The organism is Streptomyces paromomycinus (assembly GCF_003865155.1).
In the GTDB taxonomy this organism is placed as follows: domain Bacteria; phylum Actinomycetota; class Actinomycetes; order Streptomycetales; family Streptomycetaceae; genus Streptomyces; species Streptomyces chrestomyceticus.
Genome location: NZ_BHZD01000001.1, coordinates 4943864 through 4998855, shown reverse-complemented (window position 1 = coordinate 4998855; position 54992 = coordinate 4943864). Strand labels below are relative to the sequence as shown.

General features: G+C 72.0%; 55 protein-coding genes (2 of these 55 running past the window's edge). 23 read left to right on the top strand and 32 right to left on the bottom strand.

The window, feature by feature from the left end; genetic code table 11:
• Both OEIGOIKO_RS21160 and OEIGOIKO_RS21155 read right to left on the bottom strand, forming a co-directional pair.
• A protein-coding gene (locus tag OEIGOIKO_RS21160) for a UDP-glucose dehydrogenase family protein (protein WP_125055367.1) crosses the window boundary here: on the bottom strand, positions 1-1151 show its 5' portion. It extends 298 nt beyond the left edge of the window; 1151 of the gene's 1449 nt are visible here — the first part of the coding sequence; its start codon is at positions 1149-1151; its stop codon lies off the left edge, out of view.
• 248 nt (positions 1152-1399) lie between these two features.
• Positions 1400-1723: a hypothetical protein gene (locus OEIGOIKO_RS21155; RefSeq protein ID WP_246177458.1), complete on the bottom strand. Its 324-nt coding sequence runs from the start codon at positions 1721-1723 to the stop codon at positions 1400-1402.
• Positions 1724-1864: 141 nt separating this feature from the next.
• On the opposite strand from OEIGOIKO_RS21155, the gene OEIGOIKO_RS21150 reads away from it, so the two are divergent.
• Both OEIGOIKO_RS21150 and OEIGOIKO_RS21145 read left to right on the top strand, forming a co-directional pair.
• Positions 1865-2476 (top strand): TetR/AcrR family transcriptional regulator, encoded by a 612-nt coding sequence (locus OEIGOIKO_RS21150; RefSeq protein ID WP_125055366.1) that lies wholly within the window; start codon positions 1865-1867, stop codon positions 2474-2476.
• 4 nt (positions 2477-2480) lie between these two features.
• Positions 2481-3983 carry an MFS transporter gene (locus tag OEIGOIKO_RS21145; protein ID WP_125055365.1) on the top strand — a complete coding sequence of 501 codons (1503 nt, stop codon included), beginning with the start codon at positions 2481-2483 and terminating at the stop codon, positions 3981-3983.
• A gap of 21 nt (positions 3984-4004) precedes the next feature.
• Here the strand turns inward: OEIGOIKO_RS21145 and OEIGOIKO_RS21140 are convergent, their stop codons facing one another.
• The gene (locus OEIGOIKO_RS21140) at positions 4005-4991 is read right to left on the bottom strand and encodes an NAD-dependent epimerase/dehydratase family protein (protein WP_125055364.1); all 987 of its coding nucleotides are present in this window, start codon (positions 4989-4991) and stop codon (positions 4005-4007) included.
• Positions 4992-5164: 173 nt separating this feature from the next.
• Between OEIGOIKO_RS21140 and OEIGOIKO_RS21135 the strand changes: the two genes are divergently transcribed.
• Complete coding sequence (locus OEIGOIKO_RS21135; protein WP_125055363.1) at positions 5165-5911, top strand: TetR/AcrR family transcriptional regulator; 747 nt, start codon at positions 5165-5167, stop codon at positions 5909-5911.
• Positions 5912-5997: 86 nt separating this feature from the next.
• Here OEIGOIKO_RS21135 and OEIGOIKO_RS21130 read toward each other — a convergent pair whose 3' ends face one another.
• Positions 5998-6294, bottom strand: coding sequence for a hypothetical protein (locus OEIGOIKO_RS21130; RefSeq protein ID WP_125055362.1), 297 nt, complete (start codon positions 6292-6294; stop codon positions 5998-6000).
• A 181-nt stretch (positions 6295-6475) separates the two neighbouring features.
• Here OEIGOIKO_RS21130 and OEIGOIKO_RS21125 point away from each other — a divergent pair, with 181 nt between their 5' ends.
• A complete protein-coding gene (locus OEIGOIKO_RS21125) occupies positions 6476-6724 on the top strand; it encodes a hypothetical protein (RefSeq protein WP_174857195.1) in 249 nt (82 codons plus the stop codon).
• 6 nt (positions 6725-6730) lie between these two features.
• Here the strand turns inward: OEIGOIKO_RS21125 and OEIGOIKO_RS21120 are convergent, their stop codons facing one another.
• The gene (locus OEIGOIKO_RS21120) at positions 6731-7786 is read right to left on the bottom strand and encodes a YncE family protein (protein WP_125055361.1); all 1056 of its coding nucleotides are present in this window, start codon (positions 7784-7786) and stop codon (positions 6731-6733) included.
• A 148-nt stretch (positions 7787-7934) separates the two neighbouring features.
• On the opposite strand from OEIGOIKO_RS21120, the gene OEIGOIKO_RS21115 reads away from it, so the two are divergent.
• The 3 genes from OEIGOIKO_RS21115 (at position 7935) to OEIGOIKO_RS21105 (ending at position 9810) form a co-directional block, all read left to right on the top strand.
• Positions 7935-8831 carry a LysR family transcriptional regulator gene (locus OEIGOIKO_RS21115; protein ID WP_125055360.1) on the top strand — a complete coding sequence of 299 codons (897 nt, stop codon included), beginning with the start codon at positions 7935-7937 and terminating at the stop codon, positions 8829-8831.
• Between the two features lie 100 nt (positions 8832-8931).
• Entirely contained in the window at positions 8932-9096 is a 165-nt protein-coding gene (locus tag OEIGOIKO_RS21110) for a hypothetical protein (protein ID WP_218040003.1), read from the top strand.
• Positions 9097-9279: 183 nt separating this feature from the next.
• Positions 9280-9810 (top strand): VOC family protein, encoded by a 531-nt coding sequence (locus tag OEIGOIKO_RS21105; protein WP_125055359.1) that lies wholly within the window; start codon positions 9280-9282, stop codon positions 9808-9810.
• 61 nt (positions 9811-9871) lie between these two features.
• Here the strand turns inward: OEIGOIKO_RS21105 and tgmC are convergent, their stop codons facing one another.
• The 5 genes from tgmC to OEIGOIKO_RS21080 all read right to left on the bottom strand — a co-directional run bounded on the left by tgmC (position 9872) and on the right by OEIGOIKO_RS21080 (position 13534).
• A complete protein-coding gene (gene tgmC / locus OEIGOIKO_RS21100; RefSeq protein ID WP_125055358.1) occupies positions 9872-11065 on the bottom strand; it encodes an ATP-grasp peptide maturase system methyltransferase in 1194 nt (397 codons plus the stop codon).
• A complete protein-coding gene (tgmB, locus tag OEIGOIKO_RS21095) occupies positions 11062-12039 on the bottom strand; it encodes an ATP-grasp ribosomal peptide maturase (RefSeq protein WP_125055357.1) in 978 nt (325 codons plus the stop codon). Before tgmB ends, tgmC begins: the two co-directional genes overlap by 4 nt.
• A gap of 3 nt (positions 12040-12042) precedes the next feature.
• Positions 12043-12300, bottom strand: a complete 258-nt coding sequence (tgmA, locus tag OEIGOIKO_RS21090) for a putative ATP-grasp-modified RiPP (RefSeq protein ID WP_174857194.1) — start codon at positions 12298-12300, stop codon at positions 12043-12045.
• A 145-nt stretch (positions 12301-12445) separates the two neighbouring features.
• Positions 12446-12655 (bottom strand): DUF397 domain-containing protein, encoded by a 210-nt coding sequence (locus OEIGOIKO_RS21085; protein ID WP_125055356.1) that lies wholly within the window; start codon positions 12653-12655, stop codon positions 12446-12448.
• Positions 12656-12658: 3 nt separating this feature from the next.
• On the bottom strand, positions 12659-13534 hold the full coding sequence (locus OEIGOIKO_RS21080; protein WP_307721238.1) for a helix-turn-helix domain-containing protein: 876 nt from the start codon (positions 13532-13534) through the stop codon (positions 12659-12661).
• A gap of 162 nt (positions 13535-13696) precedes the next feature.
• Here OEIGOIKO_RS21080 and OEIGOIKO_RS21075 point away from each other — a divergent pair, with 162 nt between their 5' ends.
• Entirely contained in the window at positions 13697-14149 is a 453-nt protein-coding gene (locus tag OEIGOIKO_RS21075; protein ID WP_125055354.1) for an ATP-binding protein, read from the top strand.
• On the opposite strand, the gene OEIGOIKO_RS21070 is transcribed toward OEIGOIKO_RS21075, so the two are convergent.
• Positions 14112-14957, bottom strand: a complete 846-nt coding sequence (locus tag OEIGOIKO_RS21070; RefSeq protein WP_125055353.1) for a GNAT family N-acetyltransferase — start codon at positions 14955-14957, stop codon at positions 14112-14114. The two genes, OEIGOIKO_RS21075 and OEIGOIKO_RS21070, sit on opposite strands and share 38 nt — an antisense overlap.
• Before the next feature lie 174 nt (positions 14958-15131).
• Between OEIGOIKO_RS21070 and OEIGOIKO_RS21065 the strand changes: the two genes are divergently transcribed.
• Positions 15132-15542: a GNAT family N-acetyltransferase gene (locus OEIGOIKO_RS21065; RefSeq protein ID WP_125055352.1), complete on the top strand. Its 411-nt coding sequence runs from the start codon at positions 15132-15134 to the stop codon at positions 15540-15542.
• Between the two features lie 186 nt (positions 15543-15728).
• Complete coding sequence (locus OEIGOIKO_RS41685) at positions 15729-15905, top strand: hypothetical protein (RefSeq protein WP_167515145.1); 177 nt, start codon at positions 15729-15731, stop codon at positions 15903-15905.
• Positions 15906-15991: 86 nt separating this feature from the next.
• On the opposite strand, the gene OEIGOIKO_RS21060 is transcribed toward OEIGOIKO_RS41685, so the two are convergent.
• Genes OEIGOIKO_RS21060 through pdhA (OEIGOIKO_RS21050) form a run of 3 tightly spaced genes read right to left on the bottom strand, consistent with a single transcriptional unit; the run spans position 15992 to position 19647 of the window.
• The gene (locus OEIGOIKO_RS21060) at positions 15992-17449 is read right to left on the bottom strand and encodes a dihydrolipoamide acetyltransferase family protein (protein WP_125055351.1); all 1458 of its coding nucleotides are present in this window, start codon (positions 17447-17449) and stop codon (positions 15992-15994) included.
• A gap of 21 nt (positions 17450-17470) precedes the next feature.
• A complete protein-coding gene (locus tag OEIGOIKO_RS21055; protein ID WP_125055350.1) occupies positions 17471-18454 on the bottom strand; it encodes an alpha-ketoacid dehydrogenase subunit beta in 984 nt (327 codons plus the stop codon).
• 2 nt (positions 18455-18456) lie between these two features.
• Complete coding sequence (pdhA, locus tag OEIGOIKO_RS21050; RefSeq protein WP_125055349.1) at positions 18457-19647, bottom strand: pyruvate dehydrogenase (acetyl-transferring) E1 component subunit alpha; 1191 nt, start codon at positions 19645-19647, stop codon at positions 18457-18459.
• Positions 19648-20000: 353 nt separating this feature from the next.
• Between pdhA (OEIGOIKO_RS21050) and OEIGOIKO_RS21045 the strand changes: the two genes are divergently transcribed.
• The 3 genes from OEIGOIKO_RS21045 to OEIGOIKO_RS21035 all read left to right on the top strand — a co-directional run bounded on the left by OEIGOIKO_RS21045 (position 20001) and on the right by OEIGOIKO_RS21035 (position 22390).
• The gene (locus OEIGOIKO_RS21045; RefSeq protein WP_125058829.1) at positions 20001-20660 is read left to right on the top strand and encodes a response regulator; all 660 of its coding nucleotides are present in this window, start codon (positions 20001-20003) and stop codon (positions 20658-20660) included.
• A 249-nt stretch (positions 20661-20909) separates the two neighbouring features.
• Positions 20910-21326 carry a pyridoxamine 5'-phosphate oxidase family protein gene (locus OEIGOIKO_RS21040; RefSeq protein WP_125055348.1) on the top strand — a complete coding sequence of 139 codons (417 nt, stop codon included), beginning with the start codon at positions 20910-20912 and terminating at the stop codon, positions 21324-21326.
• Positions 21327-21349: 23 nt separating this feature from the next.
• Complete coding sequence (locus tag OEIGOIKO_RS21035; RefSeq protein ID WP_125055347.1) at positions 21350-22390, top strand: phosphotransferase; 1041 nt, start codon at positions 21350-21352, stop codon at positions 22388-22390.
• A gap of 210 nt (positions 22391-22600) precedes the next feature.
• Here OEIGOIKO_RS21035 and OEIGOIKO_RS21030 read toward each other — a convergent pair whose 3' ends face one another.
• On the bottom strand, positions 22601-24253 hold the full coding sequence (locus OEIGOIKO_RS21030) for a protein kinase domain-containing protein (RefSeq protein WP_125055346.1): 1653 nt from the start codon (positions 24251-24253) through the stop codon (positions 22601-22603).
• Between the two features lie 492 nt (positions 24254-24745).
• Here OEIGOIKO_RS21030 and OEIGOIKO_RS21025 point away from each other — a divergent pair, with 492 nt between their 5' ends.
• Positions 24746-26530 carry a Stk1 family PASTA domain-containing Ser/Thr kinase gene (locus OEIGOIKO_RS21025; RefSeq protein WP_125055345.1) on the top strand — a complete coding sequence of 595 codons (1785 nt, stop codon included), beginning with the start codon at positions 24746-24748 and terminating at the stop codon, positions 26528-26530.
• Between the two features lie 53 nt (positions 26531-26583).
• Here OEIGOIKO_RS21025 and OEIGOIKO_RS21020 read toward each other — a convergent pair whose 3' ends face one another.
• The 9 genes from OEIGOIKO_RS21020 to pdhA (OEIGOIKO_RS20980) form a co-directional block, all read right to left on the bottom strand.
• Complete coding sequence (locus OEIGOIKO_RS21020; protein ID WP_174857193.1) at positions 26584-27150, bottom strand: bacterial proteasome activator family protein; 567 nt, start codon at positions 27148-27150, stop codon at positions 26584-26586.
• Positions 27151-27291: 141 nt separating this feature from the next.
• Positions 27292-28293, bottom strand: a complete 1002-nt coding sequence (locus OEIGOIKO_RS43555; protein ID WP_170251784.1) for a hypothetical protein — start codon at positions 28291-28293, stop codon at positions 27292-27294.
• Positions 28294-28423: 130 nt separating this feature from the next.
• A complete protein-coding gene (locus tag OEIGOIKO_RS21010; protein ID WP_125055343.1) occupies positions 28424-29401 on the bottom strand; it encodes an NAD(P)H-quinone oxidoreductase in 978 nt (325 codons plus the stop codon).
• Positions 29402-29481: 80 nt separating this feature from the next.
• Positions 29482-30627 (bottom strand): potassium channel family protein, encoded by a 1146-nt coding sequence (locus OEIGOIKO_RS21005; RefSeq protein WP_125055342.1) that lies wholly within the window; start codon positions 30625-30627, stop codon positions 29482-29484.
• Positions 30624-32576 carry a molybdopterin molybdotransferase MoeA gene (locus OEIGOIKO_RS21000; protein ID WP_176602589.1) on the bottom strand — a complete coding sequence of 651 codons (1953 nt, stop codon included), beginning with the start codon at positions 32574-32576 and terminating at the stop codon, positions 30624-30626. Before OEIGOIKO_RS21000 ends, OEIGOIKO_RS21005 begins: the two co-directional genes overlap by 4 nt.
• Positions 32577-33057: 481 nt before the next feature.
• A complete protein-coding gene (locus OEIGOIKO_RS20995; protein ID WP_125055341.1) occupies positions 33058-34128 on the bottom strand; it encodes an NTP transferase domain-containing protein in 1071 nt (356 codons plus the stop codon).
• A 45-nt stretch (positions 34129-34173) separates the two neighbouring features.
• Positions 34174-35817 carry a dihydrolipoamide acetyltransferase family protein gene (locus OEIGOIKO_RS20990; RefSeq protein ID WP_125055340.1) on the bottom strand — a complete coding sequence of 548 codons (1644 nt, stop codon included), beginning with the start codon at positions 35815-35817 and terminating at the stop codon, positions 34174-34176.
• Positions 35817-36851, bottom strand: coding sequence for an alpha-ketoacid dehydrogenase subunit beta (locus OEIGOIKO_RS20985; RefSeq protein WP_125055339.1), 1035 nt, complete (start codon positions 36849-36851; stop codon positions 35817-35819). Before OEIGOIKO_RS20985 ends, OEIGOIKO_RS20990 begins: the two co-directional genes overlap by 1 nt.
• A complete protein-coding gene (gene pdhA / locus OEIGOIKO_RS20980; RefSeq protein ID WP_125055338.1) occupies positions 36848-38083 on the bottom strand; it encodes a pyruvate dehydrogenase (acetyl-transferring) E1 component subunit alpha in 1236 nt (411 codons plus the stop codon). Before pdhA (OEIGOIKO_RS20980) ends, OEIGOIKO_RS20985 begins: the two co-directional genes overlap by 4 nt.
• 227 nt (positions 38084-38310) lie before the next feature.
• Between pdhA (OEIGOIKO_RS20980) and OEIGOIKO_RS20975 the strand changes: the two genes are divergently transcribed.
• Positions 38311-38802, top strand: a complete 492-nt coding sequence (locus OEIGOIKO_RS20975; RefSeq protein ID WP_125055337.1) for an Lrp/AsnC family transcriptional regulator — start codon at positions 38311-38313, stop codon at positions 38800-38802.
• Between the two features lie 121 nt (positions 38803-38923).
• On the opposite strand, the gene OEIGOIKO_RS20970 is transcribed toward OEIGOIKO_RS20975, so the two are convergent.
• Positions 38924-39511 (bottom strand): TetR/AcrR family transcriptional regulator, encoded by a 588-nt coding sequence (locus OEIGOIKO_RS20970; protein ID WP_125055336.1) that lies wholly within the window; start codon positions 39509-39511, stop codon positions 38924-38926.
• Between the two features lie 2 nt (positions 39512-39513).
• Complete coding sequence (locus tag OEIGOIKO_RS20965; protein ID WP_125055335.1) at positions 39514-41034, bottom strand: 3-hydroxyacyl-CoA dehydrogenase; 1521 nt, start codon at positions 41032-41034, stop codon at positions 39514-39516.
• Between the two features lie 219 nt (positions 41035-41253).
• Here OEIGOIKO_RS20965 and paaN point away from each other — a divergent pair, with 219 nt between their 5' ends.
• Entirely contained in the window at positions 41254-42960 is a 1707-nt protein-coding gene (gene paaN / locus OEIGOIKO_RS20960) for a phenylacetic acid degradation protein PaaN (protein WP_125055334.1), read from the top strand.
• Positions 42961-43004: 44 nt separating this feature from the next.
• Here the strand turns inward: paaN and OEIGOIKO_RS20955 are convergent, their stop codons facing one another.
• The 3 genes from OEIGOIKO_RS20955 to OEIGOIKO_RS20945 form a co-directional block, all read right to left on the bottom strand.
• Positions 43005-43826 carry a TrmH family RNA methyltransferase gene (locus OEIGOIKO_RS20955; protein WP_125055333.1) on the bottom strand — a complete coding sequence of 274 codons (822 nt, stop codon included), beginning with the start codon at positions 43824-43826 and terminating at the stop codon, positions 43005-43007.
• A gap of 56 nt (positions 43827-43882) precedes the next feature.
• Entirely contained in the window at positions 43883-45241 is a 1359-nt protein-coding gene (locus OEIGOIKO_RS20950) for an HTTM domain-containing protein (protein ID WP_246178063.1), read from the bottom strand.
• A gap of 284 nt (positions 45242-45525) precedes the next feature.
• Complete coding sequence (locus tag OEIGOIKO_RS20945) at positions 45526-46134, bottom strand: DUF5819 family protein (RefSeq protein ID WP_371858947.1); 609 nt, start codon at positions 46132-46134, stop codon at positions 45526-45528.
• A gap of 227 nt (positions 46135-46361) precedes the next feature.
• Here OEIGOIKO_RS20945 and paaA point away from each other — a divergent pair, with 227 nt between their 5' ends.
• From paaA to OEIGOIKO_RS20915, 6 genes are all read left to right on the top strand, one after another.
• Positions 46362-47321: a 1,2-phenylacetyl-CoA epoxidase subunit PaaA gene (gene paaA / locus OEIGOIKO_RS20940; RefSeq protein ID WP_125055331.1), complete on the top strand. Its 960-nt coding sequence runs from the start codon at positions 46362-46364 to the stop codon at positions 47319-47321.
• Between the two features lie 206 nt (positions 47322-47527).
• Positions 47528-47794 (top strand): 1,2-phenylacetyl-CoA epoxidase subunit PaaB, encoded by a 267-nt coding sequence (gene paaB, locus OEIGOIKO_RS20935; protein WP_030017804.1) that lies wholly within the window; start codon positions 47528-47530, stop codon positions 47792-47794.
• Entirely contained in the window at positions 47791-48588 is a 798-nt protein-coding gene (gene paaC, locus OEIGOIKO_RS20930) for a 1,2-phenylacetyl-CoA epoxidase subunit PaaC (RefSeq protein ID WP_125055330.1), read from the top strand. The genes paaB and paaC overlap by 4 nt, the downstream gene beginning before the upstream one ends.
• Positions 48582-49076 carry a 1,2-phenylacetyl-CoA epoxidase subunit PaaD gene (paaD, locus tag OEIGOIKO_RS20925; protein WP_125055329.1) on the top strand — a complete coding sequence of 165 codons (495 nt, stop codon included), beginning with the start codon at positions 48582-48584 and terminating at the stop codon, positions 49074-49076. The genes paaC and paaD overlap by 7 nt, the downstream gene beginning before the upstream one ends.
• Positions 49076-50218 (top strand): 2Fe-2S iron-sulfur cluster-binding protein, encoded by a 1143-nt coding sequence (locus tag OEIGOIKO_RS20920; protein ID WP_125055328.1) that lies wholly within the window; start codon positions 49076-49078, stop codon positions 50216-50218. Before paaD ends, OEIGOIKO_RS20920 begins: the two co-directional genes overlap by 1 nt.
• A gap of 93 nt (positions 50219-50311) precedes the next feature.
• The gene (locus OEIGOIKO_RS20915) at positions 50312-51445 is read left to right on the top strand and encodes an acyl-CoA dehydrogenase family protein (RefSeq protein WP_125055327.1); all 1134 of its coding nucleotides are present in this window, start codon (positions 50312-50314) and stop codon (positions 51443-51445) included.
• Between the two features lie 22 nt (positions 51446-51467).
• Here OEIGOIKO_RS20915 and OEIGOIKO_RS20910 read toward each other — a convergent pair whose 3' ends face one another.
• Positions 51468-51812, bottom strand: a complete 345-nt coding sequence (locus tag OEIGOIKO_RS20910) for a rhodanese-like domain-containing protein (protein WP_125055326.1) — start codon at positions 51810-51812, stop codon at positions 51468-51470.
• A gap of 10 nt (positions 51813-51822) precedes the next feature.
• A complete protein-coding gene (locus tag OEIGOIKO_RS20905; protein WP_246177457.1) occupies positions 51823-52764 on the bottom strand; it encodes a J domain-containing protein in 942 nt (313 codons plus the stop codon).
• A 177-nt stretch (positions 52765-52941) separates the two neighbouring features.
• On the opposite strand from OEIGOIKO_RS20905, the gene OEIGOIKO_RS43550 reads away from it, so the two are divergent.
• Positions 52942-53745, top strand: coding sequence for a hypothetical protein (locus OEIGOIKO_RS43550; protein WP_125055325.1), 804 nt, complete (start codon positions 52942-52944; stop codon positions 53743-53745).
• Here OEIGOIKO_RS43550 and OEIGOIKO_RS42925 read toward each other — a convergent pair.
• Positions 53708-54992: the 3' portion of a DUF2252 family protein gene (locus OEIGOIKO_RS42925; protein ID WP_246177456.1), read on the bottom strand. 1028 nt of this gene lie beyond the right edge of the window; 1285 of the gene's 2313 nt are visible here — the last part of the coding sequence; its start codon lies beyond the right edge, outside the window; the stop codon is at positions 53708-53710. The genes OEIGOIKO_RS43550 and OEIGOIKO_RS42925 overlap by 38 nt on opposite strands.

Sequence of the window (54992 nt, the reverse complement as noted above, 5' to 3'; positions counted from 1 at the left end):
AGCACCACGACGGCGTGCGCCCCCTCGACCGCCTCCGTCAGGCCGGGCGCGGGGCGGGCGCCGGGGAAGAGCCCCGCGATGGCGTCCGTGTCGGTGCCCGGGTCCCACACCCGTACGCGCGCGCCCTGGCCGAGCAGCGCCGGGACCACCGTCCGGCTGGGCGCCGCGCGCAGGTCGTCGCTCCAGGGCTCGTACCGTACGCCGAGCACCGCGATCTCCGCGTCCGCCAGGCCGTCGGCGGGCCCGTCGCCGAGTTCGGTGCGCAGCAGCTGGACGGCCAGCCCGAACTGGGCGTCGTTGACGGCGATGGTGGCGCGCAGCAGCGGGGTCGGCAGGCCCTCGGTGCTCGCCCAGTGGGCCAGCGCGTTGGTGTCCTTGGGCAGGCAGGAGTCGCCGTAGCCGAGGCCGGGCTGGAGGAAGGCGTGGCCGATCCGTGGGTCGAAGCCGACGCCCTGCATCACGTGGTCGACGTCGATGTCCGGGCCGCAGCACATGCCGGCCACCTCGTTCGCGAAGCTGATCTTCGTGGCGAGGAAGGCGTTGCTGGCGTACTTGATCATTTCGGCGCCGGACGGCGTGGTCTCGACCCACGGCGCGGCGATCCCCTCGTACAGCTCACGCAGCGCCCGCAGCCCGGCCTCGCCCCAGGTTCCGGCCACGATACGGGCGGGCACGGCCCAGTCGTCCAGCGCGCTGCCCTGGTTGAGGAACTCGGGGTTGTACGCGAAGCGTTCCCGCAGTCCGGGATACGTCTCGGCGAGCACGGCGCTCGTACCGGGCGGCACGGTGGACTTCAGTACCACGCAGGGGGCGGGCAGCAGTTGCAGGATCTCGTCCAGTACGGAGGTGACCTGCGTCAGGTCGGCGGACCCGTCGGCGGCTGGCGGCGTGCCGACCGTGACGAGCACGATGTCGAACGGTGTCCGCCGGTGCGTTTCGGTGACGGAGCCGGAGAAACCGAGCCGCCCGGTGGCCTGCGCGGCCGCCAGCTGCTCCGGCAGTCCGGGCTCGAAGACCGGGGCCCGGCCCGCGTCCAGGAGGCGCAGCCGGTCCGGGTCCTGCTCGACCCCGGTGACGTGATGGCCTTGATGGGCGAGGGCGACCGCTCCGGTCAAGCCCACATATCCCTGTCCTACGACCGCTACTCGCATCACAAATCAGCCCCTTCGGTCCTGCTGATTTGATTCGCCGCGCCCCCGGAATCAGGATTCGTGCCGCCGATTACGGCTTCGTGCCGCGCGACGAGGCAATTGTTGCCAGTGTGCGGGGTGCGGTGCGAAGGCGCAGCCGGAGCCGGCCTCCCGTAGCGGAAAAGGCGTCCGGGCTGGTGGTGGAACCGTCCCGGACGCCCTTCGTATCAGCGCTTCAGGTCAGCGCCGCCAGTTTCCGCCGCGCCAGGTCAGCGCTTCCAGTTCGTACCGACCGACACCAGCTTGTCCTTGCCGCAGTCGCCGCCGAACGACCACGAGCCACGGCCGACCCAGGCGCCGTTCTTGGCATAGGTCTTCCGCTTGGAATTCCAGCACTCGGTCTCGGCGCGCGCCTTGCCGCTCCACACGATGCAGCTGGCGGTCCACTTGTGCTTGCCGCTCTTCCAGTTGCCGCACGCGTAGTCGTTCGACTTGGCGCTGGCAGGCGAAGCCGTACCGAGCAGCATGCCGCCGACGAACACCGCGCTGGCCGCGATTCCGGCCACCCGGCCGCGCTTTCCGGAAATCCGCATTTCCCGTAAACCCCGTTTCCGCCCGGGAGAGCCGGGCGTACGTATATGGAATGCCCGCGACATGCGGGCCATGATCATTATCCCACAGCTCCGGAAAACGGTGAGTAGACAGCGTCTACTCGCCACTGGTAGACACTGTCTATGCACACGTCGAGCGAGCCCTCGGGGCCGCAGCCGGAAGACGGCGGGCTCCGGTCCCGCCTGGTGACCACCGGAGCCGAACTGGTCGCGACCGAGGGAGTGCAGGCGCTGACGCTGCGGGAGATCGCCCGCCGCGCCGGCGTCTCGCACGGGGCCCCGCGCCGCTACTTCCCCACGCACCTCTCCCTGCTGTCCGCCATCGCGCGGCAGGGCTTCGGCGAGCTGTCGGAGCACCTAGCGGCGTCGGCGGCCGACAGCCCGCCGGACCCGCGCGCGCAATTGCACACTCTTGCCCGTGCCTACCTGGATTTCGCCCGCACGCGCCCCGGCATGTACGAGCTGATGTTCCGCCACGACTTGTTGGAGAGCGGCCACCTCGGGCTAAGGGATACGAGCCTGCCGCTGTTCAGCACGCTCGTCGACCTGATCGCCCAGGTCGGGACCCGCCCGGCCGCCGACCCCGCCGTCGTAGCGGGCGCCCTCTGGGCCAACCTGCACGGCATCGCCCAACTGTGGGGATGGGGCAGCCTCCAGCTCGCGACCGGCACCGCCGACGTCGAGCCGCTGCTGAGCGCCGCGCTCGACGCACACCTAGGCCCGGCGGCCCGGTGACCCCATGACTCCGACCCGTCTCCGGCATCTCACCCTCGTCAGCAGCATCACCGGGGCCGTGATCGTCGCCCTGGACGGCACCGTGCTGACCGTCGCCCAGCCCACCCTGCAACGGGACTTGGGCGCCACCTTCGTACAGGTCCAATGGGCGAGCACCGGCTATCTGATCGCCGTGGCCGGACTGCTCGTCTTCGCGGGCCGGCTCGGTGACCGCTACGGCCACCGGCGGGTCTTCGCCACCGGGGTGCTCGGCTTCGCCGTCACCTCGGCGGGCATCGGGCTGGCCACCGGCATCGGCTGGGTCATCGGCCTGCGCGTCGCCCAGGGCGTGTTCGGCGCGCTGTTGCAACCGGCCACGCTGGGTATGCTCCGCTCGGCCTACCCGCCCGACCGGCTCGGCAGGCCCATCGCGATCCGTACGAGCGCCATCGGGCTCGCGGCCGCGGCCGGTCCCGTACTCGGCGGCGCGCTCGCCGCCCACCTGGGGTGGCGGGCGGTCTTCTTCCTCAACGTCGTCCCCGCGCTGGGGGCGTGCGCCGTGGCCCTGGCGGTACGGGTGCCAGGGGCGGGCCCCGAGGGCGGCGCCGAGCCCCTGCCCGCCCCCGTACGGCCGTCCCGGCCGGACCGGCTCGATCTGCCCGGCGCCTGCCTGCTCGCGGTGGCCCTGAGCGGCCTGGTGCACACGCTCGTCGGGCTGCCGGAGTCCGGCTGGACGCCCGTCACCGCACTCGGGCTCGCGGCCGCCGTCGTGGCCGCAGCGGCCTTCGTACGGCACGAGTCGCGGACGTCCGCGCCGCTGGTCCCGTCCGGCGTGCTCCGCGCCCCGGGCGTCACCCCGGCCCTCGGCATCCTGGTCAGCGCTTCAGCGGCCATGTTCGGCGCGCTGTTCCTCTGCACGTACTACCTCCAGGACGTCCTCGCGCTGGACCCGTTCCGCAGCGGCCTGGAGACGCTGCCGCTCGCCGTGACGATGGTGCTGGGCGCACCGGCCTCGGCCGTCCTGCTACGGCGGCTGGGCGCGCGCCGCACGACGCTGTACGGGGCAGCCCTGATCGCCGGCGGCGTGTTCCTGATGTCCCGGCTCGGCCAGACGTCGGGCAGCGTGGCTATCGGCAGTTGCTTCCTGCTGCTGGGCGCCGGGTTCGGCACGGTGATGGTGACCGCGACGGCCGTCGTCGTACGCCAGGCGTCCACACACACTGCCGGAGTGGCCGGTGGTCTCCAGCAGACAGCGATGAACATCGGGCCGACGCTGGGAGTGGCCGCGGCGACCATGCTGATGACGGCGTTCGCCGCGCCCGGGGGTGGGGCGGGGCCCGGCGGCGGGCTGCACGGAAGCGACCCCGTCTTCGTCTCCGCCATGGGCCCGACGCTCACGATCCTCGCGGGTGTGGCAGCCGTCGGCATGGCCCTGGCGCTCCGGCTGCCGGGGCGGGCCCGGACCGCAGCGGTCTCGGGCACCGATGAAGCACCGTCTCCCGCCCCGGCCGGGCAACCGGCCCCCTGAAGCGCCGCCCCAGGCTGCCCCTCAGGCCGTACCTTCCCCGGCCCCCACCGCTGCCCCCTGCTCCACCAGCCACTCCCGGTACCACTCCACCGTCGCGCCGATCCCGTCAGCCAGCGGGGTCGGCGTCATGCCGAAGCGCCGCTCGAACGCGTCCGAGACCATCGTCTGCGCCTCGGTGTGCTGGTAGAACAGCTCGGCGTACTCCGCCATGAACGCCTCGTCGAACGGCCCCCAGGGTCGCGGCTCCGCCAGTACCTCCGTCTCGAACGGAACCCCGGCGCGCTCCCGCACCAGAGCCAGCACCTCGCGCACCGTGGGAGCCGGGGCCGTCGGCAGGTGCCAGGCCTTCCCGTACGCGTCCGGCTCCTGGCCGAGCCGGGCCAGCCCGCGGGCGACGTCCCCGATGTAGGTGAAGCTGTGCGGCAGGTCCAGGCTGCCGAGGGCCAGGGCCGTGCCGCCGGTCAGGGCCGCCGGGAAGGTTGTGCCGCCCAGCGTCGAGTTGAGGACGCGCGGCCCGTAGAAGTCGGCGGCGCGGCCCAGGACGACCGGGAGCCGTCCCGCGTCGTGGGCCGCCAGGTACGCCCGGTCCAACTGGGCCCGCATCCGCCCCTTGCGGGAAGTGGCCCGCCACGGGGCGTCCTCGGTCAGCGGCACGCCGCCGGACGGCCCGTACGGGTAGAGGGTGTCCATCACCACCAGCCGGGCGCCGGCCGCCGCCGCGGCGTCCACGATGACCTTCTGGAGGGCGGGCATCACCTCCACCTGGAGCTCGTAGGCCACGTTGACGCAGTGGTAGACCACCTCGGCCCCGGCCACCGCCTCCCGGGCGGCGACCGGTGACCCCAGGTCGGCGGCGACGGCCTCCGCCCCCGGCAGGCCGCCCCGGCCCGAGCGGTCGACGGTCCGTACGCGGAAGCCCTGCCGGAGCAGTTCCTCGGCCAGCGTGGTGCCGGCCGGGCCGGTACCGAGGACGACGTGCAGTGGGGCGGATGGCGTGGCTGCGGACATGAGAGACCCCTGACCTCGAAGAAGCACGAAGGAACGCGGTACGCCGCACCACGGCGTCACGCGCTCGCACCACTCACTATAGCTACAACCTCTAACCAAAACTAGACTCGATACCCTGCCTTCGGACACACCGAAGATCCCGCGCCGCCCTGCCCGACTTCTGGAGCCGCCACATGCCCCCCGCTACGCCCCCCGCTCCCTCCGGGGCCCCCACCCCCCAAACCCCACGCCAGCGCTACCGGGCCCAGCTCCAGCAGGAAATCAAGCAGGCCGCGCTGGCGCAGATCGCGGAGGGCGGCATCGAGGCGCTGAGCATCAACGCCATCGCCAAGACCCTCGGCATGTCGGGCCCCGCCCTCTACAAGTACTTCCGCAACCGGGACGACCTGCTCACCGCGCTCATCAGCGACGGGTACGAGGACGCCGCCGAGGCCATCCGTACCGCCGCACACCGGACCGCCGGCCGGTCACCGCGCGAACGGCTGCTCGCCCTCGCCCACGCGTACCGCGACTGGGCCCTCGTCCAGCCGCACCGCTACCTGCTGCTCGCGGGCACCCCCGCAGCGTCGTACGAGGCCCCCGCCCACACCACGGGCAGCGCCCGCGCGGTCATGGGCCCGTTCCTGACCGTCCTGGCCGAGGGCACGCCGTGGCCGGCCGCCGAGCCGCTGTACGACGAGATGCGCGCCTGGGTGGAGGACACCCCCGCGGTCGCCGAGTGGGCCGCCGCGTACGCCCCCGCCGCCGACGACCCGGTCCCCGCGCTCGCGGCCTCCGTGCTCGCCTGGTCCCGTATGCACGGCATCGTCAGCCTCGAAGTCCAGGGCAGCTTCCAGGGCATGGGCCACGACTCCGCGACACTCCTCGCCCTCGAAATCGGGTCACTGGCCGACGCGGTGGGGCTCTCTTCCGACGCCTGACGTCTGACGCCTGACGTCTCACGGATCACGTATCACGAAAAAGGGCCTTGGCGATGTCCGTCGCCAAGGCCCCGCAGGTTGCGCCCCTACCGCGCGGCCCCCTTCTTGCAAGCCGGCTTCACGTACTTGTCCTTGACGTGCAGCGCCTCCAGCCGCTGGCGGCAGATGTCGAGCGAGTACCGCGACCCCTCACCGTCCTCGGCGATGGAGCACGCCTTGGCGGCTTCGCCACCGACCGGCACGTTGTACCCCTTGTGCCGCAGATACTGCTGGCAGTCCCACGACCACGCCTGCGCCGGCCCCGCCGTCATCAGCGGCAACGCCCCCGCCACGAACACCCCGCTCGCGGCCACGGCCGCCCGCTTGACCCATTTGTTCCGCATCACACGTTCCTCTCGGCGCTCACTGGTGCCGGGGCCGCCTGCCCGTGATCCGGGGAGCCATGCCCGTCGTACGCGACCCACGTCTGCTCGCTTCAGCAGCACGCGCCCCGCCTGCCGCCCTAGGATGCGAGAGCACGGCGCCACCCCGGCCAGCACCCGGTACGAGGGAGAGGGCAGCGGCATGAGTGCCCAACCCGACGCACAGTTCACCAGGGCCACAGAAGCGGAGTCGTCCGAGCGCATCAAGGGTCTCCGGCTCAAGTGGGCGACAGCCGTCGAGCTGAAGCGGCGACGCGACCTCGATCAGCGCATGGAAGCCGCACAGCGCCTCGTTCACACCCTCGACCGTGACGACCCGAAGTGGCGAGCCGCCATGGACGAGGTCCGGGATGTCTACAACGAGGCACGCCAGGCGGTGACCGGCGGCTGAGTGCGCTCAGGCCGCCCGCGGAATGTACGCCAGCCCGTGGGCACCCGCCTCGCCGCGCTTGGCGATGTCCAGCCGGGCGACCATCTCCCAGGTCTCCAGGTCGACCACCTCGACGGTGGACGACGCGATGCAGGCCACGTACCCGAGACGGCCGTCCGGCGACGAGGTGATGGTCAGCGGGGCGCGCCCCACCTCGATCCCGCCCAGGCACTCGCCGGTCCCGGCGGAGAACCCCGTGAGACGCCCCGGCGCGTGTCCTCCGGGCTGGGATTCCGGGTCGGATGCCATTCGCTCTTCGCCCACGAGCAGCTGGCCCGCCGAGGTCAGGTGTACGGGTACGACGACGTGTTCCGTGGGCAGGGTGCCGACGACGGACGCCGTCCGGGCGTCGATGACCTGGATGCCGGCGTCCGGCCGGTCCCCGGAACCGGCGAGCACGGAACCGGCGTACGGAGCGGCGACGAAGACCCGCGTGCCGTCGGCGGCGACGGCCAGCCCCTCGCTGCCCGGCACTTCGACCTTCGTCGTGAGGACGCCCCGTTCGAGGTCCACGACCGACACGAACGGCGCCTCCTTGTTGGTGGCGTAACCCGTCGTGCCCGCGGGGTCGATGGCGAACCAGTGCGGTCCGGGCGCGTCCGTGTCGATCCGGCCTACCGGCCGGCGCGTCTCGGTGTCGATCACCACGACGCCGCCGGGCCGGTCCGCCGAGCCCTCCACGCTGACGTACAGGCGGCGGCGCGCGGTGTCGAGCGCCAGGCCGTGCGGGCCGTGTTCCGGTGCGAGGTCGATGACCTCGACGACGCGCCGGGTGTCGGGGTCGATGACGGTCAGTTCGGTGCTCCGGCCGCTGTTCGCGTGGTAGTAGCCCGAGCGGTACGTGCTGGTGCACCACAGCAACCGCTGCGTCGGGTCGTAGCACAGCTCGTGCGGCTGGGCCGGCACGTCCACCGTACCGACGTGCCGGTCGGTGGCGGCGTCGAAGAACGCGACCGACGGACCGGTCTGACTGACGACGGCCAGGACGTCGCCGTCCCGGCCGGTGCGCGCTGACTGCGGCATGGCGAACTCCTTGAGTGGTGTGGTGTGGACGGGGCGTCACGCGTGTTCGCGGACTTCTCCACTCTCGGCTCGCGGCGACCCGGCGAACAATGCAAGGATCGGCATCCAATAGTTGCCTCAAACGCAAAAGCCCAGCTCAGGAGCGTCATTGGATCTCAACTTGCTCCGCGTCCTGGACGCCCTCCTCCAGGAGAACAGCGTGACCCGCGCCGCCGGACGGCTCGGTACGTCGCCCGCCGCGGTCAGCCGCACCCTCGCCCGGCTGCGCCGCGCGGTCGGCGATCCGCTGCTGGTCCGCGCGGGCCAGGGCCTGGTCCCGACCCCGCGTGCCGTGGAACTCCGCGACGAGGTAGCGGATTTGCTGCGCGGCTGCGACAACGTCCTGCGCCCCGGGGCCGGGTTCGACGCCGTCCACCTCCAGCGCACCTTCGCCGTGCAGGCCACCGACCTGATGCTGTCGGGACTGGCCGGGATCTTGACCGAGCGCATCCACCAGGAAGCCCCGAACGTGGACGTGGTGTTCCTGCCGGAGGCGGCGGAGGGCGGCCCGGCGCTGCGGCAGGGTTCGGTGGACGTGGAACTGGGCGTACTGGGACCCCTCGACCCGGAGATCCGCACCCAGCCGCTGACCCGGATGACGGTGGCGGGCGTCGCCCGCAGCGGTCACCCGCTCTTCGCCGGACGGATCGACGCCCGCCGCTTCGCCGCGGCCGGCCACATCGGCATCTCCCGGCACGGTGAACGCCTCGGCCCCATCGACAGCGCCCTCGCCGAACGCGGGCTGCGCCGCCGGATCGCGGTCGTCGTCCCGAGTCACACCAGCGCGATGATCCTCGCCCGCGACACCGACCTGGTCGCCCTCACCCTCGCCGACTGGCTCCCCGGCACCATCACCGCCCTCGGCCTGCGCACCTTCCCCATCCCCCTCGACCTCCCCGCCATCGACTTCGGCATGGCCTGGCACCCCCGCAACTCGGCGGACCCGGGCCACCGGTGGTTCCGCGAACACCTGGCCGCGGCGGTGCGGGGGCGGCCCCACAGGTGAGCCCTAAAGGCCGAGGGTGACCCGCAGGTCGCGCAGGCACTCCTCGAAGACGGGCTCCATGTCGGAGTACGCCGCGGCCCTGGCCACGCCCTGGCTCAGCATGATCGGCGCCCTCCTGTTCCCCGGCACCGCCACGTACGACCCGGAGTTCGCCGACCGCACCGTTTTCGTCCTCGGCATGCACGGCCAAGTCTTCATGGCCGTCGTCCTGACCCTGGCCCTGCTCGGCGCGGCGGCGGCGACGCTGCGCGGCGGGGAGGACTGACCAGCACCGGTACCGCGATCCCCCCACCCGGGCCACTCGACAGAAGGCCGACACTCCAGCGCGCGAACAATGGCTCATTTTGGTTTAACGTTCAACCTACGTGAAGCGCATGCTGATTGGAGCAGCGGAGACCACCTCCGGTCTCCGGTTCAACGCCCCATCCAATGAACGGAGATGACCCACATGAGCCAGCCCCTGCCGCTCCGCCTTCACCACCACGCATGGATCACCGACGACCAGGAAGCCAACCGGCACTTCTACGAGGACGTCATCGGCCTGCCCCTGGTGGCCACATGGACCGAACGCGAGGTGCTCTCCGGCGCCGAACGCGCCTACAGCCACGCCCTCTACGGCATGGCCGACGGCAGCGCGCTCGCCTTCTTCCAGTTCGCCGACCCCAAGGACCAGGAGGAGTTCAAGACGGACCTCAATTACACCCCCCTGCGCCACATCGCCTTGAAGGTCGAGAAGGAGACTCAGGAAGCGATACTCAAGCGCGTCGACGCGGCGGGCCACGCCGATGCGAACGCCCACGTACTCGACCACGGCTTCTGCGTCTCGCTGTACGTCACGGACCCCAACGGGCTCATCCTGGAATTCGCCGTCGACCACCCCGACGTGAAGCAGATCGACGCCGAGCGACGCGCCACAGCACACGCCGACCTCGCCCGCTGGCTCGCCGGCGACCACACCAGCAACAACCACTGGCGCTGACCCCTGCCGCCGGGCCGTGACCGGCACGCCCGTGCCCGTCTTGTGCGTGTCTCGAACACCGTCAGGGCAACGTGAGCTCGGCAAGCCGATCGTGGATCAGTCGTTGTCCACGGCTGTCGACACGAAGCCGGAAGGTGGCGGGTGCGGGCTTGCCCGCCAGGTCGAAGGCGTCGATGACGGCTTCGATGCGGTCCCAGAGCCGGACGGGCCCTTTCTGCTGCACCTTCCAACCGTGACCGCCAGGAGTGAGGCCGGCGGCTGAGCCGGTGACGGTGTCGATCAGATACGTTCCGCTGTCGAGGGCGGTCAGCTGGGCGGAAGGTGTGGCGCTCTGGGCGAGGAACCGCAGGTGGAAGGCTTCTGTGGTGGCCGCGGTGATGCGCTCGGGTGCGTGTCGGGCTTCGCGTGACGCCTCAGGCATGCCGGCGGCCCAGTGCGCGGGGTTGCCGAAGGCGGGCGCGGCGTGGGTACGGGCGCTCATGAAACTGACCGTGCCGTCGAGGAGGGGCCCCTCGGCCGTACCGTCCTCTCCGACGGTCAGCAGGACGCGGGCATACCCGTAGAGCCAGCCACTGAGGGTGAGCAGAATCTTGCCGCCGGGACGCGTCTGGCCGATGAGGGCGGGCGGGACGGTGCGGAAGGAGCAGGCGGCCACGATGCGGTCGAAGGGCGCCTCGGGCCAGTAGCCGTACAGACCGTCGGCCACGGCGAGGGTGGGCGTGTAATCGGCGCTGTACAGCGCGGCGGCGGCCTGGGCCAGGCGGCGCTCGTCGACCTCGACGGAAGTGACGGCCTCCGGCCCGAGGTACTCGCAGGCGAGGGCGGTGGAGTAGCCGCTGCCCGTGCCGATCTCCAAGACATCGTGGTCAGGGCGTACGTCGGCGTCGGCCCACATGCGCACCACCAGGGACGGCAGGGTGGAGGAGGAGGTGGGGGCGCCGCCGTGTCGGACTGCTGGGTCCTTCCAGTCGGGTTCTTCGCCGTCGAACTGGGTGATCAGGGTGGTGTCGGAGTAGGCGGCGGTCAGCCAGCGGGCCGGGTCACGTTCGGCGGTGACCGGCTCCCACAGGGGAAGCCCGTTGGGGTCGCGTTCGTCGGCAGGCAGGTAGAAGCCGGGCACGAAGAGGTGCCGGGGAACGGTACGGACGGCATCGAGCCAGCCCGAGGTGTCCCTGCCGACGCCCGTCAGCGACTGGGCCAGCTCCCGGCGTCGCTGGGCAGCGTCGTGATCGAGACCGTCGGCCTGCCATGTCATGACGGTGCTCCCTGCTGGAGGAGGTCGGCGAGCGCTTCCACGATCTGATCGGCGTCCGGAAGCCACCCGAACTGGCCGTTCGGGTTGCACTCGTAGACCGTCCAGTGCTCGGGGTGTGCGGCGTCGCCGGTCAGGGCGAAATCGAAGCACCCGAAACTCAGGGTGAACGATCGCAGGTAGGCGCGCAGCGCGGACGCGATGCGATCCGGTACCGGGGTCGGGGCATACGCCAGCGCCTCGGGTGGACAGCGGCGCCAGTCCACCACGTCCTCGGGGGCGGCGATCGTCTGGGCGAAGAGGCGGTCGCCGGCCATGGTGACCCGTACGTTGCCGACGCTGGGAACCCGGGCCTGGAAAAGGTGGGCGGTCACCGCGATCGAGTCGTCGAAGGTGCCGGGGTCGGCGGGCTGGGCCCAGATGGCGCCGGTGTGACCGTCTTCCGTGGGCGGCAGACCCCGGAAGGTCTTGTAGATGATCCGCCCGTGGTCAGCGGCGAACTTCACAGCCTGTGCCCTGTCATTGGTGATCAGGGTCGGGGGGATGGTCAGCCCCAGCTCGGCGAAGCGCTGCAACTGGGCGGGCTTGAAGTCCGCTCGGGCGATCGCGGAGGGGTGGCTGACATACCGGACGCCGCGCAGCCCGTACAGAAGCCCTCCGAGACCGTGCCGGGCCTCCGTGGCTGAGAAGTCACGCTGTTGCGGGGGCAGGTGTGCGAAGCGGTCCTGGTAGGGGGTGGGGCGGCGATAGTAGATCGCCGCCACGTCGTCCAGCTCCACTTCCCGGGATGACGTACGTACCGTGCCCCTCCACACGGGCCCGCCGCCCTCGCCGATGCGCGCCTCGAACGACAGGCCGGCGCCGATGTCCGCCGGGTCGATACGCGCCACCGGTGTACCTCGCGCGTTCAGCGCCGCGATCACCCAGTCGGCGGTGACGTCCTCCAGCGAGGTGATGACCAGCACGGTGGAGGCCACTGGTCAGTCCGATTCGTAGTCGGTGGTGTTGTCGTCCTGGACCTGCGGTGCCGGCTGCTGACCGTCACCACCTCCCGAGAACGACGCCGTGCCCGTGGTCTTGTTGGTGCCGTGCTTCCCCATCTCCACCACGCGACCGTTCGCATCGGTGTAGACGGCAGTCTGGGTGCCCTCGTCCAGGTACACCGATGCGTACGTCGGCGGCCCTGCCGGTAGACGGTCGGTGACCAGACACAAACCCCACGGGGCCGTAGACGCCATACGAACATCCCATCTCGCTACAGAACGAAGCGCTACCACTGCGTTCCGCCGTGGGCGCCCGCCAATCCTGGCGAGCCCCCAGGGGTGAGCACCAGTCCCTCTAACGGATGGAGTTCGGTACGGGGAGGCAGCCGGGGGCGCGGAATCACACGGCGGAATCCTCCGCGCGTATCTGCCCGTCGGCCACGGCGGCACGGAAAGCCAGCCACTCACGGTCGCCGAAGAGCAAGGTGCGCCCTGACGGGTTCTTCGAGTCGCGGACAGCGACGACCGAAGGAACGTTGGTGGCGACCTCGACGCACTCGCCGCCAATCGGACTGCTGTGGCTGGACTTGACGAATCGGAACACGTGCACGTCCTACAACCCCTTACGCAGGCTATCGATCAAGTTCACTGAGTCATCAGGCGTGAGGCTCAACTCCACAGTGCGGTCGAAAAATTCCCGGTACAGAGTGCTCTCACCCTCGTGCTCGACCCAAACTGTGGACGTGATGCCGTCGACGTGAACCACGTCCACAGCCTCGGACTCGGCGAACGAGACGATGTTGAAAGGGCTTGTGGCACAAGGGTGAGATCCGGCGGCATACGGCAGGACCTGCAGCGTCACGTTGGGCAACGTAGCCATGTCCAACAGCCGGGCCAACTGATCGCGCATAACCTCAGGACCGCCCACCATTTGGTGCAGCGCGGCCTCCCAGATCACCGCATGCACCTGCAAAGGCCGATCGTCGGTCAGCCTCGCCTGCCTCCGCATCCGGACTTCGACGATTCGCTCGATCGTGTCCTGGTCCTGCCATGCCTGGTTACCCGCCGCGAGGGCTCGGGCGTACTCAGGCGTTTGACACAACCCCGGAATCAGCGACAACTGCCAGTTACGAACCTGACTCGCCACATCCTCCAACGCGATGTACTCCACCAAGGCACCCGCGTTTGGCGAATGGTGCCACCACCCCTTCGCCTTCCGCCGTTCCCGGTCCAGCTTCGCCAGCCTCAGCAGCGCCCCCACCTCCATGGGGTCGTACCGCTGGTAAAAAGCGCAGAGCGCGGTGATGTCCGGGTCTCTGACCGGGACCCAGCCGCGCTCGATTTTGACGATCTTCGTGGCTGTAGCACTGAGGACCTGGGCAGCTTCTTGTTGCGTCTTGCCCGCCGCGACGCGAAGCAGCAAGAGCTGCCCGCCGAGCCGCCGCCCCAGCACGGTCGAGACCCGGTTTCCCTGCTCTGAACGGTTCACCAGGTCAGTCTGGCGTGTGCCGGACCCTCCCGTCGATGACCTTCACTCGTGCGGGGAATATCTTCCCCGAGATGCGAGTCCTAGGGCAGAAGTGCCCCTACAGTCGCTCATCAAGCGCGCTGCCTGAGCACGCAGTTGGCACTCCGACGGAGGCGATCAGCCATGCCCGTTCCCCAACTCCCCCACCTCACCCACGAAGACAAGCTCGACTACACCCCCACCGCCCGCAGCGTCTCCCTCGCCCGCCGCCGCGCGGCGCGGCTGGTGGCGGAGTGGGGGCAGGTGGAAGCCGCTGGGGATGCGGCGCTGATCGTTTCGGAGTTGGCTACCAACGCGCTGCTGCACGGGACGCTGCGGGGGCGGCTCTTCCGGGTGCGGTTGGTGATGAGCGCGACGACGTTGCGGGTCGAGGTGAGTGATCCGCGTGGGGAGCGCGTGCCGCGCAAGAGGCGTGGGGTGGCCTCCACATCGGGGCACGGGCTCGTGCTCGTCCACGGCCTCGCCGACCGGTGGGGGAGCGAGCCCCGTACGGTCGGCAAGACCGTGTGGGCGGAGGTGGAGCTCCCCGTACGTACCGTTACGCGGCCATGCGTCCCTGGGCGATCAGGCGGTTGACGACGCGCATGTGGGCGGGGGCGCAGCGTTCGCGGGATTCCTGGGCGTCGAACCAGGCGTATTCGGCGATCTCGCGGCCGGGGGCGGGGCTGATGTCCTGCGGGCCGCCGGTGAAGCAGGTCATGTGGAGGGGGCGGCCGGCGTTCACGCCGTGGGCTGTGGCGTGGATGGTGAAGGCTTCACGGAGGCCGCCTGCCGGGACGGACAGGCCCAGTTCCTCGGAGAGTTCACGGGAGAGGGCCTCGGGGGCGGTCTCCCCCGGTTCGTACTTGCCGCCGGGCAGGTAGAACGTGTCGTTGCCGCGCGTACGGACGCTGAGCAGGCGGCCGTCCCGTATGTGCAGCCAGCCTACGGAGCGCAGGGGCGCCGGGCGGCCGAGGGTGATCACCACCTCGCCGGTGGCCTCGTCGGTGCGGCGGTCGCGCTCCGTGAAGCCGAGGTGGGCGTAGAACGCGCGGGCCGCCTCGTTGCGTGCGAAGACGCCGAGGGTGAGGGCGCCGTGGCGGGACGCGGCGTGTTCGAGGAGCTGGGCGCCGATGCCGCGGCCCTGCGCCTCGGGGGCGACGAAGAGGCCGCCGATTTCGGAGCCGAGCAGCCCCAGGAGGGCGACGACCGTGCCGTCTCGCTCCTCCTCGGCGACCCAGTTGTCCGCCTGGGCCAGGTAGACCTCGCGGACCTCGCGCGCCCGTTCACCCGTACCCTCGCCCTCGATGAACGGGTGGGCCCGGCGTACGGCGCGGGACCACAGGTCCATGACGGCGGGCTCGTCCGCCGGGCGGTAGGGGCGGATGATCGTCGGGCTGCTCATCCGGTCGACGGTAGGCGGGGAGGAGGGAGGTGACAACTTCATTTGAGGCGGCGGCGACCGCCGGACGGTGGTTGATCATGAACGGCCCCGCGGGCCACGCTGAAACCTCCGGCTGGGAGCGGGACTTGCCGCTCCGACGAGGCCCCGAGCAAGAAACGAAGGAGACGCACCTTTATGTACAAGTGTGAGCAGATCGTCGGCGCCGCCCTGGACGTCGGGGAGGCCGCGGACCTCTACCGCGCGTCCACCCTCGCCGAGCGCCGCCCGGTGGAAGACGTGGAGCGGTTCTCCCGGATGCTGGCCGGCGCGAACCTCGTCGTCACCGCCCGCACCGAGGACGGCCGCCTCATCGGCATCGCCCGTTCGCTCACCGACGGCGCCTACGCCACGTACCTCTGCGATCTCGCTGTGGACGCGGAGTTCCAGGGGAGGGGAGTCGGACGCGAGCTCGTCCGCGTCACCCGGGAAGCGGCCCCGCGCGCCAAGCTGATCCTGCTCTCGGCGCCGGGCGCGGTCGATTACTACCCGCACATAGGTTTCACCCGCCATGACTCCGCCTGGACGCTCCCCGCCCTCGGCGCCTGAGGCCCGGCACGGCCCTGACGTCGGCTCCGTGCTCTGCCGAAGGATGTACGCGGCGGCAGATCGGTGTCCGACTTAAGGCTGACGTGAGTCTGTACCTGACGCGTACGACATCGGCGGAATCCCGTGAAGTAATGGGAGGGAGGGGTCGCCAGTGCGGCTCCGAACCGTACGCAAGGGGAGACCACCATGCAGTCCAGGACGAACGCCGGCCGCCGTGCTCGGACCACCGTCATGGTCGCGCTGCTCGTGGCCGCGCTGTGGGGCGGTGTCGCGCTGACGAAGGGCGCGGCGCAGGCCGACGGGTCGGCGCCGGGCGGGCCCGTGGGGCACCTCAGCCGCGCCGTCGAGATCATCCGGGGCTGAGGAGAACAGACGTCACCAGCAGGGCGGGCCCGGAGGCGAACCGTTTCGGTTGCCTCCGGGCCCGTCCTTATGTGGTGCTCAGCGGGTCACGCCCAGGTGATCAGCCGCTTGGGCTGTTCCAGGATCGCCGCGGTGTCCGCGAGGACCTTGGAGCCCAGTTCGCCGTCGACCAGGCGGTGGTCGAAGGACAGCGCCAGCGTGGTGACCTGGCGGGGCTTGACCTTGCCCTTGTGGACCCAGGGCTGGAGCTTGACCGCGCCCATGGCGAGGATCGCCGGCTCCCCGGGGTTGAGGATCGGGGTGCCGGTGTCGACGCCGAAGACGCCCACGTTGGTGATGGTGATCGTGCCGCCCGCCATGTCGCCCGGCGCCGTCCTGCCCTCGCGGGCCGTGCTGACCAGCTCGCCGAGCGCGGCGGCCAGCTGCGGCAGGGTCTTGGCGTCCGCGTCCTTGATGTTCGGGACGATCAGACCGCGGGGGGTGGCCGCGGCGATGCCCAGGTTCACGTAGTCCTTGCGGACGATCTCCTGGTTCTCCTCGTCCCAGGCCGCGCTGATCTCGGGGTTGCGCTTGATGGCGACCAGCAGCGCCTTGGCGACCAGCAGCAGCGGGTTGACACGCAGGCCCGCCATGTCGGGGTCCTGCTTCAGCTCCTGCACGAGCTTCATCGTGCGGGTCACGTCGACGGTGATGAACTCCGTGACGTGCGGCGCGGTGAAGGCGCTGTTGACCATCGCCTGGGCGGTGGCCTTGCGTACGCCCTTGATGGGGATGCGGGTCTCCCGGGCGCGGACCGCCTCGGAGCCCGAGGAGGGCACGGTGGCACCGGTGGTGTCCGGCTGCGCGGCCGGGGCCTCGGGGGCGGGCGCGGGGGCCGCCGCCGCGTGCACGTCCTCGCGGGTGATGACACCGTCCGGGCCGGTCGGGGTGACCGTGGCCAGGTCGATGCCGAGGTCCTTGGCCAGCTTGCGGACGGGGGGCTTGGCCAGCGGCCGCCCGGCCACGGGGACGGCGGCCGGGGAGGCGGAAGGAGTGGGAGGGGCGGCGGAAGGGGCCGCCGGGGCCGCCGCGTGGCCGTTCAGTTCCGCCTGGACCGCCGCGGCGGCCGGCTCCTGTACCGGTGCGCCCGGCTGCGGCTTGCGCGCCCGCCGCTTGGTGGACGACGGGGCCGCGCCGTACCCGACGAGGACGGCCTGCCGGCCCTGCGGCTCGGCGTCCTCCTCGTCGGCGGCCGGAGCGGACTCGGCAGCGGCGGCCGGGGCGGGTGCCTCGGCCGGGCCGGCGCCGGGGTCGGTGTCCACGGCGATGATGGAGGTGCCCACGTCGACGGTGGCGCCCTCCTCGAAGTGCACCGCGTGCACCACGCCCTCGTACGGGCAGGGCAGCTCCACGGCGGCCTTGGCGGTCTCCACCTCGCAGATGACCTGCCCGTCGGTGACGGTGTCACCGGGCTGTACGTACCACTTGAGGATCTCGGCCTCGGTGAGTCCCTCGCCCACGTCGGGCATCTTGAACTCGCGGAAGCGCTGCTCGGTTGCAGTCATGGTCACTACTCCTCAAGCCCTTCAGTACGCCAGCGCGCGGTCGACCGCGTCGAGCACCCGGTCGAGTCCCGGCAGGTATTCGTCCTCCAGCCTGGACGGCGGGTACGGCGAGTGGAAACCGCCCACCCGCAGCACCGGCGCCTCCAGGTGGTAGAAGCACCGCTCGGTGATGCGGGCGGCGATCTCCGAGCCCGAACCGAGGAAGACCGGTGCCTCGTGGACGACGACCAGCCGCCGGGTCTTCTCCACCGAGGTCTGGATCGCGTCGAAGTCCATGGGTGAGATGGAGCGCAGGTCCAGGACCTCGACCGACTTGCCCTCCTCGGCGGCGACCTTGGCCGCGTCCAGACAGACCTTGACCATCGGCCCGTAGGCGGCCAGCGTCACGTCCGTACCCGCCTGCGCCACCCGCGCCACGTGCAGCGGGTCGGGGATCGCCTCGGTGTCCACGCGGCCCTTGTCGTGGTAGCGGCGCTTGGGCTCGAAGTAGATGACCGGGTCGTCGCTCTCGATGGCCTGGCGCATCATCCAGTACGCGTCCGAGGCGTTCGAAGGCGACACGCACTTGAGGCCGGCGACGTGCGCGAACAGGGCCTCGGGCGACTCGGAGTGGTGCTCGACCGCGCCGATGCCGCCGCCGTAGGGGATACGGATGACGACCGGCATCTTGATCTTGCCGAGGGCGCGGGCGTGCATCTTGGCGAGCTGGGTGACGATCTGGTCGTACGCGGGGAAGACGAAACCGTCGAACTGGATCTCCACCACGGGCCGGTAGCCGCGCAGCGCCATGCCGATGGCGGTGCCGACGATGCCGGACTCGGCCAGCGGGGTGTCGATCACCCGCTCCTCGCCGAAGTCCTTCTGCAGCCCGTCGGTGACCCGGAAGACGCCGCCGAGCTTGCCGACGTCCTCGCCCATGACCAGGACCTTGGGGTCGGCCTCCATGGAGGCGCGCAGCGACGCGTTGATCGCCTTGGACAGCGTGATCTTCTCGAAGACAGCCATGGTCAGTTCTCCTCCGCGTCCACGAACGACGCCTGGTACGCGGCGAACTGCGCGCGCTCCTCGTCGACGAGCGCGTGTCCGTCGGCGTACACGTTCTCAAAGATGGCCATGGTGTCCGGGTCCGGCATCGTGCGCACCACCTCGCGCACCCGCTTGCCCAGCGCCTCGCTCTCCTCCTCGACCGCGTCCAGGTACGCCTGGTCGGCGATGCCCTCGGTCTCCAGGTAGGTGCGCAGCCGCAGGATCGGGTCCTTGGCCTCCCACGCCTCGCGCTCCTCGTCGGGGCGGTAGCGCGTCGGGTCGTCGGAGGTGGTGTGGGCGCCCATCCGGTACGTGAACGCCTCGACCAGGGTCGGGCCCTCGCCCGCCCGGGCCCGTTCCAGGGCCGCCTTGGTCACGGCCAGGCACGCCAGGACGTCGTTGCCGTCCACCCGCACGCCGGGGAAGCCGTAGCCGCGGGCGCGCTGGTAGAGCGGGACGCGGGTCTGCTTCTCGGTGGGCTCGGAGATCGCCCACTGGTTGTTCTGGCAGAAGAACACCACGGGGGCGTTGTAGACCGCGGAGAAGGTGAAGGACTCGGCCACGTCGCCCTGGCTGGAGGCGCCGTCACCGAAGTACGCGATGACCGCCGAGTCGGCGCCGTCCTTCTGGACGCCCATGGCGTAGCCGGTCGCGTGCAGCGCCTGCGAGCCGATGACGATCGTGTACAGGTGGAAGTTGTTGGTGGTGGGGTCCCAGCCGCCGTTGTTCACGCCGCGGAACATGCCCAGCAGGTTCGTCGGGTCCACGCCACGGCACCAGGCGACCCCGTGCTCCCGGTAGGTCGGGAAGACGTAGTCGTCGTCGCGCAGCGCGCGCCCGGAGCCGATCTGCGCGGCCTCCTGGCCCAGCAGCGAGGCCCACAGGCCCAGCTCGCCCTGGCGCTGGAGGGTGGTCGCCTCGGCGTCGAAGCGCCGCGTGAGGACCATGTCCCGGTACAGGCCGCGCAGTTCCTCGTCCGACAGGTCGATCGCGTAGTCAGGGTGCTCGACGCGCTTGCCTTCGGGGGTCAGCAGCTGTACCAGCTGATCCTGCTCCGCCTCGGCAGCGGCCGGGGCGGCCGCCTTCGCCTTGGCGGGTGACGCCTTTTTTGCGGTGGTGCGCTTGCCGCCACCGCGGGTGTTCTTCCGCGCGGCAGTGCTCTCCACGGTCACGTGCTGCTCCTCCGTCTGTCCGGCCCCCGGGGTCCGCCGGTGGCCGTATTGCGGCTCACCCGGTATCCGTGTGCGGCGCACGGGGTGTGTGCGGCACGGCGCGGCCCGGGTGGAACAAGGTGCCCCGGCCACGGCCTGCCGGAAGGGGCGTTGTGCCCTACTTCCGGAGCCTAGGCGAAAGGGGCCCTGACCTGCGACTTTGCTTGGGGTTCCAAGTATTTTGCTTGGATTTCCGAACAATCGCGCCGACCAGTCGGCAATCCCCTGCTCACAGCGTTGCAGTCCGCCGGGACAACGGCACGTTATATCGGTGACCTGGAGCACGGGAAGACTTCGTGTGTGAGACTGAGCAGGTGCGCGAAGAAGGAAAAATCACGGTATTCCTGCTCGACGACCACGAGGTCGTGCGGCGCGGCGTCCACGAGATGCTCTCGGTGGAGGCGGACATCGAGGTGGTCGGTGAGGCCGGTACCGCCGCAGATGCCCTGGTCAGGATCCCTGCGACCCGTCCCGACGTCGCCGTGCTCGACGTCCGGCTGCCGGACGGCAGCGGCGTGGAGGTCTGCCGGGAGATCCGTTCCCAGGACGAGTCGATCAAATGCCTGATGCTCACCTCTTTCGCGGACGACGAAGCGCTCTTCGACGCCATCATGGCGGGCGCGTCCGGGTACGTGCTCAAGGCGATCCGGGGCAACGAGCTGCTGACCGCCGTACGGGACGTGGCGGCCGGCAAGTCGCTGCTGGACCCGGTGGCCACCGCCCGCGTACTGGAGCGCCTGCGGGACGGCAACAACGCGCGCGGCGACGACCGGCTGGCCAATCTGACCGAGCAGGAGCGCAAGATCCTCGACCTGATCGGCGAGGGGCTGACCAACCGGGCGATCGGCGAGCGGCTGCACCTCGCCGAGAAGACGATCAAGAACTATGTCTCCAGCCTGCTCTCGAAGCTGGGCATGGAGCGCCGGTCGCAGGCGGCCGCTTATGTGGCGCGGATGCAGGCGGAGCGGCACTAGCAGGTGCGGGGGCGGCGTGGCGGCCGCGCGGGACGGCCGCCGGCCTCTTGTGAATATCCCGGGTGGAAACTGTGAACGAATATCTTGGGTGAACGTTCAAGAGTAGGAAAAATTCGGCGCCCGTAACCCCTCTGACCTCCTGAAACGGCACCGAAGCGGAGAATTGCCGCACGATTCAGGACCAACGTCCCGTTTCCACCAGGGCGGGTGCCCCTACTTTCGTGCGCACCGGCACGGCAGGGTGTAGCCATGCCCACCGACGACCTCCACGCCATCGAGCTGCTGAACCGCGTCCCCTACGGACGGGTGTCGGCCAGCCAGCGGGCGCTGCCCTTCACCGCCGTCACACGGCATGTCGTGACCGACGGCCGGCTGCTGCTGCGGCTGCACCGCGGCCACGGCTACCACCGCGCCCTGGACGGCAATGTCGTCGCCTACGAGGCCGACAACGTGAACTCCGGCGCCAACGACACCTGGTCCGTCCAGTTCACCGGCACCGCCCGCGCCATCGCGCCCACGCCGGCCGAGTACGAACTGTTCGGTCCCACCCCGCGGCTGGCCGACGGAGAGCCCTTCGACCCGGTTTTCCTCCGCATAGAACCGGAGTTTGTCAAGGTCCACTACCTCTGTGATGTCCCTGTGTTCCGATACGCCCACTCAGCGTGACGCAGTGATCTAACATCTGGCGCGTGCTGCGCTCATCCGATGTCCGGACGGTGACCACCCCCGGCGGACACATCCTCGGCTCCCTGCTGCGCCGTTACGGCGCCGGGGAGCCGTTGACGTGCGAGCCGGTCGCCGAGGGACTGCTCAACCACGGCTACCGCCTCGCCACCACCCACGGCCGCTACTTCCTCAAACACCACCTCGACGGCGACCAGGCCGCCATCGCCCGCCAGCACCGCGCCACGCGCCGCCTGGGCGCGCTCGGCCTGCCGGTCGCCCCGCCGCTCGCCGACGCGGACGGCCGTACGGTCACGGTCCTCGGCGGCCGGTGCTACGCGCTGCACCCGTGGGTCGAGGGACGCCACCGCGACGGCGCCGCCCTCACCCGGCTCCAGTCGCGCCGCCTGGGCGCCCTGCTGGGCCATGTGCACACCGCGCTGGAACAGGTCATAACGCGCGACCCGGCGGGGCCCCGCAGCCCGTACGAGCACCCGGGCGCCGACCCGGCACGGACCTTCGAGATGATCGACGAACTGCTCGCACTCGCCCGCCGGACCCGCCCGCGCAGCAGCTTCGACGAACTCGCCGAACACCGGCTGCTGGAGCGCCGGACGCTGCTGGAACGGGAGGCGCACCGGCGCCCCGCGGCCGCGCAGGTACCCGCCGCGGGCTGGGTCCACGGCGACTTCCACCCGCTCAACCTGCTCTACCGGGGCGCCGAACCCGCCGCCATCGTCGACTGGGACCGGCTGGGCGTGCAGCCCCGCGCCGAGGAGGCCGTACGGGCCGCGGCCATCTTCTTCGTCCAGCCCGCCGGCACCCTCGACCTGCCGAAGGTACGGGCCTACGCGGGCGCCTACCGCCGCGCCTCGGGCGCCGGCGCGGCGGAACTGGCCGCCGCCGTCCACCGGGTGTGGTGGGAACGCCTCAACGACTTCTGGATGCTCGACTGGCGCTACCGGCTCGGCGACCGGCGGGCCGACCCGCAGTTCCCGGCGGCGGCCGCGCTGGCGGTGTGGTGGACGCGGGAGTACGGGGCCGTTCAGGGGGCTTTCACGGAGTGAGGGGCTTGCGGGGGGGGCTCGGGTGGGCTGGAGCGGCCCGGAACAGCGGAGCGGGCGGCCGGTGGTCCGGCCGCCCGCTGTGTCCGGACGAGGTGCTGAGCGGTGGTCAGGCGGACGCTGAGCGGCGCTCAGGTGGACGCTGACCGGTGCTCAGATGGACGCAGGCTGGTGATCAGGCGGTCGCTGACCGGTGATCAGGCGCTGCGGCCGTCAGTCGCCGTCCAGGTCGCCGACGGCTCCGGTGCCGCCCGGGCCGGTGCCCGCGCTCGTCCCGGTGCTCGTGTTGCCGCTGCTGGTGTTGCCGTTCGACGTGTTGCCGTTGGAGTCGCCGCCGTTGCCGCCGTTGGCACCACTGCTCGTGTTGCCGCTGGAGGTGTTGCCGTTGGTCGGCTTGCCCGACGGCGTCGTCGTCGGGGGCTTGCTCGTCGGCGTCGGCGAGCTGGGCGGCTGGGAGGTGCGCGGCGTGCTCGGGTAGCGCGTCGTCGGCGGGTTGTACGTGTGCGAGTTGCCGCCCGAGCCGCCCGGCTGGGTGTACGTGTTGGTCGGCTCGTCGGACGGTTCTTCGGAGGGCTGCTGCTCCGAACTCTGGGAGGCCGACGGGGTCGGGGTCGGCTTCGTGTCCGGCTTCCCGTCACCGCCCGCGTTCTTCAGCGCGATGGCCACGCCGACCGCGATGGCGATCACCGCGAGCGCCGCGATCAGCCAGATCTTGCCGCGGCCGCCCTTGGCGGGCCGGTGCCCGCCCTCGTAGCCGCCGTCGCCGTCCCGCATGGTGGGGGGCAGGATCGGCTGGGCCGTGGTCTGCCCGTGGTCCGGGTGGGGCAGCGCCGTGGTGGCGGCGACCGAGCCCAGGGCCGGGGTGTGCCCGCCCTCGTGCACGGCGACCGGGCCGGTGTTCCACGTACCGGTGTGGCCACCCTGCTCGTGCAGCATCTGCAGGGCGTACTGGACCAGCCCGCGCATCTCCTCCGCGGTCTGGAAACGGTCGTCCGGGTCCTTGGCCAGCGAGCGCATCACCAGGCCGTCCAGCTCCGGCGGCACCGCCCCGGCGACCTCGGAGGGCGGCACCGGCATGTCCTGGACGTGCTGGTAGACGACCGACAGCGGGGTCTCGCCGGTGAACGGGGGGCGCAGGGCCAGCAGTTCGTACAGCAGGCAGCCGGTCGCGTACAGGTCGGAGCGGGTGTCCACGGTCTTGCCGAGGGCCTGCTCGGGCGACAGGTACTGCGGCGTGCCCATGACCATGCCGGTCTGGGTCATCGTCGACTGCGCGCCGTGCAGCGCGCGGGCGATGCCGAAGTCCATCACCTTGACCGCGCCGCCGTGCGTGATGATGACGTTCGCCGGCTTGATGTCGCGGTGCACGATGCCGTGCTGGTGGCTGTAGGCCAGCGCCTCCAGCACCCCGGAGACGATGATCAGCGCCTGGTCCGGCGGCGGGGCGTCCGCGTTCAGCAGCAGGTCGCGGATGGTGCGGCCCTCGACCAGCTCCATCACGATGTACGGCACGGTGTTGCCGCCGACGTAGTCCTCGCCGGAGTCGTACACCGCCACCACCGCGTGGTGGTTCAGCCCCGCGACGGACTGTGCCTCACGGGTGAAGCGGGCCTTGGAGACCGGGTCCTCCGCGAGGTCGGCCCGCAGCAGCTTGACGGCGACGGTGCGGCCGAGGCGCACGTCCTCGGCGGCGAACACCTCCGCCATGCCGCCACGGCCGAGCCGGCGCGTGAGCCGGTAGCGTCCGTCGCCCACCAAACCGCCATTGCCCCACATCTCCGGTGCATCGGAAGGATTTGCATCAGGAGAGTGGGAGCCGGTGGCATCAGGATCGGACGGGCCCTGGGGGCTCTGCGTCGGTGCCATCGGTCCTCGCCGTCGTATCGATCCGCATCACAGCGGTAAGGTCTCGGTCTTCGCTAGAGCACGCTACAGGCTCCGCGGCACACGCCGGTCCCGTGATGGACCGGTCATCACACCTTCTACGGCCCCATTGTCGCAAGTTAACCCCGGGCGATCACCCGCCGACCGGCGCCCGGACGGGACGCGACCGTAATGGGATCTTGCGCATCCGGTCACGGAACGGGCACACAGCTTGACGTGTCCGCGCCCTGGGAGACACTGGGCTGGGATTCGGCCACGGTCCCGGCACAACCCATACTGATCTCGGCACGTCCGCAGGCGCACGTGCCGCGGGCCCACCACCTGCCGCAGGTGCCGGGGGCCCACCACGTTGAGTACCGTCTGTGCACGTCAACACGGAACACGGCGCCGCACGGACGGGCAAGGTATCGGCCACGAGGCGCGGCGCGCCGCAACACGTGCGCGGGAACAGCGCGCCGAGGGGGAAGCGGAACCATGAGCCAGGACGGCGCTCAGAACGGGTACGAGGGCCGTTCGGTCGGCGGGGGACGCTACCAGCTCCGTGATCTTCTGGGCGCCGGCGGCATGGCGTCCGTGCACCTCGCGTACGACAGCGTCCTGGACCGCGAGGTCGCGATCAAGACGCTGCACACCGAGCTCGGCCGCGAGCAGGCGTTCCGCGAGCGCTTCCGGCGCGAGGCCCAGTCCGTGGCGAAGCTCACGCACACGAACATCGTCTCGGTGTTCGACTCGGGCGAGGACACGCTGGACGGCGGCATGGTGCCGTACATCGTCATGGAGTACGTGGCGGGCCGGCCGCTCCGCTCCGACCTGGACGCCGACATCGCCCGGCACGGCGCGATGCCCACCGAGAAGGCCCTGAAGATCACCGCCGATGTGCTGGCCGCCCTGGAGGTCAGCCACGAGGTGGGCCTGGTCCACCGGGACATCAAGCCCGGCAACGTCATGCTGAACAAGCGCGGCGTCGTCAAGGTCATGGACTTCGGCATCGCCCGCGCCATGCAGTCCGGCGTCACCTCCATGACGCAGACCGGCATGGTCGTCGGCACCCCGCAGTACCTCTCGCCCGAGCAGGCCCTGGGCCGCGGCGTGGACGCCCGCTCCGACCTGTACTCGGTCGGCATCATGCTCTTCGAGCTGCTGACCGGCCGGCTCCCCTTCGACGCGGACTCCCCGCTGGCCATCGCGTACGCGCACGTCCAGGAGGAGCCGCCGGTCCCCTCCGGCATCAACCGCTCGCTGCCGCCCGCCGTGGACGCGCTGATCGCCCGCGCGCTGAAGAAGAACCCCAACGAGCGGTTCCCGACCGCCGAGGCGATGCGCGACGAGTGCCTGCGCGTCGCCGGGTCGGGCCAGTCCGGCGCCACGCCGCTGATCATCAGCGAGGGCCCGCGCGCCCGCACCAGCGGCGCCTCGGTGGCCTCCGCGGTCTTCCCGACCGCGTCCCCGAACGCCGCCGGGCCGCACACCCCGGTGCCGCCGAGCGTCCAGACGCCGTACCAGCCGACGCAGGCCGCGCCGCAGGCCGGACCGCGGATGGGTCCCGGGCCGTCGGCGGGTGGCGGGGCGGGGTTCGGGCCGTCGGCGCCGTCCACGCCGCCGCCGGTGAATGCTTACCCGGGGCCGGGGCCGGGGCCGATGGGAGCGTCGGGGCCTTTGGGGGCCTCGGGGCCGGTCCCGTCGCAGGGGCCGATCGGGGCGTCCGGGCCGATCCCGGCTCAAGGTCCGGCGCCGTTCAACAGCGGCTTCCAGACCCCGCCGCCGTACGCGGGCCCGTCGACCCCCGCCCCGGTCGGCCCGCGGCCGGGCGGCAACCGTCCCGGCGGCCGCGGCAACACCCCGGTGATCGTCGTCTCCGCCATCATCGGCGTGGTCGTGGTCACCGCGATCGCCATCGGCATCGGCCTGAGCGGCGGCAGCGACAACACGAACACGCGCCGCACCAGCCCGTACACCTACTCGCCGTCCCCCTCGGTCAAGCCCGAGGACCCGACGGCGACCATCTCCACCTCACGCTGCACCGACCCGGCCAAGAGCTACAGCCAGAAGGGCAAGATCTTCCTGCCGTCCTTCTACGGCAAGAACCTGACCTCGGTGAAGCAGTGCATGGACGCGGCCGGCTGGTCGTACGACATCTCCGAGCGCAGCAGCTCCATCTACGGCAAGAACACCGTCGTCAGCCAGTCCCCGACCACCCTGTGGGACCCCAAGGGCGGCGAGAAGATTCACCTGACCGTGTCCACGGGGCGCAGTTCGTAGGACCGGGCCGCTCCGGCCGACCGGCCGGCCGGAGCAGGGAAGGTTCGGGAGACTCAGAGATACGGGCCCGAGCGGGCGCCGCCCTGGCCGGGGTTGGGCTGCTCCATGTCGTCGGCCGGCACCGCACCGGGCGGCAGCGCGCGGCGCATCTGCTCCAACTGGGCGCGGGCCGCCATCTGCTGGGCGAACAGCGCGGTCTGGATGCCGTGGAACAGGCCTTCCAGCCAGCCGACCAACTGGGCCTGTGCGATCCGCAGTTCCGCGTCGGTGGGCACCGAGTCGTCGGTGAACGGCAGGGACAGCCGCTCCAGCTCCTCGACCAGCTCGGGCGCCAGGCCGTCCTCCAGCTCCTTGACCGAACTGGAGTGGATCTCCTTGAGGCGCACCCGGCTCGCCTCGTCCAGCGGCGCCGCCTTCACCTCTTCGAGAAGCTGCTTGATCATGCTGCCGATGCGCATGACCTTTGCGGGCTGTTCGACCATGTCCGTCACGGGAACCTCGCGGGACTCGTCGTCGCCGTCCCCGCCACCGGAGCCGGCGCTGCCGAGAGCCATTCCGTCCGGGCCGACCACCAGGACGTGCGGGCTCTCCTGCGACCGTTCGTTCATCGGCATATCCATGCCGCCATTCTCTCGTACAGCTGACTAGGAACGGTTGTGCCCTGGGAGAAAGATGATCCAACCTCTGGGGACGGGTGGGCTTTGGGGAAGGGTTCGGGAAGATCTTGAGGGCGGACTCTGGGGGGCGATTCGGGGCCGGGCTCAGGAGCGTCGCAGGCGCAGGGCGATGAAGCCGAGGCCGAGGCCGGTCAGCGCCATCCCGGCGCCCAGCGGCAGGACCCGGTGGACGCCGCCGCCCGGCCCGGAGTCGGCGTACGGGGCCCGGGACGCGGCGGAGGCGGCGCCGGGCACCGCGCCGGGAGCGTAGCGGGAGGGGCCGTGCGTCCGGGCGGCGGACGCCGTCGGAGCGGGGGCCTGGAGGGGCGGCAGGGGTACGTAGGGGCGATGCGCGAGCCGTCCGGCCAGATCACCCCGTCGGGTGGCCGTGGGGGCGGGAGAGGCCGTTCCAGGGCGTGGTGAGGTGGCAGCGGGGGACGGGGGACGGGACGCGCGGCCGTCCGGGGCGTCCGCACCGGCCGAGGGCGCGGCGTCCAGGGTGGACGGGTGCGGCTCCGAGGGCAGGGCCGGATGGGCGGGGCCGGGACCGGAACCGAACAGGGGGCCGAGGGGGACCGGGAGGAGGGGGCTCAGGGGGTTGGCCTCTTCGAGTTCGGTCAGGGGGTCGGGGGTGGAGTGGGGGTTGGTGTGGTGCGAGTTGGTGTTGGGGCGGTGGTTGGAGTGGGGGTTGGAATGGGAGTGGGGGTGAGGGGGCTGGTGATGGTTGTGGCCGGGGCTGCGGGTGGGAGCGGGGGCGGGGGTGCTCCGGGCCGTATCGGGGGTTCGGTTGTGGCCGGAGGTGTCGCCGCTGTCGGGAACGGCCTCCGCCGCCATGGCCGCTGCCGTCGCCACCGACGCGGCTGACGCGGCTGACGCGGTCGCGTGGGGCAGGGGCAGGGGCAGCAGCGCGGCGGTGCAGAGCAGCAGGCCGGAGGCGAGGAGGCGGCGGAACCGGCGGGGGCGGAAGCCGAACCGGCGGGGGCGGAAGCGGAACCGGTGCGAACGGAATCCGTGCGGGCGGAACCGGCGGGGACGGGGGCGGCACGGGCGCCGCCGCCGTCCCGGCGCCGCGGCCGCAGGTCCCGGGGTCACGCGTTCCGAAGTCACGCCCATGACCTCCCGGGCCTGCGGTTCGTCGCCTGATGTCCTCAGCGTCACACGGAGGGTGGTCAGCGGCATCTCGGACGTGTCGGGCGTACGGCCAGGAGATGACGGCGCGGCCCGGGAGGCGGTGGGCTCAGACCGTCAGGACGACCTTGCCCACGTGACTGCTCGCGTCCACGACCCGGTGGGCCTCGGCGGCCTCCGTGATCGGCAGCGTACGGTCCACGATCGGCTTGACCCGGCCGTTCTCGATCAGCGGCCAGACGTGTTCGCGTACCGCCGCCACGATCGACGCCTTCTCGGCCAGCGGACGCCCGCGCAGCGAGGTGGCGGTGACGGCGGCGCGCTTGGTGAGCAGCGCGCCGAGGTGCAGCTCGCCCTTGGCGCCGCCCTGGAGTCCGATGATCGCGAGCCGTCCGTTGGTGGCCAGCGCCTTGACGTTCGGGCCGAGGTACTTGGCGCCCATGATGTCCAGGATGACGTCCACGCCCTTGCCGTCGGTGGCCTTGCGCACCTCCTGGACGAAGTCCTGGTCCCGGTAGTTGACGAGGATGTCGGCGCCCAGTTCGGCGCAGCGGGCCAGCTTGTCGGCGCTGCCCGCGGTGACCGCGACCCGGGCGCCGACGGCCTTGGCGAGCTGGATCGCCATCGTGCCGATGCCGCTGGAGCCGCCGTGCACGAGCAGCGTCTCGCCCGGCCGCAGGTGGGCGATCATGAAGACGTTGGACCAGACGGTGCACGTCACCTCGGGCAGCGCCGCGGCGGCGGCCATGTCGAGGCCCTTCGGTACGGGCAGCAGCTGGCCCGCCGGGACGACGACCTGCTCCGCGTACCCGCCGCCCGCCAGCAGCGCGCACACCTCGTCGCCGACCGACCAGCCGCTGACCCCCGGGCCGAGGGCCTTGACGCGCCCGGCGCACTCCAGGCCGGGGTACGGGGGCGCGCCGGGCGGCGGGTCGTAGAAGCCCTGGCGCTGGAGGAGGTCGGCGCGGTTGACGGCCGTGGCCGCCACCTCGACCAGGACCTCCCCCTCGGACGGTTGCGGATCGGGCACCTCCGCCCATACGAGGGCGTCGGGACCGCCGGGTTCGGGAATGGTGATCGCACGCATGGCCGCGAGGCTACTCCGCCGCCCGGGACGGTGGCGGGACGCGGTGGGAGGCCGGGGCCCGGAAGCCGGACGGCACCGTCCTATTCGTCGCGGCGTACCGGCGTCATCGGGGACACCCCCGTACCGGGGATCATCGGCTTCACGCCGGGCTTGGTCGGGCCGTCCTGCTGTTCCGCGGACGCCGCCCGGACGATGGTGATCACCCGGTCGGCGGCCTGCAGCGGGCTGGCCGCCGGGTCGTCGTACCCGAGCAGCCGGTGCCCGCGCAGCACGGAGACGATCAGGTCGTCGGTCTCCCGTACGGACTTGCCGACCTCGGCCTTCACCACCGGGCGCTCGATCAGGTCCAGCCCGCTGCCCTGCTGGATCAGGTCCTCCAGGACCGTGCCGGCGCTGGGGCTGTGCACCGACAGGCCCAGCAGACGGCCGGCGGCGCTGGCCGAGGTGATGACCATGTCGGCGCCGGACTGGCGCAGCAGCGGCGCGTTCTCCTCCTCCCGTACGGCCGCGACGATGTTGGCCTTCTTGTTGAGCTGACGGGCGGTGAGCGAGACGAGGACGGCCGTGTCGTCGCGCTGGGTGGCGATGACGACCTGCCGGGCCCGCTGGATCTCGGCCCGTACGAGGACGTCGCTGCGGGTCGCGTCGCCGACCACGCCCGCGAAGCCCTCGGCCACCGCCGAGTCGATGACCTTGGGGCTCGGGTCGACGATGACGATGCGGTCGCGGGTCAGGCCCGTGGCGCGCAGGGTCTGGGCCGCGGACCGGCCCTTGGTGCCGAAGCCGACGATGACGGTGTGGTCGCGCAAGGCGTTTCTCCAGCGGTTCAGTTGCCACTGCTCGCGGGTGCGCTCGGTGAGGACTTCGAGCGTGGTGCCGACCAGGATGATCAGGAAGAGAACCCGGAGGGGCGTGATGAGCAGGATGTTCAGCAGCCGCGCGCCGTCTCCGTACGGGACGATGTCGCCGTAACCGGTGGTGGAGAGCGTGACGGTGGCGTAGTAGACGCAGTCGAGGAAGTCGACGGAGCCGTTGGCGTTGTCGTGGTACTCGTCGCGGTCGATCCAGACGATGGCCACCGTCGCGACGAGCACGAGCAGGGCCATCAGGAGCCGGCGCGCGACCTGGCGCAGCGGCGCCACCGGGGTGCGGCGGGGCAGCACGACGCGGTGACTGGACTCCTCGGGAATCTCACGCGCCGCGGCGTCGTGGGTGGGGAGCTTCACGCGGCGCCTCCGCCGGTCGGGTCGGTGGGGGCGGGAGGCGTCGAGCCGGGTGGGGTGGGGGCGGGAGGCGTCGAGCCGGGTGGGGTGGGGCTGGGGCCGGGTGGGGTGGCTTCCGGGCCGGAGGCCGGGGGCCGGGGTGCGGAAACGTTCGGGCGTGGGTCTGGGGTGGTGCCGGTTCCGGGCCGGTTCCTGGTGTCGGGTGTGTCGGGTGCGGCGAGTGTGGCGGACGAGGTGGTTGCGTCTGGTGCGGCGAACGGGGCGGATGTCTCGGGCGCCCATCCCGTCACCGCGTCCGCCGTCCCGTCGGCCGTCCAGGGCAGGTCGAGGAGTTCGACCTCGGCACCGCGTTCCGCGCCGCCGGGCGGTACGACGGCCATCGCGTCGGCCGCCGCGATGCCGCGCAGCATGGCGGGCCCGCTGAACCGCAGTGGTACGACCGCGCCTCCGTCGCCGTCCCCTTCCTCGGCCGCGCCCTCCCGGAAGGCGACCGGAACCAGCCGCGTGTCGTGCGGGTGGCCGGGCACGCCGGCGGTCAGCGGCGCCCGGTAGGAAGGCAGCCGGCGGCGGGCGGCGAGCGTACGCAGTACCGGTTCCGCCAGGGTGAGCAGGCCCGACACGGCGGCCAGGGGGTTGCCGGGCAGCCCGACGAGGAGACGGCCGGGGGTCGGACGGTGCGGGTGATCCGGGTGATCCGGGTGATCCGGGTGATCCGGGTGGCCCGGGTGGCCCGGTTGCTCCGGGTGGCCCAGGTGCTCCGGGTGGTCCGGGATGCGGGCGAGGAGCATGGGATGGCCGGGGCGTACGGCCACACCGTCGACCAGCACCTCCGCCCCGAGCCTGCGCAGCGTGGGATGCACATGGTCGACCGGCCCGGACGCCGTACCCCCGGTGGTGATCACCAGATCGGCCTCCGAGGACGCGAGGGCTTCGTACAACACCTCGGCGTCGTCCCCGAGATGGCGGGGCGGCCCGGCCTCCGCGCCCAGCGCGCGCAGCCAGGGGGTGATCATCGGGCCGAGCGCGTCCCGGATGCGGCCCTCGGCGGGCAGCCCGGAACTCAGCAACTCGTCACCGAGCACCAGCACTTCCACGCGCGGCCGGGCGTACGCGGCCAGCGCGTCGTACCCCGCGGCGGCGGCCAGACCCAGCACCGCCGGGGTCACCAGGGCACCGGCGGGCAGGAGTTGGTCGCCACGGCGGCACTCCTGTCCGCGCGGCCGGATGTCCTGGCCGTGCGGCACGGGCGCGGGCGCGTACAACTGCGCGTCTCCGGTGGACCGGACCCGTACCTCGCCGTGTTCGCTGCGCAGTACCGCCGTGGCGCCGGGCGGGATGCGCGCGCCCGTGGCGATCGGCACCGCGTCACCGTCGGCCACGCCTTCGGACGGCTCGTGACCTGCCAGGATGCCGTGCTCGCGCTCATCCGGGCGGGTACGGGCGGCGAGGTGCCAGGGGCCGGGCCCGGCCACCGCCCAGCCGTCCATCGCGGATGTGTCGAAGGACGGCAGGTCGGTGAGCGCGACCAGCGGCTCGGCGAGGGTACGGCCGAGCGCCGCACTGCCCAGCGGGCAGACGACTGGCGGCAGCGGGCCGTACGGCGCGCGGGCGGCGATCCTGCGGGCCGCGCGCCACGGGGTGGGCGCGGGGTGGTCGTGCCGGGTGCGTCGGCCGTGGTGGTCGGGGGTGTCGGGGCGGGGGTTGGGGTGTCGGGGGCAGGATTTGGCGTGTCGGGGGTTGGGGTGTCTGGGGTGGTGGGGGAACTGGAGCGCGCGGGGGCGCCAGAGCGACCGGGGGCGCCGGTGTCGGCCGCCGGTGCGGCCGGTGCCGGCGGGGCACGGTGGGCCGGGGGAGGCGTACGGGGTACGGGGGCGGACGGGGGGTCGGGAGCACTGCCGGGGGCGTGCGCGTGCGGCGGCTCGTGCGCTCCCGAGGGCGGGGCGGCGTCCCACGGTGTGTAGGGGCCACGGCGCGTGTCGTCGTCGAGCCCCGTACCGGCCGTCGGCGCTCTGCCGCTCCTGCCGGTCTCCCGGGTCGGCTCCCGCTCCTCGAAGATCCACGCATAGCCGTCGTCGAAGACCGGCGCGTAACGGTCGACGCCGGAGGCGGGCGCGGGAGCGGCACCGGAAGCGGGTGCGGCACCGGGAGCGGGCCCGTACCCGCCCCCGTGCCCGTATCCGTACCCGTTCCTGTTCCCGTACCCGTCACCGTGCTCCGGTGCCCGGCCGGAACCGGCACCGGCACCAGAACCGGCCCCCCGGTACCCCGGGCGCCCGTCGTCGTACCGGCTTCCCTCACGGCGCCCGTCGTCGTACCGGTCCGGCGCACGCTGAGCGTCGGCGTCGTGGCCGGGCGGCCGGTGGGCGTCGCGGCGTGGCATCTCGACCGGGCCGCCGTTGGCCAGCGCCAGCGCGTCGTCGAACTCCCCGTCGGTCATTCCGCCGGCTTCGCTTCCGGCTCACCCTCGGGTGCCGCCTCCGTGGTGACACCGGCCTTCCCGGCGCCCTCAGCGGTCCCAGTGCTCTCGGCCTTCCCGGCGCTCTCAGCGGTCCCAGTGCTCTCGGCCTTCCCGGCGCCCTCAGCGGTCCCGGCGCCCTCAACGGTCCCGGCGCCCTCAGCGGTCCCGGCGGCCTCGGGCGCCTCGGCGGTCCCGGCCCCCTCGGCCGCCCAGCGATTGGCCAGCGCGGCCGCCTTCTCCGCCAGGTCCGTCACGTCCCGGCCCTGCTGGGCGGCGGCGTAACCGACCAGGAACGTCGTCAGTGGCGCCGCCGGCCGGGCCACGCCGTGCGCGGCGTCGCGCGCGAGGTCGAGGAGGGCCGCCGTGTCGACATCGAGTTCGATGCCCAGTTCGGCCTTGGCTGCGGTGATCCATTCGTCCAACACGGTTCCATGCTCCCTGATGCGGGCGCGTGCCGCTTCGATGTCCTCCCAGGTGTCGCAGTCGAAGGACGCCGCGGCCGTCGGACCGGTCACCCGGCGCAGCGCCAGACGCCCCGACAGCACCCGCAAGGGCAGCCCGGCGAGCGCTCCGTGCTCGGCCCGTACGCCGTCCAGCGCACGGCGCAGCGGCTCCGCCCGGTATGCGGCGACCAGCGGCTGGTCCCGGCCTTCCGCGTCCCGGAGCAGCGCGCCGTCGGCACCGTCCGCCGCGGCCGCCGCGAGCAGCGCCCGTACGGTCACGCCGGTCAGGAACGGCAGGTCGGCGGAGAGCACGAGTACCACCGGCGCCGTGCTGTGCCGCAGCCCGGCGTCCAGCGCGGCCAGTGGCCCGCCGCCGGGCGGCTCCTCGCGGGCGTGCACGACCGGACGCGCGGTGGGCCTCTCGGGCCCGACGACGACCGCGGTCGCCGCGTCCGGACAGGCGTCGAGCACCCGGTCCAGCAACGGCCGTCCCCCGACGGACACCGCGGGCTTGTCCACCCCGCCGAGCCGCCGGGCAGCGCCCCCGGCCGGCACGACGACGTCGTACGGATGCTGGTCGTGCGCGGTCTGGTGGTCGGTCACCCTTTGAGTATCGCCGGGAGTGTCCCGATCACCGGACCGGCCCGCTCACAACGTGCGCAGCAAGACCGCCGGCCGCTCCACACAGTCCGCGACGAACCGCAGGAACCCGCCCGCCGTGCCTCCGTCGCACACCCGGTGGTCGAAGGTGAGCGACAGCTGCACGACCTGACGTACGGCCAACTCCCCCTCGTGGACCCACGGCTTCGCCGTTATTCGGCCCACACCCAGCATCGCCGCCTCGGGGTGGTTGATGATCGGCGTGGAGCCGTCGACGCCGAAGACTCCGTAGTTGTTGAGGGTGAAGGTGCCGTGGGTCAGCTCGGCCAGGCCGAGGGCACCGGTCCGCGCCGCCTCGGTCAGCCGGGCCATCTCGGCGGACAGCCCCTCGGCCGTACGGCGGTGCGCGTCCCGTACGACCGGCACCACCAGCCCGCGGTCGGTCTGCGCCGCGAAGCCCAGATGCACGGCGGGCAGCCGCACGATCTCGTTGGCCTCCAGGTCGACGGTGGCGTTGAGCTGCGGATACCGCGCGAGCGCCGCCGTACAGACACGGGCCAGCAGCGCGAGCAGCGACACCTTCGCTCCACCGGCCGCGTTCATGTCCCGCCGGGCGGCGAGCAGTTCCGTTGCGTCGGCGTCCACCCAGCAGGTCGCGTCGGGGATCTCCTGACGGCTGCGCCGGAACTTCTCCGCCGCGGCACCCCGCATGCCCCGCAGCGGTATGCGCTCGGCCTCCAGGGGAAGCCCCACGGACGCCACCCCGCCGCCTTCCGCACCGGCCGCACTCCCCGGCACGGCCGACGGCCGGCCCGCACCACCGCTGGCCCCGAGCCCGACACCGCCCCCGACGCCTCGCCCGACACCGGGCCGGGCCCCGGCCCCGATCCGGGCTCCGGCTCCGGCACCAGCCCCGGCTCCGGCTCCGGCTCCGGCCTCAGTCACGGTCCCGGTTCCGCCCTGGGCCCCGGCCGCCCGTGCCCGTACCGCCAGCTCCACATCCGTACGGAGAATCAGCCCTTCCGGCCCCGACCCGCGTATCTCCCGCAGGTCGAGCCCGTGCTCCCGTGCCAGCCGCCGGACGAGCGGGGAAATCACCGGCACCGGACCGTCCGCCGCACCACCCCGCCGCACGTCACCCGGCCCCGAACCCGCACTCCGCCCCGCACCCGTGACCTCACCCGGTCCCCCGGCCGACCCGGCACCCGCCTTCGGACGGACCCTCCGCCGACGCGCCGCCGCGGCACTCGTCCCGTACCCGACCAGCACATTCCCCGACGCCTCGGCCGCACCCGCACTCTCACCGGACCCGGTACTGCCACCGGCGCCCGCGCCACCACCAGCCTCATCAACCCCTCCCGCTTCCGCCCCCTTCCCACCAGCCGACCCCTGCCCAGCGGCCGGCGCCTGCCCAGGGGCCGGTGCCTCCCCGCCGCCCGCCGCCTGCGTCCCGACCGCCACCGTCAGCAGCGGCGACCCGACGGGCAGTTCCGCGCCCTCGTCCCCGAACCGCGCGGTGACCACACCCCCGTACGGGCACGGCACGTCCACCAGTGCCTTCGCGGTCTCCACCTCGACCACCGGCTGGTCGACGGCGACGACCTCGCCGACCTCGACCAGCCACCGCACCACCGTCGCCTCGGTCAGCCCCTCGCCGAGGTCGGGCAGCGTGAACTCACGGACCTCGGCCATCAGTCACCGCTCCCCTCGGTCCAGTCCGACTCCCACTGGAGCCGGCCGACGGTGTCCAGGATCCGGTCGACGCCCGGCAGGTGGTGGCGCTCCAGCATGGGCGGCGGATACGGGATGTCGAAGCCCGCGACCCGCAGCACCGGCGCCTCCAGGTGGTGGAAACAGCGCTCCGTGACGCGCGCGGCTATCTCCCCGCCGGGGCCGCCGAACCCGCTGGACTCGTGCACGACGACCGCGCGGCCCGTGCGCCGTACCGAGGCGCAGACCGTCTCGTCGTCGAAGGGCACCAGCGAGCGCAGGTCGAGGACCTCCAGGTCCCAGCCCTCCGCCGTGGCTGCTTCGGCCGCCTCCAGACAGACCGGCAGCGACGGTCCGTACGTGATCAGCGTGGCGCTGCGCCCGCGCCGCCGGATCTCCGCGCGGCCCAGTCCGGCCACCTGCTCCGGGGCGTCGGGAGACCAGTCGGCGCGCGACCAGTACAGCCGTTTCGGTTCGAGGAAGACCACCGGGTCGTCGGAGGCGATGGCCGCCCGCAGCAGCCCGTACGCGTCGGCGACCGTCGCCGGTGTGACGACCTGGAGCCCGGGGGTGGCGAGGTAGTACGCCTCGGAGGAGTCGCTGTGGTGCTCCACGCCGCCGATCCCGCCGCCGTACGGGACACGGATGGTCAGCGGCAGCGGCATGGCGCCCCGGGTGCGGTTGCGCATCCGGGCGACATGGCTGATCAGCTGCTCGAACCCGGGATAGGCGAAGGCGTCGAACTGCATCTCCACGACCGGCCGCAGCCCGTACATGGCCATACCGACCGCCGTACCGAGGATGCCCGCCTCGGCGAGCGGGGTGTCGCCGCAGCGCTCCTCGCCGAACTCCTTCGCCAGGCCGTCGGTGATCCGGAAGACCCCGCCCAGCTCCGCCACGTCCTCGCCCATCACATGGACGGACGGGTCGTCGGCCATCGCGTCGCGCAGCGCGCGGTTCAGCGCCTGCGCCATGCTGGCGGGCTTGCGCCCGGCCTCCGCCGCTGTCGCCGTCATGGCCGCTCCTCCCCAGCCGCGCCGCGCGCCGTCCCGCCGGCGGTGTCTCCTTCGACGGCCCCTTCGACGGCCCCTTCGGTGTCCTTCTCGGTGTCCGCGGCCTCGGCCTCCAGCTCGGCCCGCAGCTGCGCCGCCTGATCGCGCAACTGGGCGGTCTGCTCGGCGTAGACGTGCGCAAACAGGTCCATCGGGTCCAGGGCGGGGTCCTGGTTCATGTGGTCCCGGAGCGCGGCGGCCATCTCCTCGGCGCCGTCCCGGGTCCGCTGCACGAAGTCGTCGGTCAGCAGGCCCCGCTCGGTCAGTTCGCGCTCCACCAGGGCTATCGGATCGTGCTCACGCCACTCCTCGACCTCGGCCTCGGTGCGGTAGCGGGTGGCGTCGTCGGCGTTGGTGTGCGCCTCGATGCGGTACGTGAGCGCCTCTACGAGCGTCGGTCCCCCGCCCCGGCGCGCCCGCTCCACCGCCTCGCCGAGCACCTCGTGCAGCGCGGGCGCGTCGTTGCCGTCCACCAGACGGCCCGGCATCCCGTACCCGACGGCCTTGTGGGCGAGGGACGGCGCGGCGGTCTGCTTGGCGAGCGGAACGGAGATCGCGAACCCGTTGTTCTGGACGAGGAAGACCACCGGGGCCTGCCACACCGCGGCGAAGTTCAGCGCCTCGTGGAAGTCGCCCTCACTGGTGCCACCGTCGCCCACCAGGGCGAGCGCCACCACGTCGTCCCCCTTCAGGCGCGCGGCGTGCGCGAGGCCCACCGCGTGCGGGAGCTGGGTGGCGAGCGGGGTGCACAGCGGGGCGATGCGGTGCTCGTGCGGGTCGTACCCCGTGTGCCAGTCGCCCCGGAGGAGGGTGAGGGCCTGTACGGGATCGAGGCCGCGGGCCACGGCGGCGAGGGTGTCGCGGTAGCTGGGGAAGAGCCAGTCCTGCTCCTTGAGCACCCGTGCGGCGGCGACCTGGCACGCCTCCTGGCCGGTGGAGGACGGGTAGACCGCCAGCCTGCCCTGCCGCGTCAGAGCCGTGGCCTGGGCGTTGTACCGGCGGCCGCGCACCAGCTGCTCGTACAGGTCCGTCAGCAGTCCGGCATCGATCCGGCCGGCGGCGTCCGTGCCCAGCAGCCGGTACGGCTCCGCGTCGGGCAGGAGGGGCGCGGGGTCCACGCGGGGACGCCACGCGGGCGGCGGTGCGGGCCAGTAGCTCCCGCTCCTCCTGCTGCCGCGCTGCTCAAGAACCGTCATGACGAGCACCTCCTTGGACTTCGGAAAGAGTGGCGCGGAGCGCCTGGCGGGGGTCGGTGATGGACGACGGGCGGGTAGGGGAACGAAGAGACCGGGCGAGTGGCCCGCACCTACCGATTGTTCGGTCGTCGGCACATTTTGGCTACAGGCGGGCTCAGCCTGTGGACAATCGGTTCTCCACAGCCTGAGATGAGGACAGGGCGTCCATCCAGGGGAGGCGAGGCGGTATGCCGGACGAACAGATGGCCAACGGTGGCGGGCAACGCCCCGCCCGCCCCTTGGACACCATCGACCGCGCGATCCTGAACATGCTGCAGGCGGACGGACGCGCCTCGATACGCTCCGTCGCCGAGCGGGTACACGTTTCGCGCGCCAATGCCTACGCGCGCATCAACCGGCTGATCGACGACGGGGTGATCCGCGGCTTCAGCGCGCGCATCGACCAGGAACGGGCCGGGCAGGGCGCCTCCGCCTACGTCACGCTGAAAATCGTGCAGAACTCCTGGCGGACGGTCCGCGCGCAGCTCACCGAGCTTCCGGGGGCCGCGCACATCGCCCTGGTCAGCGGCGATTTCGACGTCCTGCTGTTAGTGCACACCAAGGACAACCAGGAGCTGCGGGAACTGGTCCTCACCCGTATCCAGTCGATCCCGGAGGTGCTCAGCACCCGCACCCTGCTCGTCTTCGAGGAGACGGATCTGGGGGCCGAGCAGAGCTAGACGGGCTGTTCAGGGACGTCTCAGGGGCGCCTCGGGGACGTCTTGCGGACGCCTTGCGGACGTCTTGCGGCGTTTCGCGGACGTCGCGGCCACGTCGGCGGCCGGCCCCGGGGCCTCCGCCTCAGGTCCGCAGCCCCGCGAACGCCGTCCGCACCACGGCCTCGGCGACCTCCTCGCTGTTCGCCGAGCCGCCCCGGCCCGGCCGGTACCACTCCACGATCGAGTTGATCATGCCGAAGAGCAGGCGGGTCGCCAGCCGGACGTCCACGTCCGCGCGCAGGTCACCGTCGGCGGCGGCCTGCTTGAGCAGCTCGGTGACCTCGCCGTCGAAGTCCCGGCGACGCTCCATGGCCCAGCGCTCCGTGTCCGTGTTGCCGCGCACCCGCAGCAGCAGCGTCACGTAGGGCAGCTCCTCCATCAACACTTCCGCCTCACGCCTGGCCACGTACTCCAGCCGTTCGATGGCCCGCCCCGTACGCGCCCCGGGTTCCTGGAGGACCCCGAAGAGCCCGTCCAGCGCCCGGCTTATGGCGCGGTGCAGCAGCTCTTCCTTGCTGCGTACGTGGTGGTAGATCGAGGACTTGGAGATGCCGGCCGCCCGGGAGAGGTGCTCCATGGAGGTGCCGTCGTACCCGCGCTCGTTGAACACCTCGACGGCGACCGACAGCAGCGAATCGGGCGTGTAGGTGTCGCGCTTGGCCATGGTCATGATTAGAGCATCCGGCCGTTCAGCTTCAAACTGCGGCGCAGGGCCCGGGACGGTCCGTAACGGCCGTCGGCGTACTGGTGGCGCAGCGTCTCCAGCAGGTCGCACAGCCAGTGCCGGCCGACGCGCGCGGCCCACTCCGAGGGCCCGCCGGGGTAGTTCACGCCGAGCCGCATGGCCGTGTCGATGTCCTCGCGGCTCGCGACGCCGCGCGCCTCGGCGTCCGCGGCGAAGTCCACGATCGTCGCGACGGTACGGGCGACGATCATGCCCGGTACGTCGTCGATGACGCTCACCTCCTTGCCGAGCGCCTGGAAGAGGCCGACCGCCTCCCGTACGTCCTGCTCGGACGCCTCCGCACCGGGCGCGAGGGCGATGCGGGTCGCGGCCCGGTAGTCCAGCGCCAGGTCGAAGCGGATCGTGGGACCGGACGGGTCCCCGGTGGCGGTGTGGCCGTCGGTCAGCGCCAGGCGGGCGCCGCCCGGCAACCGGATGCAGCCCTCGTGCTCCTCCGGCACGCGGTCCCGGCTGACCTTGACGCCGGCCTCCTCGACCAGCTCCTGGAGCACGGCGGCCGGCCCGGCGAGGTGCGTGTGCACCGTCACGGTCGCCGGTGCCGGGCAGGGCTCCGCGGTGTGCGGCTGCTGCCCGGGGGCGCCGTCGGCGTAGTCGTACCAGCCCCGGCCCGTCTTGCGGCCCAGCAGACCGGCCTCCACCAGGCGCCGCTGCGCCAGCGAAGGCGTGAACTTCGGGTCACGGAAGAAGCCTTCCCACACCGATCGGGTGACGGCTTCGTTCACGTCCTGTCCGATGAGGTCCATCAGCTCGAACGGCCCCATCCGGAAGCCGCAGGACCCGCGCAGCACGGCATCCACGGTGGCCGGGTCGGCGGCGCGCTCCTCGTAGACGCGCAGGGCCTCCGCGTAGAAGGGGCGGGCGATGCGGTTGACGACGAATCCGGGGGTGTCGGCGCTGCGTACGGGGGACTTTCCCCAGGCCTCGGCCGTCTCGTACGCGGTGGTGGCCGCCGAGGCGTTCGTCGTGAAGCCGCTGACGACCTCGACGAGGGGCAGGAGCGGTGCCGGGTTGAAGAAGTGCAGGCCCACGAAGCGCCCGGGCAGGCGGAGCGCGCCCGCGACGGCCGTCACGGACAGGGACGAGGTGTTGGTGGCCAGCAGGCAGTCCTCGCCGACCACGTCCTCCAGGGCGGCGAACAGTTCCTGTTTTGCGCCCAGTTCTTCCAGGATCGCTTCCACTACGAGGGCGGCGTCGGCGAGTTGGGGGAGCGCGGTGGCGGGGGTGAGGCGTGCGCGGGCCGCCGCGCGCTCCGCGGGCGCCATCCTGCCCTTCTCCACCAGCCGGTCCAGGCGGCGCCCGATCACCTCGGCGGCCTCGGCGGCCCGGCCCGGCAGCGCGTCGTAGAGCCGCACCGGGTGGCCCGCGACCAGCGCGACCTGCGCGATTCCCTGGCCCATGGTGCCTGTGCCGACGACCGCGACGGTACGGCCCGCTTCGATGGCTGTCATGACGGCTGATCCCCCCCGACGGAGTTGTCCACAGGTTCGCCGGACCCTCTTGCCCCGACCGATCGTTCGGTTACTCTAGCCCCGTCGCCGAAATGGTGCCCAGCCCTGTCCTCGGACCTGTCCTCGCAGAGGCGTCGCTCTCCCGGCGTGGCGTCCGCGTCACGCGGTGGGCGCCCTGAGACGGCAGGCCCAGTCCGCCCGACGAGGAGTTGGTCTTCGATGGCCGCCGAACTGACCGCAGCGCAGCTGCTCGAAAAGCACCGCCCGACGCTCGACCAGGCGCTGGAGGCGATCCGTACCCGCGCGTACTGGTCCCCGCACCCCGAGCACCCCAAGGCCTACGGGGAGAACGCCGCGGCGGACGGCCAGGCCGCCTTCGACGCCCTGCGCGGCAAGCGTTTCGAGCTGGACCAGCCCGGCACGGACGACTGGGCGGGCGAGGAAGTCTCCCCGTACGGCATCGGACTGAACATCAGCTACCCGCACCCGGACGCGGACGTGCTGCTGCCGGCGATGCGCGCGGCGATGCCCGCGTGGCGCGATGCCGGTCCGCAGACCAGGGCCCTGGTCTGTCTGGAGATCCTTTCGCGGATCAGCGCGCGCACCCACGAGTTCGCGCAGGCCGTGATGCACACCAGCGGCCAGGCGTTCATGATGGCGTTCCAGGCGGGCGGGCCGCACGCACAGGACCGCGGCATGGAGGCCGTCGCGTACGCCTACGCCGAGCAGGTCCGCACCCCGGACCAGGCCGCCTGGTCCAAGCCGCAGGGCAAGCGCGACCCGCTGGAGCTGACCAAGTCCTTCAAGGCCGTGCCCCGCGGCGTCGCCCTCCTGGTCGGCTGCAACACCTTCCCGACGTGGAACGGCTACCCGGGCCTGTTCGCCTCCCTGGCCACCGGCAACGCGGTCCTGGTCAAGCCGCACCCGCGGGCCGTGCTGCCGCTCGCGCTCACCGTCCGGGTGGCGCGCGAGGTGCTGGCCGAGGCCGGGTTCTCCCCCGACCTGGTCGCCCTGGCCGTCGACCGGCCCGGCGAGGGCCTGGCCAAGACCCTCGCGACGCGCCCCGAGGTCCGCATCATCGACTACACGGGCTCCACCGAGTTCGGAGACTGGCTGGAGGCCAACGCGCCCCAGGCGCGCGTCTACACGGAGAAGGCCGGCGTCAACACGGTCGTCATCGACTCGACGGACGACTACAAGGGCATGCTCGGCAACCTCGCCTTCTCCCTGTCCCTGTACAGCGGCCAGATGTGCACCACCCCGCAGAACCTCCTCATCCCCCGCGACGGCATCACCACGGACGCCGGCCCCAAGTCGTACGACGACGTGGTCGGCGACCTCGCGACCGCCGTGGACAAGCTGCTGGGCGACGACGCGCGGGCCAACGCCCTGCTGGGCGCGATCGTCAATCCGCAGGTCAAGGAGCGGATCGAGGCGGCCTCGGGGCTGGGCGAGGTGGCCCTGGCCTCCCGCGAGGTGGCCAACCCCGACTTCCCCGACGCCACGGTCCGTACGCCGGTGATGGTCAAGATGGACGGCGCGCGCAAGCTCTGGGAGGGCGCGGGGGCCGATGCCGCCTACCTCTCGGAGTGCTTCGGCCCCGTCTCCTTCGCGGTGGCCGTCGACTCCGCCGCCGACGCGGTGGACCTGCTGCGGCACACGACCCGCGTCAAGGGCGCGATGACGGTCGGCGCGTACACCACCTCCGGGGAGGTGGAGAAGCTGGTGGAAGAGGCGTGCCTGGAGGAGTGCGCGCAGCTCTCCCTCAACCTGACCGGCGGGGTGTACGTCAACCAGACCGCCGCCTTCTCCGACTTCCACGGCTCGGGCGGCAACCCGGCGGCCAACGCGGCCCTGTGCGACGGCGCGTTCGTGGCCGACCGCTTCCGGACGGTGGAGGTGCGCAGGCCCGCCCGGGAGAGCTAGAGCCCAGGTGAGCCAGGGCCCAGGTGAGCCAGGGCCTCGGAGAGCTAGAAGAGCGTCGGCCCGGCGGCCGCTCCGGTCACCCCGGCCGGGGCGGCTGGGGCCGCCGTGCCGCGGGACATCCAGTGGAAGAGGCCCATGGCCACGCTCGTGGCCAGGTTGAAGCTGGACACCCGCGCCCGCATCGGCACCGCGACCAGTGCCGATGCCCGCTCCCGCAGCTCGTCCGAGATGCCCTGCCGCTCGGACCCGAAGGCCAGGATCGCGTCGTCCGGGAACGTCACGGAGCGGATGTCCGCGCCTTCGGGGTCGAGGGCATAGACCGGTCCGGGCGGCAGTTCCGGCAGCGTCAGGCGCTCCACCGCGCCGGCGAAGTGCAGACCGGCGCTGCCCCGTACGGCGTTGGGGTGCCAGGGGTCGAGCGAGCCGGTGGTGACCACGCCGGTCGCGCCGAAACCGGCCGCCAGGCGGACGACGGCACCGATGTTGCCCAGGTTGCGCGGATTCTCCAGGAGCACGACGGGGGCGGGCCGCGGAATCTCGCGGAGCCTGGCCAGGTTCGCCGCGGCGTCGGGGCGAACGGCGAGGGCCGCGACACCCGTGGGGTGCACCTTCGGCAGGAGCGTGCGCAGTGCCGCCACGGGAACCTCCTCCGCCAGCACGTCGAGGTCACCGGTCAGGTCGTCCGCGAGTTCCCCGGCGAGTGCCAGCAGAGCGGGCTTGTCGCTGGTCAGGACATGCCGTACGTCCCCGCCGAAGCGCAGGGCGTGCTTCAGCGCGTGGAAGCCGTCCAGGAGGACCGAGGCGGGATCGCCGGCGCTCGCGCGCCAGCGCCGTACCGGATCGTCCGAGGTCCCGTTCTCGATCATTCCTCCACTATCTCAACTGTCCGCCGGGCGGACATCCGCCGCTTCCGTCCACGGCGTCACTCGCGTACCGCCGTACGGCGGGGGAGCACCCGGTCGCGTACGGAGGTGATCCGGGCCCCCAGCCACACCAGGAAGACCGTCGGCAGGAACACCGCGTCCGCCGTGATCATCGCGAGCGAGAAGAACGGCAGGCCGAGCAGGAACGCGATCGACAGGTGCTCGCAGATCATCGCGACCAGCAGCACGTTCTTCAGGCGGCGGTTGAAGAGGGTGAAGGGGAAGGCGACCTGCACGATCACCGTGCCGTACGTGATCAGCATGATCATCAGGCCGTTGTCGGCGAGCACCCGGGACAGCTCGGGCCAGGGCGAGAAGTAGTCCAGGTGCATCGGGTAGTACACCGCGGTGCCGTCCTGCCAGCGCGATCCCTGGATCTTGTACCAGCCGGCCGTGGCGTAGATCAGGCAGACCTCGACCACGATCACCAGCAGGGCACCGTTGTGGATCAGCTTGCCGATCATGTCGAGGACGGTGCGCGGCTCCCCGGGCGCGTACCTCCGCGCCGCCCACCACACCCCGTGGGAGAGCCACAGCACCCAGAACATCAGGCCCCAGCCCACGTTCGGGAAGGGCCCGGGGCCGAACCAGGAGAGGCCCGACAGGCCCAGGACCTGGGCGACGGCGAGGAACAACCCCAGAACCGCCCACAGGACGAGGCCGGTGACGTCGCGCTCCGGCCCCCCACCGGGCGGCCCGGCACGCTTCGCCGCGCGGCGCGCGTCCAGCGACCACACCTGCCCGCACCGGGTCAGCACCAGGTATATCGCCATCAGGTGCAGGACGTTGTCGCCGCCGTCCCCGATGAAGATGCTGCGGTTCTGCAGCGAGAGCACACCCACCATGAACAGCACAGACATGGTGCGGGTCCGCCAGCCGACCAGCAGCAGGGCACCGGCGACGACGGCGAGCCCGTAGACGAGCTCGAACCAGCCCCGGTTGTCGGTCCACGTCAGGACCGAGAACGCCTCGTTGCCGTCGAGGAGCCGGCGCGCCATGTCGCCGCTCCAGGGGCCGTGGGGCCCGTAGAGCTCATGCCGGTACGGCCACTCCCGCAGCAGGAAGAAGAGCCAGGTGGCCGCGAACCCGATGCGGAGGACGGCGGACTGGTACGGGGCGAAGGCGGTGCCCGTGACGCGCCTGAAGGCGTTTCCGAAGGCGCGCTCGATGCGCGTCTCGTCGGTGCGGGGGCGCGTCTGGGTGGCCGGGCCGCCGGTGGCCGGCCCGGGGGGCGGCTCCGCGGGCAGACCGGGGGGCGGGGGGACGGCGGGCCAAGTGGTGCGGGCCTGGGTGGGGGGACCGGTTCGTTCCGTCCGGCTCTGGGCCGGGACGGTCGTCGTGGGAAGGCCGGTGCCCATGTCCTTGTCCGTGCGGCTCTGGGCAGGGACGGCCGCGGCAGGGGTGCCGCTGTCCGTACGGCCGGCCGTCAGCGCGGCGCCGGCTCCGGTACCGGTGGTCGTCGCCGGGGAGCCGGTGCCGGTCTCGTCGGCTGCCGTCGGTGCGCCGCTGTCCGTACGGCCGCTCGCCGCCGCGGGTTCCGTCTCCGTACGGGCCTGCGCGGTCGGTGAGCCGGTGTCCGCCGCGCCCCGCCCCTCTTCCGAAGTCCCTTGCGAAGCCCCTTGCGGAGGCGTCCTGTGCGCTGTCACTGGATTTTCGCTCCTTCGGGCAGGTCGTCTGCGGTGACCGGCCACCAGGGCAGCTCGCGGTACCTGGGCTTTTCGCTGATCTTCTCCGCGCTCCACGACGGCGGGCTGACGGCCGTCGTCATCGAGCGCACCTGGATCTGCTCGACCTTGCCGCGCGCCGCCCACTGCGTGCTCATGCGCTGCATCACGATCCGCCGTACGTACTGCTCGGCCAGCTCACCCCGGGCGCCGGAAGTGCGGTTCTGCGCGTCGTGGGTGTTCAGGTAGTACTCCCAGGCGCGGCGGAGTTCGTTCTGCTGTGTGTGGCTCGGTACGGGGTTGTGCAGCAGGGCCCGGCCGTCGACGGCGGACAGGTCGGTCCAGCCGGTGGTCAGCCGGTCGTCGCCCGCGGTGCGCACCTGGGCGCGCACCTGCACCGCGATGTTCTGCTGGAGCGGATTGGGCGCGAACAGCTTCCAGTTCTGCTCGTACTCCGGGAAGACGTAGTCGTTGATCAACTCGCTGTGCTGCTTGCTCAGCGTGTTGGGCGGTGCCACGTGCAGGAACATCATCGCCAGGTGGACGGCGACGGCCAGCGTCACGGCGCCCGCCACGACGGTCGTCACGACGCGTGACGGTAGCGAGAGCGCGGCCGGTGGCCGCGGTTCGTCCCCGTAATGCTGCATTCCTGCCCCGTTCCCTGAACCCGAGCGGCTTTGCACCGCTCCGGAACCGTACCTAGGCGGCCCCACGCGGCACACCCTCCCCTGAGTTATCCACAGGCTTGACACCCCGCACGCGCGGCCACACCATTGAACCGAACGATCGGTCGGTCGGGAGGCAGGGGGATCACATGACGACGATCGCGCCGGGCGAGGAGTCCCTCGCGGCCCTGGAGGCGGCCTTCGACGCCGCCGTGGCCGCGGACGAACGCATCGAGCCGCGTGACTGGATGCCGGACGCCTACCGCTCCTCGCTGGTACGCCAGATAGCGCAGCACGCGCACTCCGAGATCATCGGGATGCAGCCGGAGGCGAACTGGATCACCCGGGCCCCGTCGTTGCGCCGTAAGGCGATCCTGATGGCGAAGGTGCAGGACGAGGCGGGTCACGGCCTGTACCTCTACAGCGCCGCCGAGACCCTCGGAGCGAGCCGCGACGAGCTGCTCGACAAGCTGCACTCCGGCCGCCAGAAGTATTCGTCCATCTTCAACTACCCCACCCTGACCTGGGCCGACGTCGGTGCCATCGGCTGGCTGGTGGACGGCGCCGCGATCACGAACCAGGTCCCGCTGTGCCGCTGTTCGTACGGCCCGTACGCCCGAGCCATGGTCCGCGTCTGCAAGGAGGAGTCCTTCCACCAGCGCCAGGGCTACGAGCTCCTGCTGGCCCTGAGCCGCGGCACCGAGGCCCAGCACGCCATGGCACAGGACGCCGTGGACCGGTGGTGGTGGCCGTCGCTGATGATGTTCGGCCCGCCCGACGACGAATCGGCGCACTCCACCCAGTCCATGGCCTGGAAGATCAAGCGGCACTCCAACGACGAACTGCGCCAGCGCTTCGTGGACATCTGTGTCCCGCAGGCCGAATCGCTCGGCCTCACCCTCCCGGACCCCGACCTGACGTGGAACGAACAGCGCGGTCACTGGGACTTCGGCCCCATCGACTGGGACGAGTTCCGCGAGGTGCTCAAGGGCAACGGCCCCTGCAACGACCAGCGCATCGGCCAGCGGCGCCGGGCCCACGAAGACGGCGCCTGGGTGCGCGACGCCGCGGCGGCGTACGCGGCCAAGCACGGGGAGGGAAACCGATGACCACGACCGGTACGGAACGCAGCGAGCACCCGGAGAACCGGCCGGCTCCGGGCGGGGCCGCGGGCCAGACCGGGCCGGGAGACCGCACCGAGCCCGGGGCCGCATCAGTGGACCCGGCCACGCCGCAGCCGACACCGGGCGGTGCGCCCACCGCTCCCCGGGGCAGCACACCGGCCGCGCCCACGGCGAAGCCCACCGACTGGCCCCTGTGGGAGGTCTTCGTCCGCAGCCGGCGCGGACTGTCCCACACCCACGCGGGCAGCCTGCACGCTCCGGACGCCGAGATGGCCCTGCGCAACGCCCGCGATCTCTACACCCGCCGCTCGGAAGGCATTTCGATCTGGGTGGTCCCGTCCGCCGCGATCTCCGCCTCCTCCCCGGACGAGAAGGACTCCTTCTTCGAACCGGCCGCCGACAAGCCCTACCGCCACCCGACCTTCTACGAGATCCCGGACGGGGTGCAGCACCTGTGAAGCCCGTACCGACAGCACAGGCTCCGGCCACCGCCGACAGCGCCGCCGCGGCGCCCGCCCCCGCGGGCTCCCTCGCCCGGGACGTCGCCGCCGCTGCCCCGGCCCTGGCCCTCGGTGACGACGCCCTCGTCCTGTCCCACCGCCTGGGTGAATGGGCCGGGCACGCCCCCGTTCTGGAGGAAGAGGTGGCCCTCGCGAACATCGCGCTGGACCTCCTCGGCCAGGCCCGCGTCCTGCTCTCCCTCGCCGGCGACGAGGACGAACTGGCCTACCTCCGCGAGGAACGGGCCTTCCGCAACTGCCAGCTCGTCGAGCAGCCCAACGGCGACTTCGCCCACACCATCGCCCGTCAGCTGTACTTCTCCACCTACCAGGAGCTGCTGTACGGCCAACTGGCCTCCGGGGGCTCCCCGCTGGCCCCACTGGCAGCGAAGGCGGTCAAGGAGGTCGCCTACCACCGCGACCACGCCGAGCAGTGGACCCTGCGCCTGGGTGACGGCACCGAGGAGAGCCACGAGCGGATACAACGCGGCCTGACCGCCCTGTGGCGCTTCACCGGCGAGCTCTTCGAGCCCGTGCCGGGGCTGGACGTCGACCTGCCCGCCCTGCACGACGCCTGGACCACCCGCATCGAATCCGTCCTGACGCGCGCCACCCTCACCGTCCCCGAGGGCCCGAGCCGCGGCGCCTGGACCGCGGGGGCCGGGCGCCAAGGGCTGCACACCGAACCGTTCGGCCGGATGCTCGCCGAGATGCAGCACCTGCACCGGAGCCACCCGGGGGCGACATGGTGACCACCACCCTCGAAGAACGGCTGCGGGCCCTGGCCGGCTCCGTACCCGACCCGGAGCTGCCGGTCGTCACCCTGGCCGAACTGGGCGTCCTCCGCGGGCTGCGGCTGACCGGCCCCGGACAGGTGGAGGTCGAACTCACCCCGACGTACACGGGCTGCCCCGCCGTCGAGACCATGTCCGCCGACATCGAACGCGTCCTCCACGACAACGGCGTCCCCCAGGTCGAGGTGCGTACGGTCCTCGACCCGCCGTGGACGACCGACGCGATCACGGCCGAGGGCCGCCGCAAGCTGACCGAGTACGGCATAGCTCCGCCACGCCCCACCGGCCGGGCCGGCGGACCCGTACCGGTGACGCTGGCCATCCGCTGCCCGCACTGCGGATCGACCGACACCACGCTGCTCAGCCGGTTCTCCTCCACCGCCTGCAAGGCACTGCGCCGCTGCGAGACCTGCCGCGAACCGTTCGACCACTTCAAGGAGTTGTGATGTTCCACCCGCTCCGGGTCGCGGAGATCGAACGGCTCACGGACGACGCCGTCGCCGTCACTTTCCAGGTGCCGCCGGAGCTGCGCACGGCCTTCCGGCACGTCCCGGGCCAGCACATCGCACTGCGCCGCACGGTGGACGGCCGGGAAATCCGCCGTACGTACTCGATCTGCACCCCGGCCACGGACGATCCCGTACTGCGGGTGGGGATACGCCTGGTCGAGGACGGCGAGTTCTCCACCTACGCGCTCAAGGAACTGGCCGTCGGTGACACCGTCGACGTCATGGCGCCGGCCGGGCGCTTCGTCCTGGAACCCCGTCCCGGGCACTTCGTCGGCATCGTCGGCGGCAGCGGCATCACACCGGTGCTGTCCATCGTCGCGACGCTGCTGACCCGTCAGCCGGACGCCCGTTTCTGCCTGGTCCGCAGCGACCGTACGGCAGCGTCGACGATGTTCCTGGAGGAGGTCGCCGACCTCAAGGACCGCTTCCCGGAACGCTTCCAGCTCGTCTCCGTCCTCTCCCGCGAGGACCAGCAGTCGGGCCTGCCCTCCGGCCGGCTGGACGAGGAACGGCTCCGCGCGCTGCTGCCCGCCCTGCTGCCCGTGGCATCCGTCGACGGCTGGTACCTGTGCGGCCCGTACGGCCTCGTCCAGGCCGCGGAACGCGCCCTGCGCGCCCTTCAAGTCCCCCGGAACCGCATCCACGAAGAGATCTTCCACATATCCGAGCCCACGCCGGCGGAAGCCGCCCTCGCGGACACCGTCTCCACGGATCTCGCAGCAGCGGACGCCACGATCGCGGGCACCCCGGTTGCGGGAGGCTCCGCCTCTCTCCCCGGCGGCCCGCCGCTCCGCGCCCCCGCGCACAGCACCGTGACCGCCACCCTGGACGGCCGGGCGGGCAGCTGGCCGGTCCTGGACGGTGAGCCGCTGCTGGAAACCGTGCTGCGCAACCGGGCCGACGCACCGTACGCCTGCAAGGGAGGCGTCTGCGGCACCTGCCGCGCGTTCCTGGTGTCGGGTGAGGTCCGTATGGACCGCAATTACGCTCTGGAGGACGAGGAAGTCGCGTCGGGATACGTACTCGCCTGTCAGTCGCATCCCGTGACGGAGGAGGTCGAGCTGGACTTCGACCGCTGACCCCATTCCCAAATACTGCAACCTGTTCTAACTTGACGACCACTTGACGACCCGTCAGGCAGTCACCGTGCAGGCCCGCGGGAGGACAGGACAGTGGACTTCACCTTCACCGAGGAGCAGCAGGCGGCCGTCGAGGCGGCCGAGGCCGTCTTCGCGGACGTCGTTCCCGACAGCGTGCCGAGCCCCGCCCTCACCGCCGGAGCCGTGGCCGAGGACATCGACCGCCCCCTGTGGCGCAAGCTGGCCGACGCCGACCTGCTGAGCCTGGTACTCGCCCCGGAGTACGGCGGTGCGGGCCTGGATCCCATCGCGCTCTGCCTGGTGCTGCGCGAGTCCGCCAGGGTGCTCGCCCGCGTACCGCTGCTGGAGAACAGCGCCGCGGCCCTCACTGTCCAGACCTACGCCACCGACGCGCTGCGCGCCGACCTGCTGCCCCGGGCCGGACGCGGCGAACTGGTCCTCACGGTCGCCGCTGCCGGACGCACCGGCCACGACCCCGCCGAACTCGCCGTCACCGCGCGCCGCGAAAAAACCGGCTGGGTCCTCGACGGCATGCAGACCGCCGTCCCCTGGGCGCAGAGCGCCGACCGCGTCCTCGTCCCCGCCCACACCGGCGACGGAACCGCCGTACTCACTCTCGTACCCCGCCTCCAGAACGGCGTCCGCCTCGACGACCAGACCTCCACCAACGGCGAACGCCACGCGGAAGTCCACCTGGACTCCGTACAGCTCCGCGACGAAGAGATGATCACCGCTCCCGGCGCCTGGGAATGGCTGCGCAACCTTCTCACCACCGGCACGTGCGCGCTGGCCCTCGGCCTCGGCCAAGCCGTACTGGCCATGACCAGTGCCTACACGTCAAAACGCGAACAGTTCGGCTTCCCCGTCGCCACCTTCCAGGCCGTCGCCGTCCAGGCCGCCGACCGCTACATCGACCTGCGGGCCATGGAGGCCACCCTCTGGCAGGCCGCGTGGCGCATCAGCAGCGGCGCGAACGGTGCGCTGCCGCCGGCAGGGGATGTCGCGGTGGCCAAAATCTGGGCATCGGAAGGCGTACGCCGCGTCGTGCAGACCGCACAGCACCTGCACGGGGGCTTCGGCGCGGACACCGACTACGCACTGCACCGGTACCACGCGTGGGCGAAGCAGCTCGAACTCTCGCTCGGCCCCGCCGCCGCACACGAAGAAGCCCTGGGCGACCTGCTGGCCGCCCACGCCCTCGGCTGAGCGGCCGACTGGACGCGGCAGGTCAGACGACCGCGCCCGGCTCGCCCTTGCTGTCCTTCACCGGGCGGCCGGCAGCCTCCCACGCCTGCATCCCGCCGTCGACGTTCACCGCGTCGATGCCCTGCTGGATCAGGTACTGGGCGACCTGCGCGGAACGGCCACCGACCCGGCACAGCACATAGACCTTGCCGCCGTCGGGCGCCCGCTCCGTCAACTCGCCGTACCGGCCGACGAACTCGCTCATCGGGATGTGCAGTGCGCCTTCGGCATGCCCCGCCTCCCACTCGTCGTCCTCCCGGACGTCCAGAAGGAAGTCGTCGGACGTCAACGCGTCGACCGTGACCGTGGGAAGAGAACCGAAATGCATGGACCCGACGCTACCCGACCAGCTGCGCCAGGTACGCCTCGCGCTCGGCCACATCCGCCAACAGCTTCTCGGCGATCTCCTCCAGCAGCGCGTCCGGGTCCTCGGGCGCCATCTTGATCATCGCGCCGATCGCACTGTCCTCCAGCTCGGCGGCGATCACCGCGAGCATCTCCTTACGCTCCGCCAGCCACTCCAGCCGCGCGTAGAGCTCCTCACTCTCGCCCGTCCGCTGCTCCCGCGGCACCGGGCCGGCCTCCCACTCACGGGCCAGCTCGCGCAGCGCCGCCTCGTCCCCGGCCCCGTACGCGGCGTTGACCCGCATGATGAACGCGTCCCTGCGGCCCCGCTCGGCCTCGTCGCGCGCCAGGTCGGGATGGGCCTTGCGCACCAGGTCACGGTAGACCCGGCGGGCCTCCTCGCTCGGCCGCACCTTCTGCGGCGGCCGGACCGGCTGCTCGTTGAGCATCGCCTCGGCCTCCGGGTACAGGCCCTCGGACCCCATCCACCCGTGGAAGAGCTCCTCGACATCGGGCATCGGCAGCACCGACGCCCGCGCCTCCCGCGCCTTGCGTACGTCCTCGGGATCACCCGTACGAGCAGCGATCGCCTCGGCGATCCGGGCATCCAGCTCGTCCAGCCGCGCGTACATGGGGCCGAGGCGCTGATGGTGCAGCCGGGAGAAGTTCTCCACCTCCACCCGGAAGGTCTCCACCGCGATCTCGAACTCGATCAACGCCTGCTCCGCCGCCTCCACAGCCTGCGCCAACCGCCCCGTCGAGGCCCCGCCCGCGCCACCGCCGTCGTGCGCGTTTCCGGCACCGGAACCGGCACCGGAACCGGCACCGGCATCGAAAGACGAACCCTGACCCTGAGCCGAGGCATGCGAGTCCTGAGCCGGCACGTCCGAGCCACCCTGATGCCCCGTGGCTCCCGTCCCCTCTGCTGTTTCCATCCCCTCAGGCACTCCTTGGCTCTCCGGGTCTCCCTGTCCGACGGGGCCTCCGTGCCCCACGGGGGCAGCCTGGTCTGCGGGGTCAGCCTGACCCGCAGGGAAAGCCTGACCCGCAGGGGCAGTCTGACCCGCAGGGGCTCCTTGACCTACGAAGGCTGTCTGCTCGACGGGGAAACCATGCCCCATCGGCCCCTCGTAACCCATGCAGCCCTCCTGGCCGCCCTGCACCGAATATCCGCTCTCGCCCGCCTGAACTGTGTGACCGACGCCCTCGTATCCGGCTTCGGCATACCCGCCCTGGACCGGGTGGTTGCCTTGGGCGGGGTAGTCACCCTGGGCGGAGTGAGTGATCTGGGCGGGATGGGGACTCTGGGCGGGGTGGGGGACCGGGACTCGGTAGTCGTCCTGGGCGGGGTAGGGGCCCTGGACTCCGTAGTCGTCCTGGGCGGAGTGGGGGCTCTGGGCAGGGAGGGGCTCCTGGACCCGATAGTCGCTCTGGACGGGGTGGGGGACCTGGGCAGGGTGGGGGCCCTGGACCCGATAGTCGCCCTGGGCGGAGTGGGGGACCTGGGCAGGGTGGGGGCCCTGGACCCGATAGTCGCCCTGGGCGGAGTGGGGGACCTGGGCAGGGTGGGGGCCCTGCCCCTCAACGCGAGCCCCAGGCTCACCCGGGGCGCCAAGGCCGGCGTGGCCGCCCTGTGCCACATCGGCCGCCTGACCCGTCAGACCCACTTGGCCTCCCACACCGGCTTGCCCCCCCACACCCGCATGGCCCTCCACACCGGCCTGGCCCTCCTGACCCACCTGGGCCCGCTGTCCCCCCTGCGTCACGTGGGTCGCATGCCCCGCGATCCCGTGGTCAGCGTGTGCGTCCTGGCCGTCCTGCGCGTTCTCCGCCTGCGAGTTCGTCACCCGGCCACCCTACGACCCGGCCCGGCTCCGCTCAGACTCCCGTCTCCGCGGCTATCCGCCCCGCCCTGATCGCCGCGACCAACTCCGCGTGGTCCGCCTCCGTACGGTCCGCGTAGGCCACCGCGAAATCGGCCAGCGCCTCGTCCAACGCCTCGCCCTTGCCGCAGTACCCCGCCACCACCCGCGGATCGGCACTGTGCGCATGCGCCCGGGCCAGCAAGGCGCCCGTCATCCGTGCGTAGTCGTCGATCTGGTCGCCGGCGAGGGCGGCCGGGTCGACGCTGCCCTTACGGTTCCGGAACTGCCGCACCTGGTAGGGCCTCCCCGCCCCCTCCCCCCGCCCCCCGCCCCGCCTTTCGTGTCGTGCCTCCGCCCACCGCTCAGCCCGCCACCGGCCCGACGGCTCACCCTCGCCCCGCGCCCCACCCCACGCCCCACTCCGCCTCTGCCCCCACGCCCCGCTCGGCCCCTCGCTCCCCGCCCCACCCTCGCCCTGCCTCTCGCTGCCCGCCCCACCACGCCCCACACTCTCCGCCCCGCCACGCCCCACGCCCCACGCCCCACCATGCCCCTCACGCCCCGACCCACCACTCTCTACGCCGCACGCCTCGCCGTGGCCCGCATCCCACGCCCCGTCATGGCCATCACCCCAGCCCGTACCCCACCCCACAGCCCGCGCCCCACCACGCTCCTCGACCACCGCGTCGCTACAGCCCTCGGCACACGGCTCAGCCCACGTCTCGCCCACGCCCTCAGCCGATGCCCGGCTCCCCGGCCCGGCCCACGCCCGCCCCACCCCTTCAGCCGACGCCTCAGCTCGCGGCCCAACCCACGTCTCCCCTGCCCCTTCAGCTGTCGCCCCAGCCCTCAGTCCGTCGCCCGGCTTCCCCAGTTCTTCGGCCGATGCCCCCGCCCCAGGCCCTGCCCACGCCTCGCCACGCCTTCCGTCCCCCGCCTCAAACCCCACCTGCCCCCGAGGCTCATCCCGCCCCACACTCCACAGCGCGCTCTCCCTGACGTCCCGCAACCCACCCCGAGTCGCGAGCCCCGTATCGAGCCGCGTCTCCGGCCGCAGCTCACGTCCCCTCTCGTCCTGCGCCTCAGGTCCTACCGACCACGCCTCGGTCCACTGCTCAGTCCGCCCCTCAGCCCCCTCCTCGCCCCTGCCCTCGCCAAGCCCCCGCTCACGTGCCTGAGCCACCTGCTCGCCCGCATCACCACCGCCCCTACCGCTCCCCGCGTGCGGCTCGTACACCGTTGTCCAGCCAAGCAGACTGTCGCTCACCACCTGCATGTGCCGCTGTCCGCGTACGATC

Coding starts and splice junctions, on each gene's coding strand:
- OEIGOIKO_RS21130 (WP_125055362.1), bottom strand. CDS start 6,294: ATGCGGAACAAATGGGTCAAGCGGGCGGCCGTGGCCGCGAGCGGGGTG.
- OEIGOIKO_RS21020 (WP_174857193.1), bottom strand. CDS start 27,150: ATGGATATGCCGATGAACGAACGGTCGCAGGAGAGCCCGCACGTCCTG.
- OEIGOIKO_RS21060 (WP_125055351.1), bottom strand. CDS start 17,449: ATGACTGCAACCGAGCAGCGCTTCCGCGAGTTCAAGATGCCCGACGTG.
- OEIGOIKO_RS21110 (WP_218040003.1), top strand. CDS start 8,932: ATGATCGGCGCCCTCCTGTTCCCCGGCACCGCCACGTACGACCCGGAG.
- OEIGOIKO_RS21155 (WP_246177458.1), bottom strand. CDS start 1,723: ATGCGGATTTCCGGAAAGCGCGGCCGGGTGGCCGGAATCGCGGCCAGC.
- OEIGOIKO_RS21055 (WP_125055350.1), bottom strand. CDS start 18,454: ATGGCTGTCTTCGAGAAGATCACGCTGTCCAAGGCGATCAACGCGTCG.
- OEIGOIKO_RS21125 (WP_174857195.1), top strand. CDS start 6,476: ATGAGTGCCCAACCCGACGCACAGTTCACCAGGGCCACAGAAGCGGAG.
- OEIGOIKO_RS21120 (WP_125055361.1), bottom strand. CDS start 7,786: ATGCCGCAGTCAGCGCGCACCGGCCGGGACGGCGACGTCCTGGCCGTC.
- OEIGOIKO_RS20910 (WP_125055326.1), bottom strand. CDS start 51,812: ATGCATTTCGGTTCTCTTCCCACGGTCACGGTCGACGCGTTGACGTCC.
- OEIGOIKO_RS20985 (WP_125055339.1), bottom strand. CDS start 36,851: ATGACGGCGACAGCGGCGGAGGCCGGGCGCAAGCCCGCCAGCATGGCG.
- OEIGOIKO_RS20955 (WP_125055333.1), bottom strand. CDS start 43,826: ATGATCGAGAACGGGACCTCGGACGATCCGGTACGGCGCTGGCGCGCG.
- OEIGOIKO_RS20965 (WP_125055335.1), bottom strand. CDS start 41,034: ATGACAGCCATCGAAGCGGGCCGTACCGTCGCGGTCGTCGGCACAGGC.
- OEIGOIKO_RS21065 (WP_125055352.1), top strand. CDS start 15,132: ATGTACAAGTGTGAGCAGATCGTCGGCGCCGCCCTGGACGTCGGGGAG.
- OEIGOIKO_RS20970 (WP_125055336.1), bottom strand. CDS start 39,511: ATGACCATGGCCAAGCGCGACACCTACACGCCCGATTCGCTGCTGTCG.
- paaA (WP_125055331.1), top strand. CDS start 46,362: ATGACGACGATCGCGCCGGGCGAGGAGTCCCTCGCGGCCCTGGAGGCG.
- pdhA (WP_125055338.1), bottom strand. CDS start 38,083: ATGACGGTTCTTGAGCAGCGCGGCAGCAGGAGGAGCGGGAGCTACTGG.
- OEIGOIKO_RS21105 (WP_125055359.1), top strand. CDS start 9,280: ATGAGCCAGCCCCTGCCGCTCCGCCTTCACCACCACGCATGGATCACC.
- paaD (WP_125055329.1), top strand. CDS start 48,582: ATGGTGACCACCACCCTCGAAGAACGGCTGCGGGCCCTGGCCGGCTCC.
- OEIGOIKO_RS21140 (WP_125055364.1), bottom strand. CDS start 4,991: ATGTCCGCAGCCACGCCATCCGCCCCACTGCACGTCGTCCTCGGTACC.
- OEIGOIKO_RS20905 (WP_246177457.1), bottom strand. CDS start 52,764: ATGGAAACAGCAGAGGGGACGGGAGCCACGGGGCATCAGGGTGGCTCG.
- OEIGOIKO_RS41685 (WP_167515145.1), top strand. CDS start 15,729: ATGCAGTCCAGGACGAACGCCGGCCGCCGTGCTCGGACCACCGTCATG.
- OEIGOIKO_RS21030 (WP_125055346.1), bottom strand. CDS start 24,253: ATGGCACCGACGCAGAGCCCCCAGGGCCCGTCCGATCCTGATGCCACC.
- OEIGOIKO_RS21010 (WP_125055343.1), bottom strand. CDS start 29,401: ATGCGTGCGATCACCATTCCCGAACCCGGCGGTCCCGACGCCCTCGTA.
- OEIGOIKO_RS20990 (WP_125055340.1), bottom strand. CDS start 35,817: ATGGCCGAGGTCCGTGAGTTCACGCTGCCCGACCTCGGCGAGGGGCTG.
- OEIGOIKO_RS43550 (WP_125055325.1), top strand. CDS start 52,942: ATGCCCCATCGGCCCCTCGTAACCCATGCAGCCCTCCTGGCCGCCCTG.
- OEIGOIKO_RS21025 (WP_125055345.1), top strand. CDS start 24,746: ATGAGCCAGGACGGCGCTCAGAACGGGTACGAGGGCCGTTCGGTCGGC.
- OEIGOIKO_RS21040 (WP_125055348.1), top strand. CDS start 20,910: ATGCCCACCGACGACCTCCACGCCATCGAGCTGCTGAACCGCGTCCCC.
- paaN (WP_125055334.1), top strand. CDS start 41,254: ATGGCCGCCGAACTGACCGCAGCGCAGCTGCTCGAAAAGCACCGCCCG.
- OEIGOIKO_RS21075 (WP_125055354.1), top strand. CDS start 13,697: ATGCCCGTTCCCCAACTCCCCCACCTCACCCACGAAGACAAGCTCGAC.
- tgmC (WP_125055358.1), bottom strand. CDS start 11,065: ATGACATGGCAGGCCGACGGTCTCGATCACGACGCTGCCCAGCGACGC.
- OEIGOIKO_RS20950 (WP_246178063.1), bottom strand. CDS start 45,241: ATGGGCACCGGCCTTCCCACGACGACCGTCCCGGCCCAGAGCCGGACG.
- OEIGOIKO_RS21135 (WP_125055363.1), top strand. CDS start 5,165: ATGCCCCCCGCTACGCCCCCCGCTCCCTCCGGGGCCCCCACCCCCCAA.
- OEIGOIKO_RS20975 (WP_125055337.1), top strand. CDS start 38,311: ATGCCGGACGAACAGATGGCCAACGGTGGCGGGCAACGCCCCGCCCGC.
- OEIGOIKO_RS20920 (WP_125055328.1), top strand. CDS start 49,076: ATGTTCCACCCGCTCCGGGTCGCGGAGATCGAACGGCTCACGGACGAC.
- OEIGOIKO_RS21150 (WP_125055366.1), top strand. CDS start 1,865: ATGCACACGTCGAGCGAGCCCTCGGGGCCGCAGCCGGAAGACGGCGGG.
- tgmA (WP_174857194.1), bottom strand. CDS start 12,300: ATGGCGTCTACGGCCCCGTGGGGTTTGTGTCTGGTCACCGACCGTCTA.
- OEIGOIKO_RS21145 (WP_125055365.1), top strand. CDS start 2,481: ATGACTCCGACCCGTCTCCGGCATCTCACCCTCGTCAGCAGCATCACC.
- OEIGOIKO_RS21070 (WP_125055353.1), bottom strand. CDS start 14,957: ATGAGCAGCCCGACGATCATCCGCCCCTACCGCCCGGCGGACGAGCCC.